The following is a 57671-nucleotide window of genomic DNA, read 5'->3' as shown; positions in this document are numbered from 1 at the left end:
CTGCTGCTGGGCATTTATTTGCTGTTTATGCGCAATATGCTGTTCAAGCCGCTTCGCGAGCTGATGCTCGGGATGAAGAAAATCGCCATCGGCCAGCTCGATGTCCGTCTTGAGGCGAAGCAGTCGGGGCAGTCGCTGGAGTTTGCTTTTCTCGGCAACACCTTCAATAAAATGGCCGAGCAAATTACGACGCTCAAAATTGACGTTTACGAGGAGCAGCTGCGCGTCAAGCAGGGAGAGCTGCGGCAGCTGCAAGCGCAGATTAACCCGCATTTTTATATGAACAGTCTAAATATTGTTTATAATTTAGCGGCGCTGGGCGATACAGAATCGGTGAAAAAAATGTCCCTGCATCTCGCCGACTATTTCCGCTTTATTATGCGTTCGAACCGCGACATGATTTTGCTCAGCGAAGAGCTGGATCATATCGACAACTATATTACGATTCAGAAAATGCGGTTCCCGGACAAGCTGCAATTTACATATGACGTACCGGAATTTGTGAAAAACTACAAGGTCGCGGCGCTGATTGTGCAGCCTTTTGTGGAAAATGCTATTATTCACGGATTCAAAAATCGCCGCAAGCCATTCATCATTCATATTGGAGTGGAGACGCAGAAGGATGGCGGTTTTTATTTGACGATTACCGACAACGGAACGGGTTTCGCGGAACCGGTTCTGGAACTGCTGCAGCGCAAAATCCCGCTTGTTGAAGGGGAGACGAGCAGGCTCGGCATTATGAATGTCATCCATCGGCTGCAATTAATTTATGGCGAACGGGCAACTATTACGTTCAAAAATATTGAAGAAGGCGGCGCTGCCGTTACCATTCGATTCCCAGTGGGGGAAGAGGAGCTAATTACGAATGTATAATTTGCTAGTTGTAGATGATGAGGATATTGCCGTTCGCGGCATTGTACAGGGCATTAATTGGTCGGATGTGCCGATAGGCCAGCTGTTTACCGCCTGCGATGCGGAGGAAGCGAAGGAAGTGCTGCTGCAGGAGAAGGTGCATATTGTGCTGTCGGATATTGACATGCCTGATTTGAACGGCATTCAGCTATTGGAGTGGGTCAATGAGCATTCCCCTTCCTCCGTCACTGTGTTTTTGACGGGCCATGCGGATTTCAAATACGCGCAGCAGGCGGTGCAGCTCGATTGCTTCGATTATTTGCTGAAGCCAGTCGATCACGAGGTGCTGAAGACCTGCATTCATAACGCGATTGAGAAGGTTGTGGAGCTGGAGGAGCTTGAAGAAATCCGCAGCACCTACAGCCATTATTATGAGCAGTGGAACAAGCAGCGGCCTGCGCTTATTGAGCGTTTTTGGCAGGATATGCTGCATTACCGGGTTTCCGCTGCCCCCGTGCACTTGGACTCTTCAATGGAAACGTACGGCATACCGCTGCGCGCGGATAGCGAAATTCGAGCGGTGCTGATCAGCATTGAGCATTGGCGGGAAGAATGGTCGGCGCGCGATGAGGAAATTATGACCTATGGGGTGAAAAATGCAGCGGCCGAGCTTGTTCTAGGCGGCAAGCCCGGACATATTGTGCATGACGGAAACGGTATTTTGTATGCTCTCTTCTATAGTAATGAGGAAGACGAGCAGGCGATTGCCGATCGCTGCAAAAATTTTATCCAGCAGGCACGTGGTCTGCTGCATTGCCAGCTGTCTTGCTATATCGGCACCGCGACCGTTGCGCAGCAGCTACGCGGCAGCGTACAGCGGCTGCTTGATCTGGAGCGCAGCAATGTGAATGCGGCCTGTGCCGTCATACACGAAAGCAGCCAGAGCGGCCAGGCGACGAGCACAGCGATAGCTTCTCAGCCGCTGCCCTTTACCGATTGGGCGATGCTGCTTGCGCCGGGCAAGCGGGCGGAGCTGCTGCTGCGAATAGATGAGCATTTTGATCATTTGCAGCACAGCAACGGTGATTATACGCAGCTTGCCTCGTTTTACTTCGGCTTTATGAATATGGTATTCCAGTGGCTCGGCAAGCAGGGGGTCGCTATAACTGACGTGTTCGCCAAACGTGAATGGGAAGCCGGTGAGCAAGTCATGAAGTCGCTACCGCGCATGCGCAGCTGGACGCATCAAGTATGCATGCAGCTAACGGATTATGCCGGAACGGCTGGCAAGGACGTATCGCAGGTCGTATCCAAGGTGCAGCGTTATATGGAGGAGCACTTGGACGAGCAGTTCAGCCGCGAGCATGCGGCGGAGGCCGTCTATTTGAATCCGGCGTATTTGTCGCGGCTGTTCCGCCGGGAGACGGGGCATTCGTTGACGGATTATCTCGTCAGAATGCGAATCGCCCGCGCCCGGGAAGAGCTGGAGAAGACGAATACGAAAATTAGCGATATTGCGGTTATGATTGGCTATTCGAACTTTTCCCATTTTTCCAAGCTGTTCAAAAAAGAGACAGGCCTCACTCCGCAGGAATATCGCAAAAAGGTACAGCATATTTAGAAGTGTGGTGAAAAAGCAAACCTTCTCATGCAGTGGAGTCTCTTTTTCACCATGCTACTAAAATAAGTCATTATAGCGTTAATACAGTCACGGAGCCGATAGATGAGAGGCTCCGTTTTTCATTACAATTTAAACATAGAGAGGGATGGAGAAAGGATGAAAATATGACGCTCGCTACCAACATGAGAAGATATTGGATCTTCTATGTCATGATGGCTCCTGGAGTATTGTTTTTGATTTTCAACAACTATATTCCGATGTTAGGAACCGTCATCGCATTCAAAAACGTCAATTATGCTGATGGGATTATTAATAGTCCTTGGGTCTGGTTCGACAATTTCAAGTATTTGTTTAAAACATCAGATGCCTGGATTATTACGAGAAATACGCTGCTTTACAACATTTCGTTCATTATTCTGAATATGATTGTGCCAGTCGCATTTGCGATTATGCTCAATGAGATGAAAAACAAGCTGATGGCGAAGTTTCATCAAGCGGTCATTTTCCTAGCTTATTTTTTATCGATGGTCGTAGTCAGTTATTTGGTCTACGGATTCCTGCATGATACGCATGGCTTCGTAAATACCTCCATTATGAAATGGCTTGGACTTGAGCCGCTGCAGTGGTATTTCGAGACGAAAATATGGCCGTTCCTGCTACCGATTATTAATACGTGGAAAAACGTCGGTTATTACACCGTGCTTTATTTAGCGGCTATTATCGGCATCGACGACGAATATTACGAAGCGGCAACGATAGACGGCGCCAGCAAATGGCAGCAAATCAAAAGTGTGACGATTCCGCTGCTTATGCCAACGATTATCGTACTGACGCTGCTGCAAATTGGACGGGTATTTTATGCGGATTTCGGTTTGTTCTTCCAAGTGCCGCGCGAGTCGGGTCCTTTGTTCCCGGTAACGAACGTTATTGACACGTACGTTTACCGCACCTTTATTGCAATGGGCGATATAGGCTTATCGTCAGCAGCTGGGCTGTACCAATCGTTGGTCGGCTTCATACTCGTATTCCTGTCGAACTGGTTCGTTCGCCGAGTCGACAAGGACAGCGCATTGTTTTAGAGCAAGGATAAGAATGGGAGGAAACAAACACTATGCAAACTGAAATGAGCAAATCGGGCTCGAACCCGTTCAACTCGATTTCGCCTACAGCAAACACGATTATCAACATTGGGTTCATGCTGTATACGATCGCTTGTCTGCTGCCGATTCTTCTAATCGTCATGGTATCACTATCGAATGAGCAGGATGTGCTGACGAAAGGCTACAGCTTCATTCCGAATCAAATCGATTTTACCGCCTATAAGTTTCTGTTTACCGATTGGCAGCAAATTTTACGCTCTTACGGCGTTACGATCTTCGTAACGATCGCTGGTACCATTCTCAGCCTCATTATTATGGCGCTGTATGCGTATCCGATTTCGCGGACGGACTTTCCGCATCGCAAGTTTTTCACCTTCTTCATTTTCTTCACAATGCTGTTCAACGGTGGTCTGGTACCTTGGTATCTCGTTTACGTGAATATGCTGAATCTGAGGGATAACATTTGGGCACTTGTGCTGCCGCTGCTCGTTTCTGCGTTTTTCGTGCTCGTCATTCGCACGTTTTTCCAGTCGACGATCCCAGTAGCGATTCTAGAAGCGGCCAAAATCGACGGAGCGAGCGAGATGCTGATATTTTTCCGTATCGTCACGCCGCTTTCGCTGCCCGTGCTGGCAACCGTTGCGCTCTTCAGCACCGTCAACTACTGGAATGATTGGTTCCTCAGCCTCGTCTTCATAACCGATGACAAGACGCTGAGTATCCAATATCTCATGTACAAAATGCTGCTAAACATCCAGTTTCTGGCGAGCAACAGCAACGCGGCATCGGCTATTGCCGCAGCAGGGGGCCAAGTTTCGTTCCCGAATGAAACGGTGCGTATGGCTATGGCGATTATGGGTATTGGACCAATCGTATTCGCTTACCCGTTCTTCCAGAAGTATTTTGTAAAGGGTTTGACCGTCGGTGCTGTAAAAGGCTGACGGCAGGCTCTGCCTGCTAAGGGCTGTAACCGGATCAATGCCGGTGCAAGCATAGATTTATCATTTTTTTGGGGAGGTCAAAGGGAATATGATTAGAACAAATAAGGGAGTGCTTGGCGTTACCACCACGATGCTCACTTTTGCTTTATTGCTGAATGCTTGTTCCGGCGGCAGTGGTGCGACGAATGGAAATGCTTCACCAAGCAATGCAGGGGAAGCATCGGCAAGCCCGGCAGCATCCGAGACGGCAACACCAGCAGACAATGGAGCTGCGGCTTTGGAGCCGTATACGATTAAACTCGTGTACACAGGTGCTCCTCAGGCGGATGAAGCGAAGGTAGAAGCCAAGCTCAACGAATATTTGAAGGATAAAATCAATGCTTCCATTGATTTAATGCCAATCGATTGGGGTCCTTGGGATGATAAAATCAATCTAATGATCGCTTCGCGTCAAAAGGTTGATATTATTTTCACAGCGCAATGGAATAAGCATGCCGTTAACGTTGCAAAAGGCGCATTCATTGATTTGGGTGATCTGCTGAAAGAAAATGGCCAAGATATTTTGAAAACGCTTGATCCGGTATTTTTGGAAGGCGCGAAAATCAACGGCAAAAACTACGGCGTTCCAACGAATAAAGAGCTTGCGGCGCAAGGCGGCATCATTTACCGCAAAGACATTGCCGATGAACTGGGCATTGATATGACCGCAGTAAAAACGATCGCTGATCTTGACAACGTATACAAAGTTGTAAAAGAGAAGCACCCAGAATTGACACCTCTTTATTTGAAAGACGGCGAGACGTTCAACTCGCATTATTTCGGCAATTATGACGCACTGGGCGATACGTCCATCCCGGGCATTATTTTGAAAGACGAAGATGGCACGATGGTTAAAGCTAACTATGACGTGGCACGTTATGTGGATACGCTCAAGCTGACTCGCGACTTTTTCAAAAAAGGCTATATTAACAGCGACGCAGCAACGAACCAAACGATGAACTACGATGCCATGAAAGCAGGCAATGTGTTCTCGATGACTTCGTCGCTGAAGCCGGGCAAGGATAAAGAGCTTGAAAACCAAACGGGCATGACTGGCAAGCTAGCACAACTGGAGCTGAACACGAAGACAATTGCGACTTCGGAAACAGCCGGCTCGATGCTAGGTATCTCTTCCACTTCGGAAGATCCTGCTCGCGCTATGATGTTCATCAATCTGCTTCACTCGGACAAATTTGTCAACAATCTGCTTAACTTCGGTATCGAGAATGACCACTATGCGAAGGTTAGCGATGAAGTGATTAAATCCACCGATAATACGAAAAACTACAACCCAGGCGCAGCTTGGATGTTCGGCAGCCAGTTCCTGAACTATGTGTGGGAAACAGAGGACCCGAACAAGTGGGAGAAATTCAAAGAGTTTAACCAAAATGCCAAAGTTTCCCCTGGCCTTGGCTTCGTCTTCGACGGCGAGTCTCTAAAAGCGGAAATCGGCGCAGTTGTCAACGTCGACAAACAGTATTTGACGGCGCTTGAAACAGGCTCGGTCGATGTCGATAAAGTACTGCCGGAATATACAGCGAAGCTGAAATCCGCAGGCATCGAAAAAATCATTGCTGAGAAGCAAAGCCAGTTTGACAAGTTTTTAGCTAGCAAATAAAGGTGAAACGGCCGAAAGCCGTCCTCTGGCGGCGCGGCGCGTTTCAGTCCGAGAAATACAGAGAAAGGATAGCGTTACGATATCCTTTCCTGTATTTTAAAAAAATACCGGCACACAACGTAATTCAAGCAAGCTGGCAGCCTCCTCAAGTCGAGGGGGCTGTTGGCTTGTTTTTTTGCATGAAAAACCGCACTAAGACTGCGGTACGGCATGCCTCCCCGACCAAGGTCTAGTGTAAAAACAGCCGCAGGTCCATTTTAGAAACATGCAAAACAACCTACAATAAGTACATAAGCAGCACCGCAACAAACGAAGCAAGAAACGCAAGGAACTAACAAACGATTGGGTATTGCAGCATTTCACAAAATACAATCTGGAAGGCGGTGACAAACAAATGGCAAATCAAAAATTACTTGGTGTTATCCTGGCCGTAGTAGGAAGCTTCATCGTTCTCAAATTTCTCGGCGTACATCTTGGCGGATTAATCGGCTTCCTGTTCCCTTTCATTCTGATCGGCCTAGGTGTTCTCGGCTGGAGCAACAATAAGAAATGGATCGGAGGCATTCTCATAACGATCGGCGCACTCGGCGTGTTTGCAAAATTTTCAGGCTTGATCCTGCTGGTCTTGGCAGTTGGACTCGTTGTATACGGCGTTTCGCTTCTGAGAAAAAGCAGCTATCGCGGTTACTAATCAAATATAGATGGAGATTAAGGAGGGAAGCCAATGAGCATTATGCGCAGAGTTCGCGACATTACGGTTGCTACACTAAATGAACGATTGGAAAAAGCAGAGGATCCCGTTAAGCTGATTGACCAGTTTCTCTGGTCGACAAGGGAAGATATTTTGCAGGCGGAGCGCTTGTATGAGCAATATACAGGGCACACCAACCACTTGAAGATTCAATGGCTGCAAGCTGAGCAGCAGAAGGAAAAGCGTGAGCAGCAAGCGATGACTGCCTTGAAGGCAGGCGAGGAGCAGCTGGCAAGACTGGCGCTTCACGAGAAGGCAAGCAGCGAGGAGCGCGCAGCGCAATACCGCGATTTGTACGAGCAAAGCAGATTGAATACGCTCGGCCTTGAAGAACAGCTTCGTGAAATGCGCAGTGAATACCAATCGGTTTATGATAGACGTGAATATTATGCAGCAAGAATGGAATCGCTAAGGTTGCAGCAGCGAATGAATGCACGGTTTAGCGGAATTGGCGAGCAAGGCGCGCAGCCTGGCAGCATGTTCAGAAGGCTCGAAGACAACATCAGCAACATGGAGCTGGAAGCGAAGAGCTTGCACGATTTGCGCCGAATGGGCAGAGAGTTCGCTACTGAAGCAGGCCATTCGATTCAATCGGCAATCGAGCAAGAGTTGGAGCAGCTCAAAAGGAAGCTGCAGAAGGAGGGCTGATTGATATGAAGAAACTATACCGTTCGACACGAGACAGCAAACTATTCGGCTTATGCGGCGGGATTGCCGAAGCCTACAATATAGATGCAACACTGCTCAGAATTTTACTCATCGTAGTGACCATCTTCTCGAGCGGAATCGTCATTTTTATCTACTTACTGGCTGGTCTGGTCGTTCCTAAAGAACCTCCTTATTACAATGGCGGCTTCGGAAATGGGTTCGGCAACGGCTATGGAAATGGTTACGGTAATGGCGGACCAGGATCACAAGGCAATGGCCAAGGTTATGGCAGCGGCGGTGCTGGTGGAAACCAAAACTTCGGCTCGCAATTCCAAGGCTCATTCACGAAAGGCCCACAGCAGCAATGGAACGGCCAAAATGCACCGACAGCACCAAGCCCATCCTCGTCGCAATTTGACAGCATGTTTGAGGATTTGGAGAAAAAGGCACTTCGCAAAGAAATCGATGAGTTACGCGCAAAATTAGCCAAACACGAGAAGGGAGAGTTATAATTATGGGAATCTTCAAAAGAATGAAAGATATGACGAAAGCATCGGTGAATGAGGTATTGGACAAAATGGAGGATCCGGTTGTGATGCTCAATCAGTACCTGCGTGACATGGAAGCGGAAATTCATTCGGCAGAGGTTACAGTAGCGAAGCAAATCGCCAACGAGCGCCGCATGAAGCAGCGTTTGGAGGAAGCTGTTCGCAGCACAGCTGACCGTGAGTCGAAAGCAGAGGCAGCTATTCGCAATGACCAGGAGCAGCTTGCCCGCAAATTGCTGGAAGAGAAATTGTTCTTCGATCAAAAAGTAATTGAGTACACGGAGCTGTATGCTCAATCCAAAACGCAAGCAGAGGAGCTGACTCAGCAGCTGCATGCGCTGAAAGACGAGTTTTATCAGCTTCGCAACAAGCGTAATGAGCTGGCATCCCGTGCTCAAGTCGCGAAAGCGCAAAAGCATATTGCTCAATTGACGACGACGAATACCATTGATAAAGGTACAGCTTCCAGAGGCTTTAACCGGATGGAAGAGAAAATTTTGCAAATGGAAGCGGAAGCGGATGTATTGCGCACACCGTATTCCTACAGCGGTACGGCTGCACCTTTTAATGCAGTAGAAGCCGAAAAACAGCTTAAAGTGGATGAGCAGTTGGATGCGCTCAAAAACAAGCTGAAGCTGGATAAAGCACCACAGGAATAATAGAACCCGCAGGATGAGAAGAGAGCGGACCGGGCAACCCGGTCTGCTCCTTCTTGCTTGTCGTTTAAGGAGTGAGCAGGTTGCCCGAAGAGAAGCCCTTGCAAGGAGATCAGCCTATTGCGCAACAGGATCACAGGCCCCAGCTGCGAAGCCACCATCAGCAGAAATTGGGCGACCAGCGTAATGGACGGGACGCAGCCAATCGGCGCAAAAACCTAACGGAATCGTTCCTCTGGCTGCTGATTATACTTAGCCTCGCAGTTATTATGCTGCAAGGCATCGGTTATGTGAATTTATATACGCTGCAGGCGAAATGGGCGGTTATTGGGCTCGCTGTTACAGGTGTGGCAATGGCGATTGTAGCTTTAAACAATTATTTGCAAAATTCGAAGCTGCGCGAGGTCATTAAGCGGCTTACCGAGCAGCAGCTTAGGCGAAACTATCCGGTGACCATTGATTCGGCTGAACATGATGAGCATTCGGAAAGCCTAAAGCGTGAAGATCAGGACGATGCATGGACGGAGAAGGTTAAATTTTCTGCGGTTATTGAAGAACGGCAGCGGCTTGCGCGGGAGCTGCATGATGCGGTCAGCCAGCAGCTGTTTGCAATCTCGATGACGGCGACAGCGGTCAGCCGCACGATTGAGCGCGATTGGGAGCGGGCGCGCCGGCAGGTCCAGCTAATTGAAGAGATGGCTTCTGTTGCGCAGTCGGAGATGAGAGCGCTGCTGCTTCATTTGCGGCCCGTGCACCTCGATGGGAAAAATCTCGCTCAAGCACTGGCGCTGCTCGTTGGAGAGCTTAAGGAAAAAGTGCCGATGACCATTGAATTGTCATTGGATGATTCCATAACGATGAAGCCGGCTGCGGAGGATCATTTGTTCCGAATTGCGCAGGAAGCTTTGTCCAATACACTTAGACATGCCAAAGCGGATACAATGAACATAAGACTTTATCGGGAAGATGGAGCTGTCTGCATGGTGCTTCAAGATAGCGGTGTAGGCTTTGATCTGGAGCAGAAGAAGAAGACCTCCTACGGCTTGCTGACGATGGAGGAGCGGATTAACGAGCTTCGCGGCAAGCTGTATATGTCATCACGCCTTGGAGAAGGCACGCTGATTCATATTACGGTGCCGCTGGACATAAATGATTAAATATTGAAGAGAACGAAAGTGGGGAGCCAGGTGGAGTCGATGGAACAATTAGCTGTACCCGTAAAAGTGCTGCTGGTAGATGATCACGAGATGGTGAGAATTGGCCTTGCTGCCGTATTGGATACGGAAGATGGTATTGAAGTAGTCGGTGAAGCAAGCAACGGGTATGACGGTATACGTATGGCACAATCATATAAGCCGGATGTTGTGCTGATGGATTTGGTGATGGATGGCATGGATGGCGTGGAGACGACAGCGAAGCTGCTGGAATTGTACCCGGATTGCAAAGTCATCGTTCTTACGAGCTATCTAGATGACAGCAAGCTGTATCCGGTCATTGAAGCGGGTGCGTTCAGCTATTTATTGAAAACATCCCGTGCGAACGAAATTGCGGATGCGATCCGTGCGGCTGCACGCGGACAATCGGTGCTGGAATCGCAAGTAGCTGCCAAGATGATGAGCCGCATGCGCCAGCCTAAGCAGCCCGTCGTAGCTCCGCTGCACGATGATCTAACCGACCGCGAGATGGATGTGCTGAAGCGAGTCGCACAGGGGATGTCAAATCAGGAAATCGCGGATGAGCTGTTCATTGGGGTGAAAACCGTGAAGTTTCATATTACGAACATTTTCAATAAGCTTGACGTAGATGACCGGACACAGGCTGCCATATACGCACATAAGCAAGGAATTGCCGAATAGGGGGCAATTTCCTTGCTTATTTTTTTGGCATTTATAGGTTGAAAATGATTGGATGAAATTTATTGGTTAGCCTTCATCGTTCAACAGCAATCCGCTTGGGGGAAGCGGATAATGCATTTTCATCGAGCTGTAGTAGGTGGCGTATGGCTGCGTGCGCTCAGCATTATTTTTCAAAAGATCAGTTGTCCGGATTTCGTCGCCGCCGAGCGACAAGGCCTGCAGAAGCGTCGTCATTAGCCCATAGGGGCCTAGAAGCTGGCGATACAAATGCTGGCCTGACAGCGGGTACTCGCGGTAGATGGAAGCGGCAATGGCAGGACGCAGCATCCAGCGGCTTGTGACGTCGTCGCGAATAAAGCCAACCAGCTCCGCCGCATGATGGTTCATGGCCTGCTGCGCACGATCCCATAGCGATGGCTTAATGTAGCGGGCTACCTGGACGAATGCTTGCTGCAGGCGATTCATGACGCCCGTCAGCTTAGTCAGCTGTTCGACAAGGCAGCGCTCGTTGAAATCATTGCGGATTTTGAGAGCAATGACTTGCACCTCTTTGTGGGCTTGTCTATATTGTTCGAGCCAGACGGCCGCATGGCCGGCAGCTTCGCGATAAGGATCATTCCAGTCAAAATCGTGCTCGGGAGGCCGTTGAAACTCCATATCTCTGTAGGGATAACTGGCGTAAGGCGTGATGCGCTGTATAGGCTCGAAGACGGTTCTCCGGTTTGTGCGTTCGATAGGGCGGATGGACATTTCAATAACCTCCTTAAATCGGTTTCCTTAGCTAGCATAAGGGATGACAGCCGCAAATACTGCTGAAAATTGCTGTCGAATGTTGATTAATTAAAAAAGCAGGAACAAAAAGGCAATCAGGGCAAGATCGATGGCGAACGCGCCGCCAAACGGCGAGTAGTACCCCGGATTATAATTATAATAGTAGGGATCATAAGGATAAGCTTGGGTTTGAGCGGCTTTTTCTTTGGTTTTATTGCTTGCTTTGCCCTTGGGCTTGCCTTTGGCCTTCCCGGCTTTAGGTGCTTCAGCTTCGGCCAGTGTCTGCGCGCCAGGCTCTTCATTCAGCGTAAGCTTGCCGCCCCGGCAGTGGCTTAACACCCCGATATGCCTTGCGCCATCATGGGTCACTATACAGACGGGCATTCCGCAAAAACGTGATATGACGCTTTCTTCAAGGGGATAAATCTGTTCCATGTACGAGTTCCCTCCTATAGGCTTCATGCTTTTGCAAGCAGTATATTCACCTAAAGGCGGATGTGTATGGATGTTTACCCAGATGAGAAGAAAACAGCCTATCTTCTATAAATTCCCCTTTTTCTGCCTAAATCAAACAGCAATCGCGATTTTATATGAACGGCAGTCGGAACCGTAAGGCTAGAGGCTCAAGGAAAGGCAGGCAAAAATAAATATATCGATCCTGTTCTTTTATGGAATTTCATGTAAAATGGAAGCGTTACCTACGATTTGGCAGGTTATGTAGGCCAAGGAGGCTGATGTGTTCGATGGCAAAGCTGAACAGGTACACGGAACAGGGAAAAATAAAACGGCGCAGCCGGATCGGCGTGCTGGCAGCAGCATTGGTACTGATTTTTGGCGCGATATGGGCGCTCGTTAATCAGGACAAGCTGACGACGGAAGGGCAAGCGGAGGGCAGCTTGCTTCAGCATGACATGAAGCAATTGTGGAGCTGGAGCGATGGGCTGCTGGAGTCGGGCGCGCCAGGAGCAGGCTGGACGCTGCGCTGGTACGCCAGCGGAGAGGCGGCTAAACTGCGGGAGCAGCTGTTTCCAAGCTACGAAGGCGATGCGGAAGGCGAACTGAGCATCCTGCTGCCGGAATTAGACGGCAAGCTGTCCATGAGTGTGACGGCGTCAGCGGGGCAAGGACAGCAGCAGATGCTTGTGCTTTTTTCCCCAGAACCAAGCAAACAAGCGGATCAGCATAAACTGCTTTCAGCTATTGATCATATTGAGTCCGCTATGAGAAGGACAAATATTTCTTATGATGGAGGAATAACCATCAGAGGCTTGACAGAATATAATAATGTGGCGGAGAGGCTTGCGCAGCTTGCAGCTGCCCAGCAGGTGGACCGGTATGATGATGCTGGGACGGTAAGTGAAAGCTTTTTCACTGGAGGGCTTAAAGCTTCTGTAAAGACCGGCGGCAAGGAGGCGAATATGCAGGTCGCGGTGCATAAAGGAACGGATACGGGAAAGCTTGCGGTCGTGATCGGAATCCCGCTGATTTCAGGCGATTACAGCGCCTCGCAATAGATGAAATATTGTGATGGAATCAGGAGAAATAACGATCGGTATTAGTTTTTTTTATGGTGGATTGCGTAGCAGTTTCAGGATTAATATGTTAAACTACATACCATGCAAAGACGTATAAAAATTCATAGGAAAGAATGAGGAATATGGAGCAAAATACGAATCCCGAAACGCTATCGCCGCAAGGCGCCGTATATTATTTGTTTGGAGCAACAGGCGATCTAGCTAAGCGCAAATTGTTCCCTGCCCTGTTCAGCTTATATAAAGAAGGAAAATTGTCTGAAAAATTTGCGGTCGTGGGCCTTGCCCGCAGACCTCGCACGAACGAGCAGTTCCGTTCGGATGTTTATGATTCTATCGTGGAATTTTGCCGCTACAAGGCAGATGATGCGGAGCTTTGGAATCGTTTTGCCGAGCATTTTGAATATATGTCGCTTGATATTAACACGGTGGATGGCTTCCGCGAGCTGAGCAAGCTTTCGGAACAGCTGGAAGCGAAATTTGATATTCCAGGCAACCGCTTGTTCTACTTAGCCCTAGCGCCTGCGCTGTTCGGACCGGTGTCCTTCAACCTGCGCGACGGCGGGCTGCTGGAGTGCAAAGGCTGGAGCCGCGTCGTTATTGAGAAGCCTTTCGGCTACGATCTTCCATCCGCACAAAAGCTGAACGACCAGCTGAGCCAAGTGTTCAAGGAAGAGGAAATTTTCCGGATCGATCACTACTTGGGTAAAGAAATGGTGCAAAATATTCAGGTTATTCGTTTTGCTAATGCATTTTTCGAGCCATTGTGGAATAATAATCATATCGCCAATGTGCAAATCACGCTATCGGAAACGGTTGGCGTAGAGGATCGCGGCGGCTATTATGACAAATCTGGCGCATTAAGAGACATGGGTCAAAACCATATGCTACAAATGCTCACGATGATTGCAATGGAGCCGCCTAGCCGTCTGCATGGCGAAGATATTCGCGATGAGAAGGTTAAAGTGCTGCGCTCGCTGCGCAACTACAAATCAAGCGATGAGGTTCGCGAGAACGTCGTTCGCGCTCAATACAGCGAAGGCTCTGCTCGCGGCAAGGAACTGACTGGCTATCGTCAAGAGGATTCCGTTAATCCGGAATCCACAACGGAAACGTATTTCGCTGCTAAAGTAGCGGTAGACAACTTCCGTTGGGCTGGCGTTCCGTTCTACATCCGTACAGGCAAACGCCTGCCGGTGAAGACGACTGAGGTTGTTATTGAATTCAAGTCGATGCCGCAAAACGTCTTGTTCGCGCAGCGTCATGATCTTGCGCCGAATTTGCTCGTCATTCGGGTTAACCCGATGGAAGGCATCTACATTAAAGTCAATGCCAAGACGCCTGGTGCCGATAATTCGGTACAGCCCGTGGCTATGGAGTTTTGCCAAAGCTGCCAAATCGGCCTGAATACGCCTGAAGCGTATGAGCGTCTGATTCACGATGCGGTGCGCGGCGATTCTACGTATTTCACCCGTTGGGATGAAGTAGCTCAGGCATGGGAGTTTGTTGACAAAATCGCTCAAGCATGGGGCGAGGATAAGAAGGATCTTGGGTCTTATCCTGCTGGCTCATGGGGTCCGGAAGCGGCGGATAAGCTGCTTGCAGCGGATGGCTTCCACTGGTGGCCGGTTAATGGACAGGAAGAAGACAAAGTGATCTGGATTACGAACAGCGGCAAGTAAGCAGCAGGCTGGACGTCAATTTCGCATAATTTCAAATGAAGATATTCCACAGCGCACCGCCTTTAGGCCGTGCGCTGTATGAATGAAGGGAAGGCAAGCAATGAGCAAAACGCTAAACAATGAATTGCAGCTGGAAGTCGATAAGCGCCGCACCTTTGCGATTATCTCTCACCCGGATGCGGGAAAAACGACGCTAACCGAGAAGCTCCTCCTGTTCGGAGGAGCTATTCGTCTGGCAGGCTCCGTTAAGGCGCGGAAAGCGAGCCGACACGCGACCTCCGACTGGATGGAAATTGAGAAGCAGCGGGGAATTTCCGTTACTTCCAGCGTCATGCAGTTCGATTATGACGGTCATCGGGTCAACATTTTGGATACGCCTGGTCACCAGGATTTCAGTGAGGACACGTACCGGACGCTGACGGCAGCGGATAGCGCGGTCATGCTGATTGACGTTGCCAAAGGCGTCGAGGCACAGACGATCAAGCTGTTCCAAGTTTGCCGTAAACGCGGCATTCCGATTTTTACATTCATCAACAAGCTGGACCGTGAAGGTCAAAGTCCGTTTGAGCTGATGGAGGAGCTGGAGCGCGTGCTTGGCATCCGTTCGGTTCCAATGAACTGGCCGATTGGCATGGGCCGCGAGCTTTGCGGGGTTTATGACCGGATGAAAAATCAGGTCGAGCTATTCCAAGGCAGTGATCACAGCACCATCGAAGTGCGCAAGACGGATGATTATAACGATCCGATTATTCGCGAGATGGCAGGCGACTATTTGCACGATCAGCTCGTAGCGGATCTTGAGCTGCTTGATGTAGCTGGCGATCAGTTCGATATTGAGAAAGTACGTGCTGGAGAGCTGACACCGATTTTCTTCGGCAGTGCGGTTAACAATTTCGGCGTGCAAACGTTTTTGGATAACTTCCTTGAACTGGCGCCAAAACCGACAGAGCGCATGAGTAAATCGGGCCTGGTTGAACCGACGAATGAGAAGTTCACGGGCTATGTCTTTAAAATTCAAGCGAATATGAACCCGGCCCACCGCGACCGGATTGCCTTTTTGCGCATTTGCTCCGGGCGCTTTGAGCGCGGGATGAGCGTTCGCCATGTCCGTGCGGGCAAAGATATTAAGCTGGCGCAGCCGCAGCAGTTTTTGGCACAGGATCGCGACATTGTAGAGACGGCTTATCCGGGCGATATTATCGGCTTGTTCGATCCGGGTATTTTCCGTATTGGCGATTCGCTGTCGCAAAACTCGGAAGTCGTATTTGACGAGCTGCCGACGTTCTCGCCAGAGATTTTTGCCAAAGTAACGGTTAAAAACGCGCTCAAGCATAAGCAGTATCAGAAGGGCGTTGACCAACTGACGGAGGAAGGCACAATTCAGGTGTTCCGTTCGGTTGGCGGGTTTGATGAAACGATTTTGGGCGTCGTTGGCCATTTGCAATTCGAGGTGTTCGAATATCGGATGCGCGCGGAGTATGGCGTAGAAATTCAATTGCACCGTATGACGTTCCAGTTCGCACGCTGGATTGTAGACGATAAGATCGACCCGGCGAAATTCCGGATTAACTCTACACTCGTTCAAGACAAGAAAGGCAATTATGTCGTCTTGTTCGAGAATGAATATGCAATGAGAACGGCGATGGACAAAAATCCTACGTCGAAATTTCTTGAAACAGCGCCTTAATCGCGCTGGAAACGTCAGGGCAGGCAAGCTGCTCTGGCGTTTTTTTGAAAGATAAGCATTGTCAGACCTAGTCGAATTGGAATACAATAGGAGAGTATATGAAGAGGAAGCTTGTATTTGTTTTCCTTGCGTGATGACAATTACATCGAAGTGGGGGGTTAAAGGAAAATGAGCAATGTAAAAACATTGTTATTGATTACAGGAATTTTTGAAATTATTATTGGGGTTCCCGTTTTAGGTGGCCTGATTGTAATTAATATGCTCTATGTGCCGTTGGTTGTAATGCTTGCTCTGCACATTGTGACGTTAGTGCTGGCTTCCCAGCATAATGCCGATAAGCACGGCAGTATTTTGGGTATAGTTACGTCTGTCATTGCGATTATTCCGGTTGTAGGCATGATCATGCATTTAATTACAGGAGTTTTGCTGCTTGTGAGTGCGTCTAAGGCAGACCGCAACCAGTCGTCGTATTCGCCACCGCCGCCGCCGTCAAGCTTCTAAGGAAGTCTTTAAGCAGCGGTAGAGAACAAGCAAGAAGCAAACAGCAAAGAGCAGTGCAGACCTTTAGAGGCCAGTACTGCTCTTTGTTGTTTATGCTTTTATTTGCGGCATGCGGAGAAAATGGACAGTCTTATTTTTGCTATTGACGGGCTTCCACATTCATGAAATAATGTACGCGTGTACATTAATTGAATATGCTTGTGAATCAGGAGGATGCTTGCTTTGGTCAGTAGAAAAGAAGTTGCGTCACTTGCGGGCGTATCCGAAGCCACAGTATCCAGAGTGCTTAATAAGGTAGGGCCCATCCGGGAAGAAACTCGCCTTCGGGTAGAGGAAGCGGCACAGCAGCTTGGTTACGTGCCAAGTGCGCTGGCACAGCAGTTCGCTAGAAGCCGGAGCGGGAATTTGGGCGTAATCTTGCCATTTGTTCCTAAAGTTCATTTGTTTTCCACGTATTATTTTGCAGAAATTTTGAGCGGCATTGGCGAGGCGGCTAAGCAATATGGGTATGATGTGCTGTTGATATTTCGGGAGCCAAGTGGCTCGCGAGATTATGCCAGACTGTTTCTGGCACAGAAGATTGATGCCTGCATTGTGTTAGGCGCACAAAATGTGCCGGAAGAGAAGAAAGCGCTTGCGGAGCTTCAGGAGAAGGGTTATCCATTCTGCCTCGTTAACCAGCGGTTTGCGGAGGAAGGATATTTATCCGTCGATGCGGATCATCATGCGGGGAGCTATGAGGCGGTCAAGCATCTCATTGACGGCGGGAGCCGTAGAATTGCTTTTCTCAATGGACCGGATGTGTTTTCAAGCAGTATGGACCGGATGTCGGGCTACAAGCAGGCGCTTGGGAATGCGGGACTCGCTTACGATCCTTCATTGACACTACTGGGCAACTATAGCCGCAAGAGTGGGGTTGAAGCAGCGGATGCTGTCGCAGCGCTCATCCGCAGCGGGCAGGCGGATGCGGTATTTGCCGCTAATGACCGGATGGCTATTGGCCTAATGGATGGCTTGCGCGCACATGGAATCGAGGCTGGAATTGATGTAAAGCTCGTCGGCTACGATGATTCAGAAGGCTCGGTTATCGTGAGCCCGAAGCTGACGACGGTAGCAGTGCCTTTTTACGAAATGGGAAGAAGGGCGGCACAGCGGCTGCTCGGTCCTGAGAAGGACGGGCCCAAGGAGGTAGAGGAAGGGCTGCTGCCGGTGCATTTGGTTAAGCGGGAAACATCTTCATAAATCGGGAGGCGGAGATTGAATATGGGGAAGAAAGTACGAGTGGGAATGGTCGGCTATAAGTTTATGGGAAAAGCGCACAGCAACGCTTATCGGGCTTTGCCGATGTTTTTTCCAAAGACGCCAGCACTGCCAGAGATGAAAGCAATCTGTGGCCGCAACGCCGAGGCGCTGGAGCAAGCTAGAAGCCAGTTCGGCTGGGAAAGCGCTGAGACGGATTGGCGCAAGCTGATTGAGCGCAGCGATATCGATGTGATCGACATTAATGCGCCAAGCGATGCGCATAAGGAGATTGCGCTGGCGGCTGCCGCTGCTGGCAAGCATCTGTTCTGCGAAAAGCCGCTGGCGCTCAATGTAGCGGATGCGAAGGAAATGCTGGATGCGGCAGAAGAAGCCGGAATCAAGCATATGGTTGGCTTTAACTATCGATTCGCACCAGCGGTGCAGCTGGCGAAGAAGCTTGTCAGCGATGGCCGCTTGGGAGAAATCTATCATTTCCGCGCTGTGTTTCTCCAGGATTGGATCATCGATCCAACGTTTCCGCTCGTCTGGCGCCTGCAGAAGGAAGTTGCCGGTTCAGGCTCGCATGGCGACCTTGGCGCCCATCTGATTGACTTGGCTCGCTTCCTTGTTGGGGAGTTTGACGAGGTCATCGGCATGAGCGAAACGTTCATCAAAGAGCGCCCGCTGCCATCTGAAATGACGGGGCTTAGCGCCAAAGGGGACGCTTCCGGTGCTCGCGGCAAAGTAACGGTGGATGATGCGACGCTGTTTATGACTCGTTTTGAAAATGGTGCGCTCGGCAGCTTCGAAGCGACGCGCTTCGCGGCAGGACATCGTTCTACGAATGCTTTCGAAATTAACGGGAGCAAGGGCAGTGTCAAGTTCGATTTTGAGCGTCTGAATGAGCTGGAGGTTTATTTTACCGACGATGCTGACGATGTTCAAGGCTTCCGCCGCGTGCTTGCGACCGATCCGGCTCATGCTTATATGGATGCCTGGTGGCCGGCGGGACATACGATTGGCTATGAGCATACGTTTACGCATGAAATGCAGGAGCTGATGCTGGCGATTCACGAGGATCGTCAGCCTGTGCCGAATTTCCATGATGGCCTTCGGTGCCAAGAGGTGCTAGAGGCAGTTGAGCAGTCCATCACAGAGCGACGCTGGGTCAAGCTGGCGGAGTACAAATAGAGGAGATGCAATAAGACGATGAGCAAACCTAAGGCATTAATCGTGTGGGGCGGCTGGGACGGACATCAGCCCAAAGAGGTAGCGGCTATTTTTGAAGCCGTGCTTGCGGGAGAAGGGTTCGAGGTTGAGGTTTCGGATACGCTGGAGGCTTTTGAGGATGGGGAGAAGCTGAAGGCGCTGGACCTGATCGTTCCGGTATGGACGATGGGGAAAATTTCCGACGATCAGTTGAAAAATGTATCCGAAGCGGTTCAGAGCGGCGTTGGATTGGCAGGCTGTCACGGCGGCATGTGCGACTCCTTCCGCGAAAGCGTGGAATGGCAGTTCATGACGGGCGGCCAGTGGGTGTCGCATCCCGGCAATGACGGTGTGGAATATGTGGTCAATGTGACCAACACTTCCAGCCTGCTGACCGAAGGCATTGAGGACTTTACGGTTAGCAGCGAGCAGTATTACATGCATGTAGATCCGGCGGTTGAAGTGCTGGCGACGACACGTTTCCCGGTTGCGGACGGTCCGCATGTGCTGAATAAAGCGGTTGATATGCCTGTGGCTTGGACGAAGCGCTGGGGTGTAGGCCGCGTCTATTACAATTCACTTGGGCATCAAGCCAATATTGTGGACATTCCGGTTGTAAAAGAAATGATGCGTCGCGGGTTTAACTGGTGTGCGGAAGGCAAAGCAGCTGCAGCAGGCAGAGACGGAGGCAAACATGAGTAAAGTCAAGGTTGGGATCATCGGGACAGGCAATATAAGCCGCATTTATTTGGAAAATGGTTCGAAATTCAGCTCTATGGAAATTGTCGCATGTGCTGATCTGGATGTGGAGCGCGCCAAGGAGAAAGGCGCGGAGTATGGCATTCGCGGCTGCTCGGTCGAGGAGCTGCTCGCTGACCCGGAAGTGCAGATGGTCATCAATCTGACGATTCCAGCCGCGCATGCTCCGGTGTGCTTGCAGGCGCTGGAAGCTGGCAAGCATGTGTATGTAGAAAAGCCGCTCGCGGTTACGCGCGAAGAGGGCAAGCAGGTGCTGGAGCTGGCGGCGGCGAAAGGGCTGCTCGTAGGCAGCGCGCCGGATACGTTTCTGGGCGGCGGTCTCCAGACGTGTATTAAAATCATTGAAGACGGCTGGATTGGCACGCCAATCGGCGCTACCGCTTTTATGATGTCAGGCGGACATGAGAGCTGGCATCCAGCTCCGGAGTTCTATTACCAGCAAGGCGGCGGCCCGATGTTCGATATGGGACCTTATTATTTGACGGCGCTTATTGCAATGCTAGGACCGATTGCCCGTGTAACGGGTTCGACCCGCATTACCTTCCCAGAGAGAACAATTACGAGCGCGCCGAAGCATGGGCAAAAAATTGAGGTTGAAGTGCCGACGCATGTGGCCGGCATTATGGAATTTGCCGCTGGACCAATCGGGACCCTACTGACTAGCTTCGATGTAAAGGCCGGCTCCACGCTACCATTCATTGAAGTGTACGGCAGCCAAGGTACACTTCAAGTTACGAATCCAAACGATTTCGGCGGGCAAATCAAGCTGCGCCGCAGCTGGTCTGCGGAATGGTCGACCATTCCGCTTGCTTACGGCCATTCGGAAAATGGCAGAGGCATTGGCGCAGCCGACATGGCGCAAGCCATTCTGACGGGCCGCAAGCACCGGGCTAACGGGGAGCTTGCCTATCATGTGCTGGAAGCGATGCATGGCTTCCACGATGCGGCTGAGCAAGGCAAGCATTATGTGATGCAAAGCAGCTGTGAGAAGCCGGCGTTATTCCCGCTCGGTTTAGCGGAATATACACTGGACAAATAGGCTGGTCAAGACAGTTGGAGTAGGCTCGTTAATCCGCGCAAGTCGCGGGTTGGCGGGCCTTTTTTTAAAATATAAGCCATTAAAAGTATCCCCTTATAATGGGCTTATATTTCATCCTCGAAACGGTAGCTTTGCCACTAGTGGACGGTGACAGCCGTTTACGCTTGTATCTGCAAGCAGCTGGATTAGCAGGGGGAGGTGCTGCCTCGGGGTTACCGCACTATTTTTCACGAAAAGCTCTTGCTTGCCTTGCATCGTGTGTGCTTCCAGTTTCAGGCTCATTTGAGGTATGATAGAGCTATTGGTTTTAGAAATGGAAGCATTAGATGAAGTAGGAGAGTGAAACATGCATAACCCTTATGAGGTTCGAAAATCGAGCTTGATCGCCGAGCTTTCCGCTGCTGGAATGGAGGCTGCTCTCATTACGTCGCCGGGCAGTGTTTTTTATTTGACGGGCTTTCATTGCGATCCGCATGAGCGTTTTATGGGATTGCTCATTAACCCGAAGGAGTCGTCGTATACGCTGTTTGTCCCGGCTTTGGATCAGGAGAGCGCAAGCGGAGCGGCGATGGTATCGAAGCTGGTTGCGATTTCGGATACCGACAATGCCTATGAGCTGCTTGGCAAAGAAGCTGACAAAAGCGCCGCAGCCATTGGCATAGAAAAGCGGCATTTGAATGTAGCAACCTACGAGCAGCTGGCAGCAGTATTTGCTAAGGCAGCCTTCCGGGATGTGGAGCCGCTGCTTATGGTTTTGCGCCTCCGCAAGTCGCCGGAGGAAATTCAGCGGGTACATACCGCAGTAGTCATTGCCGAGAAGGTGCTGCATGAAGTGTCAGCCAAGGCGGCTGTTGGCGTGTCCGAGCTTGAGCTGAATGCGGAGATTGAATATCGGCTGCGCGTGCTGGGCGGCGATAAGCCGGCATTCGAGACGAGTGTGCTGGGCGGCGTCCGCTCCGCATTGCCGCATGGCAGGTCGGGTGAGTATCGACTAAAGGAAAATGATTTTCTGCTCATTGATATGGGCGTGTACAAGGATGGTTATTGCTCGGATATTACGCGTACGTTTGTGATCGGTGAAGGTACAGCCGAGCAGGCGCGTATTTATGACGCGGTGCTTACGGCGAACCGTCAAGCGATTGCGGCCACAGAAGCGGGAAAACCGCTCGCTGTAGTAGATCGTGCTGCTCGCGAGGCGATTGAGGCACAAGGCTATGGTGAATTTTTCAATCACCGCGTAGGTCACGGCTTCGGCATTGATATTCATGAGCTGCCTTCCGTTCACGGGAGCAATGAAGCACTGATTGAAACGGGGCTGCTGTTCACCGTAGAGCCGGGCATCTATGTTCCGGGGCTTGGCGGCGTGCGTATCGAAGACGATATTTATATCGGCGAGGATGGCAGGCCGCAGGTACTGACGAGCTTTCCGAAGGAGCTTCAGCGCTTGTAGCTGTGGATGAGCAGTATAGATGTAAATGGCAGGACTAGAACGGTGATAGAGTGGCAACAGAGCGGTAAAAGTGCTGTAAAAGTGCTGTAAAAGAACTGAAAAAGTGCAGGAATATGAACGGGTTTACGCAAGTGCATGGTCCTCTTGTCCTCATGGACGAGGGGATTTTTTTATTTTTCACCTGCCAATTGAGTATTGGAACCCCTGTGTACAAATATAGGAAAGTATGTGATTTCGCCATCCTTTCTCTATATTTCTCGGACTGAAACGCGCCGCGCCGCCAAAGGACGGCGACAGCCGTTTCACCTTGCTGCCTGCAAAAATGGTATGTTAAGATTTAATAAAGTCAGTCTAACAGCTTAGTAGCTTTTACATAATCACTTTATATTTTTGGTAAAACTATAAAGGGGTGTGTACGATGAAGTCAGAGATGGTGCAATCGGTTGTGATGGTAAAGGGGATGCTTGTGCTGCCGGAAACGGTAGCGGAGGGCGCTGTTATTATAAAAGCAGGCATCATTGCGGAAGTGTTGATTGGCGCAGAGCAGATTCAAAGCTGGCTGGCGCGCACAGGTGAAAATGCCAGGCAGGCAGTTAGAGACAGCGGTGAGAACGTGGAAAGCTATCGCTCCTCTGCGCTTGAAATCATTGAAGCGGATGGCTGCTATGTATTGCCGGGGCTTATTGATGTGCATTGTGATGCGATCGAAAAAGAAGTTCAGCCTCGTCCAAATACGCTGTTTCCGCTGGATATGTCATTGCTGGAGTTCGAACGCAAGCTTCCGCTCCATGGCATCACGACGATGTATCATTCATTATCGCTGGGTGTTGGACTAAGTCTGCGGGGCGAGCATTTGCTGACGCAAATGGTGGAGCTCATTCGCAGCTACCGCGAGCAGCGCTCTGTCGTGCGCAATCGCATTCATTTAAGATATGAAATATCGTATTTGCCGGGCTTGCCCATTGTGAAGCGATATGTGGATGAAGGTGCCATTGATTATTTGTCCTTCATGGATCATTCGCCAGGCCAAGGGCAGTACCGGGAACCAGGTTCCTTCGAGCGTTATGTGATGAAAAATCAATCGGTCAGCATCGATGAGGTACGTATCATCGTGGAAGAGCTGATGGGAAATAGGCGCCAAATTGACTGGGCCGGCTTAGAGGAGCTTGGTCAGTTGGCCGTGCAGCGCGGCATTTCCGTTGCTTCGCATGACGATGATTCGAGCCATCGGGTAGATCAGTTGAAGGGCTGCGGCGTCAGTGTTTCAGAATTTCCGATTACGATGGAAACGGCTTTATATGCCGTTCAGCAGGGCTTGCATGTATGTGTGGGGGCGCCTAATATTGTGCGCGGCGGCTCACATGATAAAAATTTGTCGGCGGCTGAGGCAATTGCGGCGGGAGCGGCGGACATCATTTGCTCGGATTATCACCCTTCGGCATTGCTGAACGCGATTTTTAAGCTGGTAGACGAAGGAATAACCACTTTGCCAGCCGCAGTTCGGACCGCTACGCTTGCTCCAGCGGAAGCGCTGGGTATAGCAAGTGAAGTCGGTTCGCTGGAACGGGGCAAAGCGGCAGACCTTGTCATTGTCGATCGTTATAAAGGCCATCCATGGGTCAAACGGACAATCGTTGGCGGCAAAACGGTATATACCGCGTTGACCCGTTAAAGCCTTTTAACGCGTAGCGGGCTGGGCGAATCGTGCTAGCTGCGTATGCAGCGCAGTTACCAGCCGAGCTTGCTCTTGCTCGTCGATTTGCTTCCAAATCATTTCGAACAATACGCCAAGGCCAGGCAGTGCACGCTCGTCATTTCCGATCGAGCTTTCGATCACTTCGGTTAATTCATTAAGCGGCTTATCTTGAACCCGCCTTATAATGGCTTGACGCAAATCCAGATTATCCAACCGGATTCCCTCCAAGTCGTCGTTATTACGCGCAGCTGCAGCAGTTTGGAGCGAGGTCGCTAAAACGCTGCAAGTCGGCGTGCCTGATTAATATGTCCGTGGCGGTGTTTTTTCATTCTGCATGAGCGCGTATGTTATAATGGCAGATAGCTGTTTTTTGTTGCATAAGGGAAGGGAGAGGTGCTGCTTGCCGAAAAAACAATACGCCGTTATCGGCATTGGCCGATTCGGTCTTAGCGTTGCTTCATCGCTCACGGACATGGGCTTTGAGGTGCTGGCGATTGATACGAGTGAGGATCGCGTACAGGATGCGGTTAACCATGTGACGCATGCCGTTGTTGCCGATTCAACCGATGAGGAAGCGCTGCGGGCGCTGGGCATACGCAATTTTGACGTTGTGGTCGTGGCCATTGGCCAGGATATTCAATCGAGTATTTTGACGACGCTGATCTTGAAGGATATGGGCGTCGGCCTTATTATCGTCAAGGCGCAGAATGAACTGCACGGCAAGGTGCTCAGCCGAATCGGTGCCGACAAGGTTGTATATCCCGAGCGGGATATGGGGCTGCGCGTCGCGCATCATCTAATCTCGCCTAATATTTTGGACTACATCGAAATTTCCGAGGATTACAGCATTATTGAAATTAAAGCGCCTGAGGCGATGATTGGAAAAAGCTTGAAGGAGCTCGACATTCGTGCGAAGTTCAAATGCAACGTCATGGCGATCAAGACAGGTTCGAGCATGAACATTGCGCCTTACGCGGATGATCTCATTCGCGATATCGACATTTTAGTTATTGTAGGAAAAAATTCAGACTTATCCAATTTGGAAATTGCTTATTCGGAAGGTTGAGTAATAGAGATGAACAATCATAGCCTTTTAACCTCGATTCAAAATGACCGCGTCAAGCAGTGGGCGTCCCTGCTGGGCAAAAAATACCGCGACCGCCTCGGCAAGTTTATTATTGAAGGCGTTCATTTGGTGAAGGAAGCTTTCGCCGCTGGGGCGGAAGTCGAAGCGGTCTTATACGATGCGGAGCGCGGATTGCCGGAGGAGCTGCGCGAGCTGGCAGAGCAGACTGGCCGCGGAAGCAGATATGGGGGCAATGCTGCTTCGGATAAAGCGGAAGCGAGCGCTGTTGTCGAATGGATTCAGGCGACGCGTCCCGTTATGGCTAAATGCTCGGGGACGGATACGCCGCCTCCGGTTTTTGCTGTCGTGCGCAAGCTGGAAGCGGCGGACGATGCTTTATTTTCAGAAGGTGGACTTGTCGTCGTGCTGGATGGCGTAAGGGACCCGGGCAATGTCGGGACGATTATTCGCAGCGCGGATGCGGTCGGCGCGAATGGCGTTGTGCTGGGCAGAGGCTGTGCTGATCTGTACAATCCAAAGACGGTACGCTCAACAATGGGATCGTTGTTCCATTTGCCGATTATAGAGGCGGACTTGACGGAGCTGCTGCCTGCGGCACAGGATCGCGGCTTTGCACTGGTTGGGACAAGCCTCGAAGCCTCGCATACTTGCTACTCGTATGATTGGACTATGCCGACTTGGCTGTTGCTCGGCAACGAGTCGGAAGGGCTGTCGGCAAGCTCGCTTGAAGCAGCCGATGAGACGGTTATTATACCGATGCAGGGGCGGACGGAATCGCTGAATGTGGCGATGGCAGCGACCGTGCTGCTGCATGAGGCGATGCGGCAGCGACGGTTTACATAAACAATAATTTTTGTCCCACACCCAAATAACTGTCCCCCAATACATCAAAGACTGGAAGCTGGCTGCCAATGCCAACTTCGAATAGGAAAAAGATATACAGCGCTCTTGATGATGATCATTTGATTCAGGAACTGGTTATGCTAGGTGCGACTCCAAAAGTCACGATCAGAATATAGTAATCCGCGTTCACCCGAACGAAGATGATGAATGCGATAATTTAATGGAGTAAAAAAGAGAAATAAAAAGAGAAATAAAAAGAGATCCAGCTTATGACAGCGGATCTCTTATTGTTGTTGTTGAACGTTTAGACGAATCGATAGAGGCGTACGCCGTGCGGCTGTATCGTGTCCTGCAGCGAGCCCGCTTGTAACTCAGCGGGCTCTCCGCTCCACAACTCAGTGCCTTCGGCAGCGGCCGCTAGGCCGATTTGCTCAATGGCCAGATTCAGTGGCAGCGGGTTATCACCAACGTTGAAAACGGCAGCATAGCGGGCGCCATCGGTGTGTTCGGCTGTCCAGACGATGAGATCTCCCTGGCAGAGGGCTTCCTTGGCGCCATAGCTCTCCCGGTGCATGCGCAGAACCTCGCGGTTGGTAAGCAGCGATAGCGTCCAGTCGTCGTTGTCACGCAATTCACCGCCGAAGATCAGTGGCGAGCGGAAAATGCTCCAGAGCGACATCATCGTCAGCTGCTCATCACGCGTGAATCTGGTCCAGCGGTCTGCCCCGCCGCCATCCACCGAGCGGATGCCGATGTGCCCGAGGGGCAGCATATCGCAGTCTGGCCAACAGCCAGCCTCCGGGACGCCCTGCCATTTCCGGCAGCGGTCGAACATATCCAGCAGCAGCGGCCACAGATCCCAGAAGTCGTCCGTAACCCGCCACATGTTGGCATGCTCGGTGAAGAACTCCGCGTATTCTACCGGAGCAGGTCCAGGAGAAAGGCTCAGCACCATAGGCCGGCCGCAGCGCTCAATTGCCTTGGAGATTAGAGCTATCTCCGGCTGGTGGGTGTCATATAGTCTGGAAGCAGCGATGTCGTCTACCTTTATGAGGTCGACACCCCACTCTGCGTACATTTGAAAGAGAGAGTCGTAGTAGGCCTGAGCCCCTTCCTTCGACGCATCTATGCCGTACATATCCGTATTCCATGGACAGATGGAGTTCGTATGCGCAATATCGCGTGCTGTCGCAGCTGTGCCTAAGATAGGGGTAGCGGCGTGAGCGGCCTGCCGCGGAATACCGCGCATAATATGAATGCCGAATTGCAGCCCAAGACTATGGACATAATCGGCTAAAGGCTTGAAGCCCTGTCCGCCCGCTGCGGAAGGAAAACGGTTCTCGGCAGGCATTAGCCGAGAATGCTCATCCATCACCAGCGGAACGAATGGACGGTATTGTGAAGAATTTGCAGAGGGCTCGTACCATTGAATATCGACGGTAATGTAGCTCCAGCCGAAGTCTTTGAGATGTTCTGCCATATATTCGGCATTGCCGCGGATTTCGTCTTCTGTTACGGCCGCGCCGTAGCAATCCCAGCTGTTCCAGCCAAGCGGCGGAGTTGGTGCTATAAGCTTATGATTCATGGTAAAGCTCCTTTACTAATTAATTATTGCTCTTCCTAGATTCATCATAATAAAGGAGATTAGCGATATCTATAGTAATCTTGCGAGCATAATAGCACTATATTGCGGTTAGTCGAAAAACAGCCTTTGGTAGCTCAGGCTTTCGCTTCCGCTCCGGAATTCTCCCGGAGTAAGCCCGGTCAGGCTGCGGAACGCCTTAATGAAATAGCTCCCGCTGGAGTAGCCAATCCGTTCGGCTATAGCCTCAATGCTCAGGCTGGTTCCCCGCAGCAGCTCCATCGCCTTCTCCGTGCGCACGCGGGTCAAATAAGCGCCAGGAGTCAGGCCCGTACTAGCCGAGAAGCGGCGAATCAGATGATATTTGGACAGGGAGACATGCTCGGAAAGCTGATCCATACTGACCATCCGGGAATAGTTGTGCTCTATAAATTCGGCTGCGAGCCGTATGTTCATTGACCAGTTGTCCCTGTCTCGCAGCGTCGTTACCTGCATTCTGGCGAGCTCTGTCACGAATTGATAGACGCAGGACGAAGCAATCAGCGGATCTGTGATTCTTCCTGCTCCCGCATCAGCCACAATCATCCGCGACAGCCGGACTGGCGCACAGTCTGCGGGCAAATGGGGGACTTCCCCCGCAGCACGCAAAAACTTACGCCAGTGGGGCAAAATCAAGTTGGGCCGGAACAGCAAAAACAGGAACCGCCATGGTTCTTTTGCATCCGGATGGTAGTAATAACGGTGCGGTCCGGGAATTTCAGCGAGAAAAGCTTGCCTCGCAGTAACCCGGTAAGTCCGGTTTTCCGACTCAAACACGCCTTCACCGGAGATGGTGTATTGGAACAACAGAAGAGGACCATCATTCCGCTCCAGGCCGTCCCAGCAGTAAGCGGGATCAGTGATAGCGTCATATCCGGCCGCATATAATACGCACAACTGCAGCTCCTTATCTTCAGCAAACCGGAAGCCGTAGGTGCCTCTGGGAATATTCATAAATGTCCTCCTTGTCGTGAAAATTCTGCTTGTCTGCCAGCGGTCCATCGATTATTAACACATGCCGCCTTGCCCCTGCTGCCTCCACCTCAAACCCACCCCGTAAACTCCAATATCGACGCCTTTGCCGATTGTGCTTCGGATTTAGCTCCCTTGCGCCATTCTTTTGGGGATACTCCCATAAGCTTAGAGAAACCGCGATTGAAGCTGGAAATGGAATGAAAGCCGACCTGCTCGGAGATGGAGAGGATGGAAGCATCCGAGCTTTTCAACTGCTTGCAGGCTTCCTCGATCCGGGTGCTGTTCAGAAAATCAAGAGGGGCGCTGCCCATAATTTCATGAAATTTTCTGCGGAAATGGGTGGTGCTTAAGTGGCATAGCTCAGCCAAAAAAACGATGGTAATAGGGGTCATAAAGTTTGTTGTCATATATTCCAGAGCTGGAGAGATGATAAAATCGCTCTTCAGACTATGCTCCGCTTCTTGTTCAGCCAGCAATTCATTCGTGGAATGAATTCGAATGAGCTCTATGTAGAGGGAGAGCAATAGCCCATAGGCACTTTCCTGATAATAGGGCTTCTGCTGCTTCAATTCCTCTACAATGGACGTAGCAAGGGAATAAACCTTGGGATACTGCTCCTTGTTTAAAATACAGTTCTTTCCCTGCATCCTCCACAGGTTTGGTTCGAAGCTGCTGTAAGCGCTTTTAAAGGAATGCTGAAATAGATCCTCAGGTGAAAAAAAGAGATAGGACCATAGACTGGCTGTATGAGGCGAGCTATACGTGGTGTGGGGAAGATATCTAGGAAGGAAGGTCACATCGCCTGCCTTGAAAGGGACCGTTTCTCCTTTAATCTCCATCATGCCGCTATCCGAATAGCAAATACCGATTTCCAAATGGTTGTGGAAATGAAGATGCTCGCTTTTGATATCCGAAATCCGCCAGCGATCCCCGCTTAACAGCAAGACCGGGAAGCTGATAGGCAAGCTGTAGTGGCGGTATTCAATGATGGGCTTCTTTTTTCTAGGCATATTCCACACTCCCATTCCCATGACGTTAATTTGAGTTGATTATAGGTGAAAGTCCTGCCGAATTCAATGAGCGAACAAGAATAAATGATTGAAATTGCACATTTTTTCTGTGAATATGCTTAGATTTATACTATTTTACTGCTTACAATAGAGATTATAAAGCGTTTACAATCAGTCAGATGGCTCTCAGGCGCCTTTGGGAGACATGTGCGAAGGAGAGGGGTATTTATAATGCTTCAAATTACGTATGACAGGGAAGAGATCTTAAGCGTTATCGACAAAGTTACGAGAAAAACACTAGCCATGGATTTAACATGGGACTGGCCTTGCGGAGTAGCCTATTATGGTGTATCCAGAGCTTACCAGGCAACAGGAAATAAACAGTATCTGGATGCCCTTATTGGTTGGGCGGATGAATATATTGAGCTGGGCCTGCCGAGCTGGACGGTCAACACCTGTGCGATGGGTCATGTGCTGATTACGTTGTATGAAGAAACGGGCAATCAGAAATATTGGGATATTGTGATGAGCAAGGTGGATTATCTCCAAAATAGTGCACTGAGATTCGGAGACAATGTGCTGCAGCATACCGTATCCGTTTCTAACGATTTTCCCGAGCAGGCTTGGGCGGACACGCTGTTTATGGCGGCATTTTTCCTGCTGCGGGTTGGAAGCAAGCTGCAAGACCAGGCTATGATTCAGGATGCCCTGAATCAATATTACTGGCATATTAAATATCTGCAAAACCCTAGCACGGGGCTCTGGTACCATGGCTACAATAATGTGAAGCAGGACCACATGTCCGGGTTTTACTGGGCGAGAGCGAATGCATGGGGCGCTTATACCATGTCGCAGGTTAAACCGCTTTTGAAGGAATGGTATTTATATCCACCGTGTATGGATGTGGAATGCTCGCTGCGGGATCAGTTGGCCGCACTGAAGCTTGTGCAGACGGAGAACGGCTTGTGGCGGACCTTGCTCGATGACGCAGAATCCTATGAGGAGGTATCTGCATCCTGTGGAATTGCGGCGGCGATGATCAATAACGGAAATCCGCTGCATACCAAATATGTACAGAAAGCCCTCAATGGCATCATGGATAACATTAGCGAGGATGGACGGGTATTGGCTGTATCTGGCGGAACGGCAGTCATGAAGGATCGGGAAGGGTACCGCAACATCCCCAAAGATTGGACACAGGGCTGGGGACAAGGCTTAGCACTCGCTTTTCTATCCGATATGCTCAAATAGGAGGGAATCCATTTGTCGAAAAAAACGACGGGGGCCTTTACCCTGCCGGGTGAGGCTGGTTATGAGGCACTGACTCTGGAATTAGCAGAGCGCTGGGGCGCCGATGTCATTCGTGACAGTGACGGCACAAAGTTGTCCGATGAGATTATTAACGCAGGGTACGGTATCTATTCGACGATCTGTATCGTAAGAGACCATAATGAGTGGGCGTCGCAAAATCTGGATAAGCTGCAGCAGTGTTTTTTAATTACGAATCCGAAGGTAGCGGTGCAGGATTATTTATCCGTTTATTTGATGGAGGACTTCTTCGCTGAGCAGTTCAGAGTAAATGATTCCAAAGAAGCGTTTAAGTATTGGCAAATTGTTGACCGGACGATCGGAGAAGAGGTTCCAAGAGAGCAGTGGAATTATGACCGCGAATCGGGGAATGTGGTCCTTACCGGCATTGTGCCTTGGCATAAATACACAGTCAGCTTCATGGCCTACCGGATCTGGGAAGAGATATCCATGTACAATCACACCACGAATAACTGGAACAAAGAGCATTTGATGCAGATTGATCCGATGTATTCGGAAACACAAGCGTATATGCTGGATTGGATGGAAAACTGGTGCGCCCAGCATAAGGAAACGACGGTCGTCCGGTTCACCTCCTTATTTTATAATTTCGCCTGGATCTGGGGCAGCAGTGAGCGCAATCGCCATCTGTTCTCGGATTGGGGCTCCTATGATTTCACGGTGAGCGCAAAAGCGCTTGATCTGTTCGCCAAGAAGTACGGCTATTCGCTGACGGCCGAGGATTTTGTAAATGGCGGTAAATATCGCGTCAGTCATATTCCGGCGGAGCAGCGCAAGCTAGACTGGATGGCTTTTATTAATGATTTTGTCATCGGCTTCAGCAAACAGCTGATTGACATTGTGCATAAGCATGGCAAGCTGGCATACGTTTTCTATGATGATAGCTGGGTAGGCATGGAGCCTTATAATGACCGCTTTCAGGAGTTTGGCTTCGACGGGATGATCAAATGCGTATTTTCGGGTTATGAAGCACGGATGTGTTCCGGGATAAAAGTGGACACGCATGAAATCCGGCTGCATCCTTATTTGTTCCCGGTCGGCTTAGGCGGACTGCCTACCTTCATGGAGGGCGGCGACCCTACGCTGGATGCCAAAAAGTACTGGATTAATATCCGCCGGGCTCTGCTAAGAGAGCCGATCGATCGAATTGGCTTGGGCGGCTACCTGCATCTGGTAGAGCCTTACCCGGATTTCTGCGATTATATCGAGAAGATTGCCAATGAATTCAGGGAGATCAAAGAGCTGCATCAGCAAGGCAAGCCGTATCAGATCAAGACGAAGGTTGCTATTCTGCACAGCTGGGGCAAGCTGAGATCGTGGACGCTGTCTGGCCATTTTCATGAGACGTATATGCATGATTTGATTCATATTAATGAGGCGCTATCTGGCTTGCCGGTTGAGGTCGGATTCATCGATTTTGAGGATATTCGTCAGGGACAGCTGCAAAACTATGATGTGGTAATCAATGCAGGCTCGGCCGGTTCAGCCTGGAGCGGCGGACATCACTGGAACGACAGCAGATGCGTGGACATGCTGACCAAATGGGTGTATGAGGGTGGTACGTTTATCGGGGTTAACCAGCCCTCGGCGGTTGAAGGATATGACAGCTTTTTCAGAATGGCCCATATTCTCGGTCTGGATGAGGATACCGGCGCCCGAGTCGTTCATGGCAGGTGGACTTATGAAGCCCGTGACGAGCACGGCCTGGTGCCTGTTGGGGCAAGCATTACCACTAAAAAGGGCATTTATCTTACCGACGGGTCAGCGGTGGTAGCGCATGAAACGGACGGACAGATTAGCCTGTCTACGCATGCTTTTGGCAAAGGCAAGGGAATCTACCTTCCTTCGTTCGAATTCAGCTTAGAGAATACCCGCTTGCTGCTGAACCTGATCCGCTATGCTGGCAATGAGCTGCATGAAACGAAGTACATGACAGATAACTTATATACGGAGTGCGCTTATTATCCGGAAAGTAAAATACTCGTTGTAATTAACAACAGCGATCAGCCTCAAAGCACGACAATTGATACGGAATATGGTCAGCAGACGTTTGAGCTAGCTCCGTATGATACGATGATCAGGACGATTATCGGTTCATAAAATAAGCTATAATTGAAGCTAAGACGTTGTCAAAGGCTATATAATATAGAAAGCCGTCCTTTAATGGGCGGCTTTTGGCATACCCCCTAAAGGCAGAGCCAGCTTAAATTTAAACTCGAAAAGCTGCGTAATCATATCGCTGAACATAAGGGGCCTACTCGATTGCTTTTGCTAGGGAAATCATAACGAAAACTTCTGAGGAACTTTACAATGCGAAAGAGCCTTAAACTTTTAAATTTGGTATACTGAATTTTCAAAATATAAAATAGGGAGGTCAGTATGAAGTATGCTTGTCCTTGCTGTGGATATAAAACATTAGATGAAGCACCACCAGGTACTTATGATATCTGTGAAATATGTTTTTGGGAGGATGATGGTATCCAGTTTTATGATCCTAATTTTACAGGTGGAGCAAATGTAGCTTCATTAAGAGAAGCGAAAGCAAATTTTATTTTAATCGAGGCAATAAAGAATTCTGCACTTAAGGAAATAGAAGAGCAATCCTTCGAGCTAACGAAACAATTTTTATCCGTAAATAAGCTAGTCTATATGAATAATAAACCTGAAATAGTAGATGTAATAATAAAGGATGAAAAGCAAGTTGCTGAAGTTTATTTTTCTATTGTTGAGGAGAAATACTATTTCGTGGTTTATTTAGATATTTTACCTCAAGTAAAAATTAGATTTGTAGGTATGAGTGCGGGAAGCCGTGTATATTTAACTGTTTCCTCTAACATAACTAGTTTAAAGAAGCTACTTGAGGGAATTAATTTAATACCCTTGAAAACATGGCAAAAAGGAACTCAAATTTCAAAAAGAATTCAAAATAGATGCTATGAGGATAGTGGGTTTACAATTGAATACGAAGATAAGAAAACGGGTGAGGTTGAAGATAAAATAGCAAATCTAGTAAGCAGTTTAGAAACATCGGATCTAAGCCACATCGTTGAATCAGAGGAAATTCATAAAGTAGTTCAGGTCGTTTATTACGGCTACAAAGAGCAAATGTGGGGAATCCATCTAAATCCATTCATCCTTGAAAAAGTAGCAAAGCTAAAGGCTTCAATAGATATAGATTTATATGCAAGTGGACCTGATTTGGAGTGAGCAGAAGAGTCAGACGATATAATAGAGGGGAGCTCATGCTCATGTCAGAATATTTTTGGGACAATCAAATTGAATATTTAAGAAATACTCGATGGCTGTATTACAACGATGACTATTTGCAATTTTAGTGCAGAGCGTATGGAAAGTAACTAGCCCTGTGAATATTATTGACTATGGTTGTGGGTTTGGATATTTGGGGCTTAAGCTTCTACCTTTGTTGCCTGAAGGCTCAACCTATACGGGCATTGACAAAGGGCAAGATTTGATAAATAAAGCTAAAAAAATTTTTTCGAATCTAACCTATGAAACTGAATTTATGACGTGTGATATTGAAGAAATTGAAATGAAACGGAAATATGATATAGCTATGAGCCATGCTTTCTTGTTACATATGAATGATGCTAAAAAAATACTTCAGAAGATGATCGACAGCGTATCTGATGGAGGGAAAATCATATGCTTTGAACCTCATTGGATTGGAAATATGGCAAACTATCGCCTTGATGGAATTGAACAAAGTAAAGTCATTCAATTAGGTTTGCTACAAAAATTATATGAGGAGGACACTAAACGTGAGGGAAAGGACGGCAACATTGGGATGCTTTTACCGATTCTAATGAGTCAGTTAGGTCTGAAAAATGTGGAATGCAGAGTCAGTGATAAGGTTAACTTTTTGGATCAGAACATGAACAGTGACAGAAAGACTAAGCTCTTTGACTCCTTAAAGGAAGAGGGGCTGGGTCAAGAGCCTGGTGATGTAAAGGAGATAATAGAAAATCTATTGTCTAGAGGATTAAGCGATAGAGAAGCAAAAGTGCAATATAATGCTGAATTGACATTTTCCAAAGCGTTTAGTGATCAATCCTGGTTAACATACGCACCAAATATGAAGATTTCTTTCGGTACTCGAAAATAAGGAGGGACTACCCATGCATATGGAAGTAGACTCCATCATTCATATAGCTTAGCTGAATGGAAGGCAAACAAGCCTTGATGTTGTAAGTAATTTGAAGAAGATGGCGACATTTTGTAAAATCATAAACGATTACGTTCGTACAATAATCACGTTAAAGGAAGAGCACAATGAAGCTATTTAAATTACATGAATTAGAAGCTTTAAATTACATTGAACTATTTCCAGGGCAATACACTGGTGGTGGTTATATGAAAATAGAGTCAATATACTTAACGGATGATGCTTTCAGTTTTATAGCTCCAGCAGTAAAGAGGGGCTTCGAACAATATGAACCGTTTAACTTTTTTGTTTTAGACAAAAGCTGCTGGATATTGATTATGAATGAAGTTGAAAAGCTAAATGAATATTTAATTACCGATCAAGATGATAAGTTAGATGAATACATTTCAATCTTTTATAAAGAAAGAAAGCTAAGAGATTGTAAATTAGCAGAGTATAGAACGATTAGGCAAGAGATAGTTTCATTACTTAAAGATTTTCATGAATGGATCGCATCTCAGCTTGAAGATGTTAAATTTATTACTTTAATAGGGATTTAATCAGTACTAGCTAGAGAGGGATTATATGAAAAATTCCGTGGTATAACTACTGGTTATGCAACTTGACTGGAAAGGAATAACGGATGAAAATATAGGGCATAGAAGAAGTCATCTTCAATATTACCTAACTATTTTAGACCGAACATGAAGCTTCTTATTAATTTTTATATTTATAAAATAGGACTTGGAAACCCACTGAAGTAAGTCAGGAAGGTGTTGACTGTTTAAATGGAACTGACGATCGATCAATTTAAAGAATTACTTGAAGCCGGTGAAAAGACTTTTTCAGGGATAGAGGTAGAAGAAGGCAGTCTTCAAAACTACAATTTGAGTGGATGCACATTTGTAAAATGTTTTTTTGCCCTTGATTTTTCAAAAACAAATTTAAAAGACAGCAAATTTATAAATTCGAATCTGAAGACCTGCAATTTTACGGAAGCGGATTTGACAGATTCGGAGTGGATAGGAAATATGTTATGTTCGGCTGTGTTTAATGGGGCAAAGAGAGATAACATGCATTTCGTTGGAAATTACTATCATTCCGTGATTCTTGAAATTAAAGATTTAGAAAAAATGATATAGGCTAAATTCGAGGTGATAATGATGGATAGGGAAGATATTTTATTAGAACGATTTGGATTAGAACCGGAGCTAAAGTATTTACAAGAAATTAGGTCGTTGCTAATCGAAGAAACGAATTCTTCCAATACAGAAGAACATGAGTATTTAAAAACGCTCTGTATCTTGCTATTTACCTTCGGATATCCCGATGACACTCTCCTTATCTGGAATGCTAAGAGGAAAGATTTTGATGCAGGCTGCTATATTGATGGAGACTTGCTAATGGGTGCAGGACTGAATGAGACTATTCATTTTTTGCAAAAATTAAATACACCAAAAGCTAAAGAGATACTAGAATACATAAAGCCCTATAAAACAAATTATGATTACATGACGAGAGAACAGGTCATTGATTTTTACAATAAGTATTACAGGCTAACATAAAAGTAAGATGTGTTTGTTGGTAAACCTAAGGAGTAGGTAAGAACATGGAGAAAAGCATGAAGACTATAAGGCAAGTATGTGGATACCATTATATTGGATTAGTTATCGGATACCTTAGTAAACAAGACATCATAAAATGGGTAGATACTGTGATTGAGGATATGGAAGATTTTCCGTATGAATTAATTGACGTCTCATTATCCAATAATAAATCGCTTAAAGAAACCATCTTCATGTTAAAAAAAGCCTGTAGTGAGAATACAATTATTGAACCGCTATATAAAATAATAGGTGAATTAGTAACTGAACTTGAAGATCGGCGGATAACAAACGATGATTTTTTTAGATATATGAATAGTATCTTTGATCAAGGAAGTGCTTTAATAATTGATGATAAGTTATTGAACACATTGGATCGATTGGTTGAAGGATATTACTTGGCGACACAAGGAATCTATGGAAATATAGAAACTCTTCGAGAAGAAGCACTAGATGAATTGAAACCGTTTAAAAACGATCATTAATAATGACGGAATACTTGACCCTCATATTTAAACGTAGACGGAACAAGCAGCGTATCATTGAACCCTTTCTTTATAGACGGCATGATCAGCCTCCAGGCTGTACATGCCGTCTTCTTTTTATTTATGAAGCTAAGCCTACATGTAGGAATTGCGACTAACGTAGCGTTCAAGTCTGGGAAGCAGGTCTGCCGGGCTTCACTATTTAACCAGTGTCTGGAAGGCCCACGAAGATTTATGATCTTGTGAGATCAGTTATTATCATTTTCAACAATTTTGATCAACAACACAGCAATATAGTACTGATTTTATTTGAATACCTATGTTACAATTCATTATAAAGCGCTATCATTTTTAAATGTTGATCAATATTGCTGATTCTATTCATAGAAGGGAGATCATCATTGGTGCTATCCATCCACACCCCAACGAATGTTGCTCTGGAGGAAAATGAAGTTTATGTGCGCTCAGAAGCGGATAATTTTCAGGATGAATGGCCTATTCATACTCATGACGGTTATGAAATTCATTATTTTATACAGGGGGATGCCACATTCTTAATCGGTGATCGCATTTACAAGCCTTCGCCCGGTGACATGTTTGTATTTAGGGGGGCGGTGCCGCACCGGATTAATCCTTCAAGAGAAGTCGTATACAAACGAAGCTTCGTCAATTTTACAGAAGTATTGCTTTTGGACATGCTAAGTATCAGCCAACTCGACAATCTGATTTCTATTTTTCGACAGCCTAATGGATTGTTGGTGCATTGGTCCTTGGAGGAGCGTGAACAAATAAAAGGCATATTTAAAGGAATTAAGGAGGAGATGGAAGCCAATAATACAGGGTATAAAATGATGGTCAAGATGAGTCTGACTCAATTGCTGCTACGCATCTACCGAAAAATGAAAATGGAGCAGTCGGAAAATGAGCTTTCATCTCCTTCCCAGAAGCAAACAAGTGTAAGCCGTGTTCTTAACTATTTGAACCAAAATTACACGGAGAATGTTTCTTTGGATGACCTATCCAAGATGCTCCATTTGAATAAGTATTACATTTGTCATTCCTTTAAAGAGACAACGGGCTACACCATAAGCAATTACGTCATTAGGAAACGGGTGGCTGAAGCCAAAAAGCTGCTGTTGTCTACGAATGAGCCGATTTTGTCCATATCAGAAACACTGGGCTTCAACACACCAGAATATTTTAGTAGAGCTTTTAAACAATATGTAGGTGCATCGCCACAGCAATTCCGTAAAAATAAAGTGCTTAGCTAAGCGAAACCATTACACCATTTAAAGGAGATGTTTGTATGAAACGTAGAACGAACCTCAAGCTCAGTCTTAGCCTAGTTTTAATCATGACGCTCATTATGCTAACTGCTTGCGGCAATGCCGGTACTAACACTGGCAATACTGGCAAAACGGATAGCAGCGGCGGTGCTGAGAAGGCTACTCTAGATTTCTTATGGTTCTCAGATGGGAATGAAGGTGAAGTCATCAAGGGAATCATTAAAGATTACGAGCAGTCTAATGCCAATGTCAAAATCAATCTGATTGAAGTCGGCTTTAAGGATCTCCAAACCAAATTGAAAACGATGATTTCTGGCGGTAAGCCGCCTGCTCTGAGCCGTATCACGGATACAGGATCATTCGCTAATCAGGCAGTGGATCTTACTCCTTACGTTGACAGTGCAGAGCAATTCGAGGGTCAATTTATCGATTCGCTGAAGCCGTATTACGTGATTAATGACAAGCTGGTCGCAGCCCCTATGGATGTAACAGCGAATGGACTGATTTATAACAAAACCTTGTTTGATAAAGCGGGCGTCAAAGTGCCGACTTCACCAGATGATGTGTGGACGTGGGATGAGTATACGGCTGCCCTGAAAGAGGTTATGGCGAAAGGCGGAGCAAGATACGGTATGGTTTGGGATGTCACGCCGCACAGATGGTCTACCCTTCTGTATCAGAACGGTGGAAGCATCTTAACGGAAGACGGCAAAGCAGCAGCGATTAACAGCGAAGCTGGTATTCGCACTATGGATATGTTCAAGCAGCTTCATAAAGATGGAATTATGCCTGAATCCGTATGGCTTGGCGGCGAGAATCCTAATAATCTATTCCGTTCAGGCACGGTAGCTGCTCACTGGGCAGGTAACTGGATGATCAGCAACTACAAGGACATCACTGATTTTGAATGGGGAGTTACCTATATGCCGAAAGGAACACAACGTTCCTCGGTACCAGGTGGAAAATTCCTTATGGCTTTCAAAGATAGCGGCAATGAGAAAGAGGCTGCGGAATTTATTAAATATTTAACGTCCAAAGAAGTGAACTCTAAATATAATCAAGAGTCACTGTTCATGAGTCCGCGTCAGGACAGCGCCGTGCTGGATTATTCATTTGGCAAGGAAATGTATCAGGTTTTCTCGGATGAGCTGAAAAATACTTCGCCGCTTGCAGCAAATGACTGGTCCAGACAGACCATCATTTCTAAAATTTCGACTGATTTGAAAAATAATATTATTGAAGTTCTATCGGATAAGGCGACCTCTAAGGAAGCAATGGACAAGACAGCCAAGCTGATTAACGAGGCTATTGCAAACCAATAGGACAGTCTAAGAAGGCAATAATTAACAATAAAGAGGCGGCGGACCTATAGCCGTCAAGCCGCCTCTTTATTGAATCTATTTGAAAGGGGTAAGCAGATGAGCGGAGGTCAAAGTTTAAACCGTAAAAAACAGACAGGACAGACGAGGAAACTCGCCATTGCTCCTTATCTGTTCATTCTTCCTAACCTCCTGATCTTCGGTGTTTTTATCGTAATTCCCTCTTTATTGGGCTTGTATTATTCTTTCCATGTTTATGATGGCTTGAATCCAATGAAGTTCAATGGGCTCGGCAACTATATCAAGATTATTGGGGATAAGGAATTTTGGTCGACGATTGGACGAACAGGAATTTATGCAGCGATTGTCGTTCCGCTAATTTATGCAGTGGCATTAGGCATTGCTATGCTGCTTGCACGCGAGATTAGAATGCGCGGCTTTTTTAGGGCCATATTTTACTGGCCGACGATGATTTCTTTTATCATTGTTGGTTTGACCTGGAAGTGGATTTTTGGAGATTCATTCGGCATTCTGAATCATATGCTTTCTGTGATCGGAGTGGAGCCTGTCGGCTTCCTAACCTCGCCATTTTGGGCCAATGCGGCTGTTATTATCGCGACCGTATGGTCACGGGCCGGATTTTTCATGGTCATTTTTATAGCTGGCTTGCAAGCGATCCCTACGGATTACTATGAGGCCGCACGATTGGATGGAGCAACGGGAATCAAGGTGTTCCGCCATATTACTCTCCCGCTTCTGAAGCCTACAAGCTTGCTCGTATTCATGCTCGCTCTTATTGATGCGTTCAAAGCGTTTCCGCTTATGTTTGCGCTTACGGGCGGCGGACCGGGTAAAGAAACGACCTATATTGTTCAATATATTTATGAGATTGGTTTTACGAAGCAGGAGCTTGGTCTGGCTAGTGCGATGTCCGTGATGTTATTTGTCATTATCGGCGGGTTCTCTGCCCTGCAATTCCGTATGTCCAAGGGAGGTGCTGTTTAATGGAGCTTAGGCCTCTAACTAAAATTACCATCTACAGTATATTGAGTGTAGCAGCATTGTTTTGGCTATTGCCGGTATTATGGGTCGTCATTTCTGCTCTAAAAACGAATACGGATCTGTACAGTTATCCTCCTAAGCTATGGCCGGATCCTTTAACCTTCGAGCATTTCAAGGCGGCGTTCAGCAAAGGCAATTTTGGCTTGTATTTCAAAAATAGTACGATCGTGACGCTGTCCTCAACGATATTGCTGCTCTTAATCAATTCCATGGCAGGCTTTGCACTCGCAAAGTACCGCTTCCGCGGCAGCTCTATCATATTGATCGGTTTTATATCCACCCTGATGATTCCGATTGAGGTCATTATGATTCCGATCTTTAAGGTGCTGAGCGCACTTGGCATGTATAATAGCATGCTTGCGATTATTATCCCTCCCGCAGCAACGCCAACCGGGGTGTTCCTGATGCGACAGTATTTGCTGACTGTACCGGATGAGCTGCTCGAAGCAGCACGTATGGATGGAGCGGGGGAATGGAGAATTTATTGGAGTATTATTCTTCCTATTGCCAAGCCTATTCTTGCTGTACTGGCGATTTTCTCCTTTATGTGGAGATGGGATGATTTCCTATGGCCATTAATAGCAATTAGTGATCCAGCTAAATATACGATTCAGCTTGCACTTTCTAATTTTATTGGAGAATACAGTGTGGACTGGGGAAGCTTGCTTGCCATGTCCGTAATCACGATGATTCCAGTGCTTATCGTTTTTCTCGTTTTCCAGCGCTATTTTGTTAACGGTATGATTACTTCAGGGATGAAAGGATGATTTGAGTGTCTGACACCTTATCTTATAAGCCAATGAAATTGGGCAAAAATCAAATGATTAATCATTGGATGATTAGCGGGATTTATACGCAGCCTGTAAAATTTGTCCCGACGACGATGGAGGGAGATATTAATGATTGGCTTATTGAGGGTTTTGCCATTCATGAGAATCCTTGCCGCAAGGAATTTGTAGAAAATCGGAGAATGCAGCCCCCGGCTCGCTTCTTCGATCAATGGAGTGAGTTTCCATCGCCTGGAGACACACCGAAGGGAATAGAGGATGGAATGCCTTGGGAGATTTATTCCCCTTGGAATAATCCGAGAGTAGAGAGATCGGGCTTTTGGTTCGTTCCCACTCATCTTCGCAGCTATGCGGCGACACGGCTAGTATCGCCTACTAGCCATACTGCCTCATTACGGGTGAGAACCTATGGCAGCTTGGCGCTGTGGATTAATGGCCAGCTCGTGACAGACTTTGCCCCGCTTACCCGGAACAAGGAGCAGGAAACCATCATTGAAGTCCAGCTTACGGCCGGAATCAATGAAATTTATGCCTGCTGGGAGGATCTTGCCGAACGGGATACGATGTATGCTTTCGCAGTGGAATATTTAGGCGGCGAGGCATTGAATATTTCCTTGCCTATCGCTCCCGATCTGGTGCAGCTCGTGCAATCGGCAGAGCAAGCCCTTGAACAGGCTTATTTTCCTTCAGATTTTTTTAAAGGGGAGGAGATTAAGCTGCGGCTTCCGCTCCCCTTTCCTGACATCGTTACTGAGGCTAATATTCAGTATGGCAATTTTTTTGATGGGACAGAAAATAAAACGATACGCATAGCTGAGGGTGAAGCTGATTTGACCTTGGCACATACCAATGAAATCGGCCATCATTACGTTTATTTCACATTAACCATCTCCGTTTCAAACGTTGTACTGACGAAGAAGTTTGGTTGTCAATCCTATGATACGACCTATGATGAGGCTGCTCAGAAAGCCGCGGATATAGAAGCACGCAAATCCCTCGCCCTTCTTTGTATTGCCGAGAAGGGGAGTCCTAATATACACAAGGCCATCGCCATGCTGAAAACAGGAGGAGATACCCAGGCGGCGGAGAAGATCTTGCTTGATGGGGTAGAAGGGGTAGAACAACGTAAGGATTGCAGTGACTTCTACCTGGTCGGGCTATTCCGCCTCTGGAGAGATGAGCGAAATAGCGGATTGTTTACGGAAGCGTTCTGGGATCGAGTGAAAGCAAGTATTTTGGGCTATCGCTATTGGATTGATGAGCCTGGCGATGATGTGATGTGGTTTTTCAGTGAAAACCATGCCCTGTTGTTTCATACCAATGAGCTGCTGGCTGGCCAGCTGTTCGGGGAAGAAACGTTCGGCAACAGCGGGGAATCCGGTGAAGTACACCTGCAAAAAGCAGAACAGAGGCTTGCGTTATGGTTCGAGCGCTTTTTTGATGAAGGACTGGCAGAATGGAATTCCAGCGCCTATATCCCTATTGATGCGGTAGGGCTGCTGCATATTTATGAATTTGCCCATAGTGACGAGCTCAGGGAGCAAGCCAAAAAGGCAATGGACCTATTATTCTATTATATTACCGTCCAAATGCATCAAGGAGTCATGACTACGACATTCGGCCGCAGCTATGAGAAGGAATTGCTGGGCCATTATGCAGCGGGAACGACATCAATGTGCTGGATTGGATACGGAGTCGGCAATGTAAACAATTATTCGATAAGCAACGTCGCGTTGTGTTTATCAAATTATGCGCCTCCAGCAGCGTATCAGGAGCATTTGCTCCTCGGGGAAAAACAGCACTTATTGTTCATCAATCAGCAGGGCAAGGGCGGTTACGCCCAGCTCTATCATAATCGGACTGCGGAATACACCTTGTCTTCCATTATTCGGTTCCGCCCAGGCAAGCAAGGCTATCAGGAGCATGTCAATCATTTATCGCTGTCTCCTGAGGCGCAAATTTGGGTGAATCATCCGGCAGAAATATATAAGCATGGAGATGGCAGGCCTTGTTTTTGGGCAGGCAATGGCATATTGCCCGATGTCGTTCAGCATGAGAGCATAGCGTTAATGATTTTTGATATTCCGACTAATCAAAGCTCAGATTGGACACATGCTTATTTCCCTTCCTATTCCTTTACAGAATGGGCAAGGGAGGAAAACTGGTATTTTGCCCGTCTGGATAAAGGATATGCGGCCATCTATGCTGCCAATGGGGCAGATATGGAGACAGCTGGGGTGACGAAAGAGCGTGAGCTCATCTCGCACGGCTTGCGCAATGCATGGATTATAAGGGCAGGCAGCGAGCAGCAGTTCGGAAGCTTCAGCCACTTTAAAAACCAAATGTTAGCTGCAAGCCCGCAATTCGATAGTCAAACCTTATCTCTTACCCTAGCAGACCCGAAATATGGTCAAATTCAATGGGGAATGAATAAACCTTTCCTTATAGAAGGAGAGAAAATCGTACACGGTGGTTATGGCGTGAGGGGGCAATTGCAGCTGCTGGACATGGAGCACTGAGCCTGAGGCAACAAAGCAAAGGAGCGAAAACGAACATGCTGAACAGAACGATGCTGCTGGAGAAAATAAGCAAGGTATCCCATGCGATGGAGTCTATGGAAAACACAACAATGGATGAGCAGTTTCCAATTGGACTAATTGATATTCACTTATGGGAATGGCCGCAAGGTGTTGGTCTATATGGCTTGCTTCAGCTTTATGAGGCAACGAAGGATGCCGAGGTGCTGGGATTTCTGGAGTCCTGGTACAATGCCAGACTGTTGGAAGGATTGCCGGAGAAAAATGTGAATACCTGCGCTCCGCTCCTTACGCTGATTTCGTTATGTGAGATTACCAAGAACAAGGAATATGAGCTTGTCTGTGAGGAATGGAGCAGCTGGATTATGGAGGGGCTGCTGCGTACGGGAGATGGCGCGTTTCAGCATATGATAACCGGAGATGCCAATGACGGGCAAATTCTAATCGATACCCTTTTTATGACGGTTCTATTTTTGGCAAAGGCTGGGGTGTATTTTAATAAACCTGAGTTTGTGGAAGAAGCCAAGCGCCAGTTCCTTGTGCATATCAAATATTTGTATAATAAGAAAACCGGATTATTCTATCATGGTTGGGATTTTAACGAAAATCATAATTATGGCGCTGTCCATTGGGGCAGAGGCAATGCGTGGTACACAGCGGGAGTAATTGATTTTCTTAATATCGCACCGCTAGAAGAAGGGCTGAAAGCCTATTTGCTGGATACGGCGACCGCTCAAATCAGAGCACTGAGCAAGCTTCAGGAAGAGGATGGCATGTGGCATACTGTGCTGGATGACCCGCACTCTTACAAAGAAGCCTCGGCAACGGCGGCGATTGGCTACGGCATTCTCAAGGGAATTCGGTATGGATACTTGGATGAATCCTATCGTCAGACAGGCTTGAAGGCACTTGAAGCTGTACTGCGGCACATTGATGATAAAGGAGTGGTACAGCAGGTGTCCTACGGAACTCCTGTCGGCCATGATGCCCAGTTCTATAAGGATATACCGCTTAGCCCGATGGGCTATGGACAGGCTCTAGCTTTGTTCGTCCTGATAGAGGGCTTGAACGCTGCTGCCGCCGAATAATAGCAAGGTTTGCTTGTGGGGAGGATATGGGAATGAAAGTTCCTGTATCCTCCCCTTTTGTGTGATTTTATAGTAATATTATTCCAAGTCATGTGGACGAAATTAATTAAAATTCATGAGTATTGGAGGAAGTCGATGAAGCTGTATCATTTTAGTGAAGAAGATAATATTAGTATCTTCAAGCCAAGAGTAAAAGAAAATCGAAAAGATATGCCACCCGTTGTTTGGGCAATTGATGACGAGCATCAATTTACATTTTTCTTCCCTAGAGACTGTCCGCGAGTCATCTATACGAAGAGTAATAGTATTACCGAACAGGATTTTATAAGGTTCTTCGGTACAACGAATGCTGATATTGTAATAACCGTCGAAACAAATTGGTACAAAACAATAATGAATACAACTCTATTTAGATATGAATTACCGATTGACTCATTCTCACTATTTGATGAGACCGCAGGTTACTATATTTCAGATAAGGAAGTAAAACCATATTTAATGACAACCATTAATAATGGTATAGAAAAACTAATGGAAATGAATATTGAAGTGCGATTTACCCCGAACTTAAATAAACTTCGAAATGAATTGTTGAAATCATCAATAAAAGACTTTGGAATACATAAATTTGATAATGCTATAAGAACGATTAGATAATTCGAAGACGAGGTAACTGTGTATAACACTGTAGTCATGCTACGTCACTATCGCTCCTTGATCCAGCAGAAGTGAAGATAGGGAAGAGGATTTAGCTACACATGCGGGTTATGAATTTGATTTGCCACTATTATTCAATGAGTGTAAGAGAAATGATCTACCAATGATTACAAATACCTGTTTAGATACTAAAGCGTTATTTTCATATTTATATCCAGAAGTAACGGAAATCATTTGGACAGATTATTTGATCAAATATTATAACATCCAGGATAAGGATCTACGAAGGCATGATGCACTAGGTGACTGTATTTTAATTGGACGGATTTTTTTGAGAATCATCGAAGAGCTGCAAGCTAGAAACATAAATGATATCGAGTTTATAGATCCAGTAATCGTTAAGAGATTTCAGATCAAACCATTAGTGTAAGCTGCTCATGAAAGACAGCAATCCCAGATTACACTGTGTTTGCTCTGCAGGCATATGCCCGTTGTCTTCACATTATTAAGTCGATGGGATATCGTGAATACGAAAGCGTTAGATGACAGAGCGAGAAGTCTTATATTGGAGGAACTCAATGGAGTTATTTATTAAAGAGAATGGTACAGCTCATGAAGATTTAATCGTAAGTTTTAAAGAAATGGACTTATTAGTCATTGCTGATACCTATTATTTTGAGATAGAGGATACGATACAATCTGAAAGGGATGGCTTTTGTAACATAGCTGCATCGTTAAAAAGTCTATTATCATACTGGATTGAAAACATAATTAACCTCGGTAGTAAAGAAGAACGCTACTTACCAATTGATTTCTCAGATCAATATACAGGATGTTTTAGAATCAGAAGAGTTAGTACTCAGCAAATAGAAATTCTTATGGTTATTCTTTAAGGGAGAGATGGAGCGTCTGTCCATCAGATCCCAGAGAATATGCTATATCAATCCATGATTATAAAGAAACCTCGAATAAATTATTAATAGGACAGGATGAATTAATAGAGCAAATAGTACGATCTCAAGAACGGTTGTGAGTAGTTTAGTGAAGATAAATTCCAACATAATACCAGATTCATGTTTTTCCATGTATCTCTTTGTCTGGCAGAATTTAAAACATGATCATTAGAAATTAAAAGAGGTGAAATTAATCTTTATGCAAATAATAAATCAGAAAGTTGAAGTCTTACTCCCTATTTTTTCATCGTTACCATTTAAACACGATCTTAATGAAATCATTAAGCAAGTTATAAATGAGTTAGTTTCTACAACCTTTTTATTTCCAATAGAAGCAGATCAACTAACAACAAATCAAGTTAAAGTAAGTTTTAACTTGTTGGATGAAAGCGATATAAGAATAAATTTGTGCAAAAAGTCCGTAAGGAAAAGATTTTTTCTCTTAGCACATACTGAATTGGAAATTATAGATGAATTAATTGAAGGAATCGAAGAATGGAATGTCCCGAGCATTGATTTATGGAGTAAGATTTCAGTGGATCATTTCGTTAAACGATTATACGATTTTATTATTAGTATTAACATCGCACGCGTAGGTTCTCTCCAACTTGATCAGGGGCTTATTTTCATTGACAATTTAATATATAAGGAGACAGAAATGATGATCAACAATTTTCAAGAAGTGTTATTTTTCACACAAAAAACAAAATGGCCAGTTCTTGAAGAATTAGAAATACATACTGTTTGGAATTGGATTACAGCTAAGGTTGGTTTTCTTGATGGAGTGGGTGGTACACCTGTTGAAAGAGCACTCACAGCACTAACATATCTTTTTGGGTCTCATAGTGAATCAAATGAAGGAATGGATTTATTTTTTACAATGATAGGTTTGGAAGCACTGTACTGTTCGAGTAATAATGGAATTAAGGAGCAATTATTAGAAAAGTCACAGGTTTTTTTAGGTGCACAAAATGAATACAAGAAATTATTTAAAAGTATGTATGATTATCGATCGAAATTTATACATGGAGGGTTGAATTTTCCTGGTAAGTACTATTTCTTTGAAGGAAGCGATGAGTTTGATAAATTTTCAAAAGAATCTTATGATGTCACCTTAATGGCCCAATCTGTACTAATTGCAACGCTACAACAACTTTCAAAGCGAAATATGAATGAGTTAAATTTTAAATATTCATTAGTAGATGGTTGATTTTCAAGAAAAATAATAATTTTAGTTATTCAGAGAGAACAGTAGCATCGCAAAACAAGGCAATTACTTTGTGGACTGATAAGTTGCACTTTGGTACGTACCAGGGAATTTAAGGAAGTGGAAATAGGCGGACGGTACCGCACTTAGTCAAGGGAATTCCGAGAAAACTAGAATTTTGTGATAATTTAGTAGAAAGAAGGACGAATTATGGCATTCTCGGAGAAGGTAAAGTTAGAAGCTAAAAAGAAAGCTTGCTTTCGCTGTGTTATTTGTCAAAAACCATTTGTTGAAATTCATCATATAATTCCTCAAGCCTATGGTGGGAACGATAGCCTTGAGAATGCTGCTCCATTATGTGCTTCTTGTCATGATCTTTTTGGAGGGAATCCAGAAAAGCGGAAACAAATAAGAGAAATGAGAGATCATTGGTTTGATCTGATGGAGAGAAGGTTAAATGGAGAAATTAATTTATTAGATCCAATTACTGAGAATCCGGATAATATAAATATGTTAAAAGATAAAGGGGTAGCGTTATACCATTTAGTTTATGAACATGAAGATTTTGAAACATCTGCATCAATACTTGTGAAATTACTGCAAACCGCTCAAAAACAATTTCCAAACCAAAAGCGATATCTTTATATGGATATTGAAGGACATAAAAATGTTTTGGGTGGCTACGATCATGATATGTTTGAGTTGCAAAATGAGTTTACTTTAGGTTTTTTAATGCAGTACTTAACAAAAGCTAACATACCATTGATTAATGTGATCAATAATAAACTCCAAAGAAATGATGTGCCGATGGAGTTTGAAATATGCAGCGATGAAAAAGAAGTTTTAAAGAAATTAAAGAAGGAATCCCGTAATAAACATTTTGTAATTTATCCTTTAGAAGTTGATTAACTTTGCATAATACCGTATTCAAGCTCCGATCAATGCGGTTCTCCTTTTGTCAAATGATTTTGATAACTAAGCTGGATGATTACCAAAATGTTATAATAAATCAACGCAAAGAAAATATGACAGTGGTGAACTCAATGAAAAATTTATCAATAGAACAATTTGCAAAATCAAGAGAATTTATGATGAGCCAAGGAAGAGAACTTGAGAAAGCGTTATTTAAATTTGAATTTGAGAGCGGTTCTACAGATAACGTCGTTATGGAGTTAACCAAGTATCAGAATTATGATGGTGGATTTGGCAAAGGACTTGAGCCGGATTTGCGTTGTGATGTTTCATCAGTGCTTGCAACAACTACAGCTTTACAAATTCTATCTGGAATGAAAGTTTCGAGAGAGCATGAATCCATTGCTAAAGCAATCAATTACCTAGCAAATCAATATTCAAGAGAGCATATGGGATGGGAGATCATCCCTGTGGAAGCAGATGAAGCCCCGCGGGCAATATGGTGGAATTATCAAGGGCATAGGCCACAATGGGGAAATCCGAATGCAGAAGTATTAGGCTATTTGTATCAATATAATAAAACCTTGCCTGATCATATAGTGAAAGAAATTACTGTGAAAGCAGAGCAATATCTAGACAATTGTGAAGAACTAGAAATGCATGAAATTTACTGTTATCTGAGATTAGCTGAGCGAATGTCGGGAGAACGATTGAATCATTTTACGAAAAAACTAGAGCATTTATTGGATTTATGTGTAGTTGTTAAACAGGAGGACAGAAAGGGCTATTGTGCTACTCCCCTGCAAGTCGTTGACTCACCGGAGTCTCTTTTTTATCATAATTATTCCGAGGTTATTCCAGCAGACCTTGACGAGATTATAACTAATCAAACTGGTGAAGGTTCTTGGCAACCTAACTGGAACTGGGGAAGATTTGAGGAAGAGTGGAAGTTAGCTGAAAAAGAATGGGCAGGTATTATTACTTTAAATACGTTAAAAACGTTGAGAGCATTTAATAGAATAAGCGATTGATCTGGAAGCATGAAAGGCAGGCTGAGAAATGAGGAAAGAATTTAATTCGACAATCATCGAATTGATATATGGGGACATCACAAAGTCTGAAGTGGATTGCATTGTCAATGCTGCAAACACCAGTTTACTTGGTGGTGGAGGCGTAGATGGGGCCATTCACCGTGCTGGTGGAAGTGAAATACTTGAACAATGTAAACAAATAAGAGCCAGACAAGGCGGTTGTGCTGTAGGAGAAGCTGTAATAACGACTGCTGGTAAGTTGCATGCAAAGTATGTCATACACACAGTGGGTCCGGTATGGAACGATGGAAAGCTTAATGAGGAGGAAAAGCTGCAGAGCTGCTACATAAATAGCTTAGAACTAGCATGTAAGCATAATATAAGAAGCATAGCTTTTCCTAATATAAGTACAGGGATATATCGATTTCCCAAAACCGTTGGAGCTCAAATTGCGCTGACATCAGTCAAACATTATATTGAACTGCATCCAGCCATAGATAAAATACAGTTCGTTTGTTTTGATGAAGAAAACTATCAGATCTATCAGAAGATGCTTGAAGAATTATGTAAATAAAAGGAAATCAATTTTTGGGAGAACGAAAAGAACACTTGCAAAAGAGGACAAAATTATGGGAATTGAAAATTTATCAGATAACATTATTAAATTAAATAGATGTCTTCATTCTTTTAGAGACGATTTACTACCAAATGAATTAGCTCACATTTCAATAACAGGGAAAAACGAATCCTTTATTAGGGATAAGCTAATGTATTATCTTAGTTTAGAATATAAAAATTACGCAGTTTCTAGGGAATATTCGAAAGATAGACGTAAAGTTGATATTTGTATTTTGGATAAGTATAAAATCTTAGAAGCTATAGAATTGAAAAGTTGGTACAGCCATGATGTATTATCTTTAGATAACAAGGTTTTCTTAGAGACGGAGAAAGATTTTATTAAAATGAATCAACTGTTTGATTCTAGTGTGCTCAAAACAGCTATTATCATATTTACTCATATTAGAAGTACAACAGATTCCTCGTTACATAAAGTTGTAAAATATCAAAACGTAGTAAATAAGCATATTATGAGTCATGGTAATACTCTTATTAATGACGTCGATACATATATTCGCAATAGCTTCGAAAAAGGAACAATGATCAAACAAATAAGCATAGATGGAGGCTGTGCTTATAACACAAATGTCGATGTGAATATTTATATCATTCATAAATCTTTAGTAAGCTAGTAGTCCCTTTGTATTACCAAGTATTGATGCTTCGGGCCACTCGGCTGACGGGCTAGTGGGAGTTAGAAGGAGATTCGGGATGGTTTGGAAGCCATAAGTGTTGAAATAGAAAAGGAGAGTTGTACAGGATGAAAGCATATATACAGGCAAATAAAAACGGAGAGTTCTACAATGTGAATGCTTTTATTGCTAACGAAGGTTTTACGTCATTAGGGTGGGAGACCATTAAGTTTAAAGATATAACAGAAATCAAAGAAAATAATCCAGAAGATTTAGTAGTTGGCGGAATTGGTAATGTGAGAAAGCGCCTTGAGATTTTAGGTGTAGAAAGGAATCAAGGAGAAATCGATTATCCGACTTCTTTATCTCATTATTTTGGCAGAAAAATATGGACGACAACTACTCAAGAGCTTTTTGAAAATAAACAGAACTGGAACGTTTTTATAAAGCCAAAAGACATAACGAAAAAGTTTGCTGGAACCGTTGTGAAGGAATATAAAGATTTTATAGGTTTAATTGCAGAAAATGAGGATACGAATATTTGGTGCTCAGAAGTTGTTGATTTTACAACGGAATGGCGTTGTTTTATACGATACGGACAAATACTTGATATCAGATATTATAAAGGTGCTTGGGATTCAAAATTAGATTTAAATATTATAAAAAGTGCGGTTAGGGATTTTATTGATGCGCCAGCTGCATATGGGATGGATTTTGGCATTGATGAAGAAGGAAATATGAAGCTGGTAGAAATAAACGATGGTCATTCGCTAGGGAGTTATGGCATCAGTCCTCTGAACTATGCGAAATTTCTTTCAGCTAGATGGTCAGAATTAACAGGGACTACGGATTATTTAAGAAGCTTATAGGTTAAGGCGTATCTTATCTGGCTCCGGGCTACAAAGACGCACAGCTTTACTATCAGATATACTAGTGGAGAAGAATATTCAGACAACACGCGACCCGACCTAAGATAAGAGTTATCTAGGGCCGGGTTATGTTGTAGATGGGGAACGATATATGAAAGGAACGGAAAAAATGAAATTTATATTTGAGAACTTTTCATGTGATGTTGATGTTTTTTATAAAGAGGATGACATTTTATTAAGGTTTTATGATAGTTCAAGAGAACAAGAGGAAGAAGAGATTATCAACTTAGTTATAGTTGACCCTGGATTTGGGTATCTTTGTTTAAAAGTTAAAGGTGAAGCAGCCTTGCTGAGTGGATATTTAGATGAAAGTATTTTTCAAACTAATGAAATTGTAGAAGCCGCTATTACTTTTATAGAGAATCTATCACCAAATACGAGGAACAGTTATATTCCAAGCCATGTAGCACGATTTAGACGAACAAGTTTTATTGAATATAATGGTGAGTATTAAATTAAGAATTAACGAAATCGATTCAAATCATAAATAGAAGGAATGGTTAAATGAAAGGAATTATTGGATCCATTTCTATTTTCATTATTTATTTGTGCTCAGGAATCTTCTTAGGAACTTGGCCGTTTAAATACGGATATGAGTCATGGCTAATTTATTTAATTTCTTATTCTATAATTTCTATAATGCTTTATTATTCGTCAAAAATCGTGAATAGGTTTAGAGGCATAAAAGGAATAATAATTTTTTTGATTTGGGTTTCAATTTCAACCATTTATGGAGTCATTAAAATGAAAGAAGACCATGATCTATCTATTTCTGGAGACTGGAATAAGTTCTTTGGATGGGAGTTTGTCTTATGGGAAGTTGGAGTTCCAATATATATTGGAGCTTCTAATTTAATTTTTATTGTTGGATTTTTTTCTATCCGTACTGTAATTTTAGTAAATAATCTTCGAGACGATAGTAATAAGAGAATTAGGTAGTCTAAATCTATGAAGGAATTTATTACAAATTGGCAAAGCAAGAAGACGGAAATCGGATATTGGTTATCTCAGGATACATGATGCAGATACAGAGAATCAAGGAAATCAAAACATATAGCGATACATCCAAATCATAGAAACAAAGGGTTAGGCAGCAAATTGTTGGGTGAAATAAAGAGACTTACGACATCAGCTCTTATCATTGCTGAAAAAGATAGAGAGGCAGTAAACTTTTATAAGAAGAATGGGTTTATCACCACTAGTTTATGAAAGAACAATACTTCCTTGCTTTAAAAATGACGATGTAAGCTTCCTTTTCCTATATTTTCTAATATGCAAATCTCATTCATGCTTACGGCATGGTAAACCCCTATACGCAAACATTATTCCAGCCTTCTCCATAATCAATTGTTTTGTCTCTCCGCGAAATAAACGCATCTTGTTCCTCGCTTACCCTTCTCGAAACCCGAACGGTCGATCCAAATTCGCTATGATTTCACTTGAATTTCAATGTAATAAAAATGAGGAACAGGGTGCAGGGGAAGTTCACTAGGATGTTCTATTGAAAACTGTATTGTAGTGATATATAATGTACTGAAACGATAAGTACATTGTTGGGAAGTGAGCTTGATTGGAAATTATTATCAGCAGCAACTCGAGTAAGCCTATCTATGAACAAATCACAGCACAAATCAAAGCGATGGTGATGCAGGGAGAATTAAAAACAGGCGACCCGATTCCGTCTATGCGCTCGCTCGCCAAGACGATTCATGTAAGTGTAATTACAGTCCAAAAGGCATATGAAGATTTGCAACGAGATGGGTTTATTGAAACGACAGTTGGACGAGGCAGTTTTATATCTGCACAGAATCGGGATTTTATACAAGAAGAGCAGCAGAAAAAAATTGAAGAGTATTTAATGCTGGCTGCGGAAACCGCACGAACAAGCGGCATAAAATTAGAACAGCTTACAGAGCTACTAAACATGTTCTACAAGGGGGACTAGTCGATGAATTATTGTTTGGAAGTTAAAAATCTGTCGACGGCCTATGCCGGATCTGATTTTCATTTGGATAATGTTTCTTTTTCAATTCCTCAAGGAAGTATCATGGGATTTGTCGGGGAGAATGGAGCAGGCAAGACAACGACGTTTAGTTCAATTTTGAATACAATCAGGAGAGACAGCGGAAAGATCGAAATTTTTGGGGAGGAAATGACAGATGAGCAACCGGACATTCGCAACCATATCGGGGTTGTGTTTGATGCCATTAATTTTCCGGGGGATCTCACTGCTGATAAGTTAGCTGCAGTGTTCAAAGATATTTATCAAAAATGGGACGATGATCTCTTTCAGAGTCTAATTCGCAGACTTCAGGTGCCTGCTCACATTAAAGTAAAAGACTTGTCGCGTGGCATGACGATGAAATTGGCCACGGCAGTGGCTATGTCGCATGGAGCAAAACTGTTGCTGTTGGACGAGGCGACTTCCGGACTTGATCCTGTTGTCAGAGAAGAGATGCTGGATTTATTTTTAGAATTTGTGGAAGATGAAGAACATTCCATTCTCATGTCTTCCCACATCACCAGCGACTTGGAAAAAATTGCAGACTATATCACATTTATTCACAATGGAAAAATCATTTTAACAGAGAAAAAAGATACGCTTTTATACAAATACGGGATTGCTCGTTGCAAATCGGAGCAATTTCAGATTATTGACAAGTTGGAGTACCTCGCATACAGGAAAAGAGGACTGCAGATCGAAATGTTGATCTCTGACAAAGCTATGTTTGCCAAAAAGCATCGTGAAATCATCATTGATGATATAACCATTGATGAAATTATGTTGTTATTAGTCAAGGGGGATCAATAAATGAGGGGACTGCTACGCAACAATTTTTATTCCATGGCAAGCAATATCCGACTTTCCTTAATAATGGCTGGATTTTTATCATTGGTTCCTTTGGTTTTTAAGGAGTCGGGCGCGATTCCCATGATTTTGTCCATACAAATATTCCTATTTGTTGTCAATACCGGTACCTCGCTGCGAGTAGATGAAACTTCTAAATGGAACAAGTTTGAACTGACGCTGCCAATCAGGCGTCGTACCATTATCGGGGCGAAGTATGTGTCATTTACCTTACTAATCCTCCTTGGTGTGATGATGAGTTTGCTTACGCTTGGCATTGTGTACGTTGCAGGTTTTGAACTCGATCCGAAAATTGTGATATATAGTTATGGATTCGGGTTGACGTTGTCGATCACATTAGTGTCTTTGATGTATCCGATCATGTTGAAGATCGGCACGGGAAAAAATGAACTTGTCGTATTTTTCTCGGGCTTTGCTGCGATAGGGATGATGTTGGTACTTGCCGCATTACTGGCCCCTGTTACAGGAGGCATGCAGCTTCGTCACCCGCTGGTTGGTATGATGTCTTCGTGTATGGCAACAATCCTGTTTGTCATATCCTATTTTGTGTCAGTCCACATTCATCGGAAGAAAGAATTCAAGTAATGTAAGAGTAGCGGTATCGTTGGTAAGTGTCAAAAGGCCTTCCAACGCCGCCACTACTTCACGCGGAATCGTAGTCGCTATAAGCAGGCATTCTTATTGAATGCAACCTACATCGGATGTTGGTAATTAGGGAGGGAAATAATGAAGCTATTATCTACAATCGTAATTATTTTAACCGTAGGAGTATTCATTTTTTTAAAGATTTTTCAAGATTCAATTCCTAAAATTAATGAGCCAATAACTAATATATTCGTATTAGTAGTCTTTGTAATTTCTGCTGTTATATATGGTGTTTCAAGAATTAGAAAAAAATAGGTTCTTCACCGTTTGCAATGCAACGAGCAAAATAACAGAGGAAAACCCCCATGCCATTGGTCGTGAGCTGCAGCGATGGCTACAGGAAATTAATGGGTATGGAATGGCGCGAGAAGGGTAATAATCACAAGCATGCAGTTGGATGTTTAATCAATGGGCTATTGAGGGGAATACGGTAAGTTGTAATAATGAACGAGTAGATAAGGGAACCGAAGCCGATTTGAAGCGGGCAACGGCTCCTTTTTTTACTGTAAAATTCTAAATTTGGTATACTGAAATAGACTGAAAGATTATTCATGTATGCATCGGTTTTGTAGATTGTATAGATGAGACATTTGAGGGTGATTATATGTATGACTATGTAAGTGTACATTCGGATCAGTATTATAGCAAAAAGATTAGAACAGAAATTATTGAAGCTTTTTTTGTTGAAACCTTACATTTTGAACTAACCAGTCGATTAAAATTCTCTAAAATGATTTGTGGTGAGCTAGTTACTGCACAAGGTATTTCTGCCAATCAGAAAGGAAACTATGCTTTTGATACTTTAGATGATGTTAAGGAAATAAATCTAATTGAAATAGATATCCCCCAAGCAAGCACCGTGCAAATGGAAGACGAAATTAAAGAAATCGTGTATGCAATAGCCGAAGAATTTTCATGGATCGTGGATTTACGGGAATGATTAGGGAGTGGAGCAGCATGTTGGAATGGAGGAGCGACATTTGAAGGAGGATAAGCGTGTCTATAATCAATCACATTAAGGTCGAAAAGCTAAAAAGCAAGTACATACTAGATGAACATGATTGCCTGACTATTGATGGAGTAGCTTTAGATATAAAGCTACATGAAATATACCCTAACGAACAATTTTTAGGATTAGTTCCAGTAATCGTAGATTGGCTAAATTTTGAAGAGGAAAAAACACTGGTTCGTTCACGCTATCACTCTAATGAGAAAATGAAAATTCTCCCTATTTTGATGTGTCCAGATGATTGTGATTTCTATTGCACGTTGATTGTAGCAGAAGTCATGCTGGAGGATGAAGAAGTTATTTGGAATCGAATTGGAATGGATGCAACGAACATAACAAATAGCATCGAAGAGGTTGGAAAAAAAGTGCAGTGGCTTGAGCTAATGCCTATCTTGAGATTTAAGAAGACGGATTATTACAAAGAGCTAAATTTAATATACGGCCTCTAAGCAGCGAAAGCGAATACAAAGAGATGACGCTAAGCCTTATATAAAATTCTAGTACTGTGCAGGACTGTGGAGGGAAAAATAAATGGGGATGGATTTTACAGCTTATCAGGCTCATTACTTGAATGAAGCACCTTTATTCAAGAAATTATACGACAAAATCCAACAGACAATAGAGAGTGGCGACTCTTCTTTGATGATTCAACTGCGACCCACGTTATTAGCGGACCAGGCGGATTTGGTTTAACTTTATCAGAGAAAGTATGTCTATTTAATCATTTTATTAGATGGGGAGCATTCATAGTAAATCCTAAAGCGCAATTCGTTTTACGAAATGTTTGTTATGAGCTTAAAGCCTATTTTAAATCG

The 57671-nt window shown here is 45.3% G+C and carries 59 protein-coding genes and 2 pseudogenes (1 of these 61 running past the window's edge); 55 read left to right on the top strand and 6 right to left on the bottom strand.

The features are described 5' to 3' along the window. From MHB80_RS23285 to MHB80_RS23235, 11 genes are all read left to right on the top strand, one after another. A protein-coding gene (locus MHB80_RS23285; RefSeq protein ID WP_341279218.1) for a histidine kinase crosses the window boundary here: on the top strand, positions 1-873 show its final stretch. 891 nt of this gene lie to the left of the window's left edge; 873 of the gene's 1764 nt are visible here — the last part of the coding sequence; the start codon falls outside the window, past its left edge; the stop codon is at positions 871-873. Then, positions 866-2473 (top strand): helix-turn-helix domain-containing protein, encoded by a 1608-nt coding sequence (locus MHB80_RS23280; protein WP_341279217.1) that lies wholly within the window; start codon positions 866-868, stop codon positions 2471-2473. The genes MHB80_RS23285 and MHB80_RS23280 overlap by 8 nt, the downstream gene beginning before the upstream one ends. 164 nt (positions 2474-2637) lie before the next feature. Further along, positions 2638-3552 carry an ABC transporter permease subunit gene (locus MHB80_RS23275; RefSeq protein WP_046232877.1) on the top strand — a complete coding sequence of 305 codons (915 nt, stop codon included), beginning with the start codon at positions 2638-2640 and terminating at the stop codon, positions 3550-3552. Between the two features lie 32 nt (positions 3553-3584). Next, positions 3585-4514 carry a carbohydrate ABC transporter permease gene (locus tag MHB80_RS23270; protein WP_341279216.1) on the top strand — a complete coding sequence of 310 codons (930 nt, stop codon included), beginning with the start codon at positions 3585-3587 and terminating at the stop codon, positions 4512-4514. Between the two features lie 88 nt (positions 4515-4602). Beyond that, positions 4603-6171, top strand: coding sequence for an ABC transporter substrate-binding protein (locus tag MHB80_RS23265; protein ID WP_341279215.1), 1569 nt, complete (start codon positions 4603-4605; stop codon positions 6169-6171). A 394-nt stretch (positions 6172-6565) separates the two neighbouring features. Next, on the top strand, positions 6566-6862 hold the full coding sequence (locus MHB80_RS23260; protein WP_341279214.1) for a hypothetical protein: 297 nt from the start codon (positions 6566-6568) through the stop codon (positions 6860-6862). A 33-nt stretch (positions 6863-6895) separates the two neighbouring features. Beyond that, positions 6896-7570, top strand: a complete 675-nt coding sequence (locus tag MHB80_RS23255; RefSeq protein WP_341279213.1) for a PspA/IM30 family protein — start codon at positions 6896-6898, stop codon at positions 7568-7570. Between the two features lie 5 nt (positions 7571-7575). Further along, positions 7576-8082: a PspC domain-containing protein gene (locus tag MHB80_RS23250; RefSeq protein ID WP_341279212.1), complete on the top strand. Its 507-nt coding sequence runs from the start codon at positions 7576-7578 to the stop codon at positions 8080-8082. A 2-nt stretch (positions 8083-8084) separates the two neighbouring features. Beyond that, entirely contained in the window at positions 8085-8777 is a 693-nt protein-coding gene (locus tag MHB80_RS23245) for a PspA/IM30 family protein (RefSeq protein ID WP_341279211.1), read from the top strand. Between the two features lie 80 nt (positions 8778-8857). Next, complete coding sequence (locus MHB80_RS23240; RefSeq protein WP_341279210.1) at positions 8858-9931, top strand: sensor histidine kinase; 1074 nt, start codon at positions 8858-8860, stop codon at positions 9929-9931. Positions 9932-9970: 39 nt separating this feature from the next. Continuing rightward, entirely contained in the window at positions 9971-10630 is a 660-nt protein-coding gene (locus MHB80_RS23235) for a response regulator transcription factor (RefSeq protein WP_341279209.1), read from the top strand. A 66-nt stretch (positions 10631-10696) separates the two neighbouring features. Here the strand turns inward: MHB80_RS23235 and MHB80_RS23230 are convergent, their stop codons facing one another. Both MHB80_RS23230 and MHB80_RS23225 read right to left on the bottom strand, forming a co-directional pair. After that, positions 10697-11380, bottom strand: coding sequence for a hypothetical protein (locus tag MHB80_RS23230; RefSeq protein WP_341279208.1), 684 nt, complete (start codon positions 11378-11380; stop codon positions 10697-10699). A 90-nt stretch (positions 11381-11470) separates the two neighbouring features. Further along, positions 11471-11836 (bottom strand): hypothetical protein, encoded by a 366-nt coding sequence (locus MHB80_RS23225; protein ID WP_341279207.1) that lies wholly within the window; start codon positions 11834-11836, stop codon positions 11471-11473. Positions 11837-12144: 308 nt separating this feature from the next. Here MHB80_RS23225 and MHB80_RS23220 point away from each other — a divergent pair, with 308 nt between their 5' ends. From MHB80_RS23220 to MHB80_RS23175, 10 genes are all read left to right on the top strand, one after another. Further along, positions 12145-12915, top strand: coding sequence for a YwmB family TATA-box binding protein (locus MHB80_RS23220; RefSeq protein ID WP_341279206.1), 771 nt, complete (start codon positions 12145-12147; stop codon positions 12913-12915). Between the two features lie 143 nt (positions 12916-13058). Beyond that, positions 13059-14615, top strand: a complete 1557-nt coding sequence (zwf, locus tag MHB80_RS23215; protein WP_341279205.1) for a glucose-6-phosphate dehydrogenase — start codon at positions 13059-13061, stop codon at positions 14613-14615. A 100-nt stretch (positions 14616-14715) separates the two neighbouring features. After that, a complete protein-coding gene (locus MHB80_RS23210) occupies positions 14716-16302 on the top strand; it encodes a peptide chain release factor 3 (protein ID WP_341279204.1) in 1587 nt (528 codons plus the stop codon). Positions 16303-16470: 168 nt separating this feature from the next. Continuing rightward, positions 16471-16803 (top strand): hypothetical protein, encoded by a 333-nt coding sequence (locus tag MHB80_RS23205; RefSeq protein ID WP_341279203.1) that lies wholly within the window; start codon positions 16471-16473, stop codon positions 16801-16803. Positions 16804-17016: 213 nt separating this feature from the next. Continuing rightward, positions 17017-18045 (top strand): LacI family DNA-binding transcriptional regulator, encoded by a 1029-nt coding sequence (locus MHB80_RS23200; RefSeq protein WP_341279202.1) that lies wholly within the window; start codon positions 17017-17019, stop codon positions 18043-18045. A gap of 21 nt (positions 18046-18066) precedes the next feature. Further along, positions 18067-19236: a Gfo/Idh/MocA family oxidoreductase gene (locus MHB80_RS23195; RefSeq protein WP_341279201.1), complete on the top strand. Its 1170-nt coding sequence runs from the start codon at positions 18067-18069 to the stop codon at positions 19234-19236. A gap of 18 nt (positions 19237-19254) precedes the next feature. Continuing rightward, positions 19255-19956, top strand: coding sequence for a ThuA domain-containing protein (locus MHB80_RS23190; RefSeq protein WP_341279200.1), 702 nt, complete (start codon positions 19255-19257; stop codon positions 19954-19956). Then, positions 19949-21052 (top strand): Gfo/Idh/MocA family oxidoreductase, encoded by a 1104-nt coding sequence (locus MHB80_RS23185; protein ID WP_341279199.1) that lies wholly within the window; start codon positions 19949-19951, stop codon positions 21050-21052. The genes MHB80_RS23190 and MHB80_RS23185 overlap by 8 nt, the downstream gene beginning before the upstream one ends. Positions 21053-21398: 346 nt before the next feature. Next, positions 21399-22502, top strand: a complete 1104-nt coding sequence (locus tag MHB80_RS23180) for a Xaa-Pro peptidase family protein (protein ID WP_341279198.1) — start codon at positions 21399-21401, stop codon at positions 22500-22502. 418 nt (positions 22503-22920) lie between these two features. Continuing rightward, positions 22921-24174 (top strand): alpha-D-ribose 1-methylphosphonate 5-triphosphate diphosphatase, encoded by a 1254-nt coding sequence (locus MHB80_RS23175; RefSeq protein WP_341279197.1) that lies wholly within the window; start codon positions 22921-22923, stop codon positions 24172-24174. Between the two features lie 6 nt (positions 24175-24180). Here the strand turns inward: MHB80_RS23175 and sspI are convergent, their stop codons facing one another. Continuing rightward, the gene (gene sspI / locus MHB80_RS23170) at positions 24181-24411 is read right to left on the bottom strand and encodes a small acid-soluble spore protein SspI (protein ID WP_341279196.1); all 231 of its coding nucleotides are present in this window, start codon (positions 24409-24411) and stop codon (positions 24181-24183) included. A gap of 187 nt (positions 24412-24598) precedes the next feature. Between sspI and MHB80_RS23165 the strand changes: the two genes are divergently transcribed. Continuing rightward, positions 24599-25264, top strand: coding sequence for a TrkA family potassium uptake protein (locus MHB80_RS23165; RefSeq protein ID WP_341279195.1), 666 nt, complete (start codon positions 24599-24601; stop codon positions 25262-25264). A 9-nt stretch (positions 25265-25273) separates the two neighbouring features. Next, complete coding sequence (locus tag MHB80_RS23160) at positions 25274-26128, top strand: RNA methyltransferase (RefSeq protein ID WP_341279194.1); 855 nt, start codon at positions 25274-25276, stop codon at positions 26126-26128. A gap of 304 nt (positions 26129-26432) precedes the next feature. Here the strand turns inward: MHB80_RS23160 and MHB80_RS23155 are convergent, their stop codons facing one another. From MHB80_RS23155 to MHB80_RS23145, 3 genes are all read right to left on the bottom strand, one after another. Then, the gene (locus MHB80_RS23155) at positions 26433-27713 is read right to left on the bottom strand and encodes a glycoside hydrolase family 27 protein (RefSeq protein WP_341279193.1); all 1281 of its coding nucleotides are present in this window, start codon (positions 27711-27713) and stop codon (positions 26433-26435) included. Positions 27714-27821: 108 nt separating this feature from the next. Next, positions 27822-28703 (bottom strand): AraC family transcriptional regulator, encoded by an 882-nt coding sequence (locus tag MHB80_RS23150; protein WP_341279192.1) that lies wholly within the window; start codon positions 28701-28703, stop codon positions 27822-27824. Between the two features lie 89 nt (positions 28704-28792). After that, a complete protein-coding gene (locus MHB80_RS23145) occupies positions 28793-29734 on the bottom strand; it encodes an AraC family transcriptional regulator (RefSeq protein ID WP_341279191.1) in 942 nt (313 codons plus the stop codon). Positions 29735-29965: 231 nt separating this feature from the next. Here MHB80_RS23145 and MHB80_RS23140 point away from each other — a divergent pair, with 231 nt between their 5' ends. From MHB80_RS23140 to MHB80_RS22985, 32 genes and pseudogenes are all read left to right on the top strand, one after another. Further along, the gene (locus MHB80_RS23140; RefSeq protein WP_341279190.1) at positions 29966-30985 is read left to right on the top strand and encodes a glycoside hydrolase family 88 protein; all 1020 of its coding nucleotides are present in this window, start codon (positions 29966-29968) and stop codon (positions 30983-30985) included. Positions 30986-30997: 12 nt separating this feature from the next. Next, entirely contained in the window at positions 30998-33163 is a 2166-nt protein-coding gene (gene gnpA / locus MHB80_RS23135; protein WP_341279189.1) for a 1,3-beta-galactosyl-N-acetylhexosamine phosphorylase, read from the top strand. 279 nt (positions 33164-33442) lie between these two features. After that, positions 33443-33649, top strand: a pseudogene (locus tag MHB80_RS23130) (CPCC family cysteine-rich protein); the annotation flags it as partial. A gap of 63 nt (positions 33650-33712) precedes the next feature. After that, entirely contained in the window at positions 33713-34270 is a 558-nt protein-coding gene (locus MHB80_RS23125; protein ID WP_341283057.1) for a DUF4279 domain-containing protein, read from the top strand. A 41-nt stretch (positions 34271-34311) separates the two neighbouring features. Then, positions 34312-35186: pseudogene (locus MHB80_RS23120) on the top strand (class I SAM-dependent methyltransferase). A 167-nt stretch (positions 35187-35353) separates the two neighbouring features. Beyond that, positions 35354-35785 carry a hypothetical protein gene (locus MHB80_RS23115; RefSeq protein ID WP_341279188.1) on the top strand — a complete coding sequence of 144 codons (432 nt, stop codon included), beginning with the start codon at positions 35354-35356 and terminating at the stop codon, positions 35783-35785. A 228-nt stretch (positions 35786-36013) separates the two neighbouring features. Then, on the top strand, positions 36014-36367 hold the full coding sequence (locus MHB80_RS23110; RefSeq protein WP_341279187.1) for a pentapeptide repeat-containing protein: 354 nt from the start codon (positions 36014-36016) through the stop codon (positions 36365-36367). An 18-nt stretch (positions 36368-36385) separates the two neighbouring features. Then, a complete protein-coding gene (locus tag MHB80_RS23105; protein ID WP_341279186.1) occupies positions 36386-36790 on the top strand; it encodes a hypothetical protein in 405 nt (134 codons plus the stop codon). Positions 36791-36834: 44 nt separating this feature from the next. Beyond that, complete coding sequence (locus MHB80_RS23100; protein WP_341279185.1) at positions 36835-37314, top strand: hypothetical protein; 480 nt, start codon at positions 36835-36837, stop codon at positions 37312-37314. Between the two features lie 404 nt (positions 37315-37718). After that, complete coding sequence (locus tag MHB80_RS23095; RefSeq protein WP_341283056.1) at positions 37719-38585, top strand: AraC family transcriptional regulator; 867 nt, start codon at positions 37719-37721, stop codon at positions 38583-38585. A 35-nt stretch (positions 38586-38620) separates the two neighbouring features. Continuing rightward, positions 38621-39922: a sugar ABC transporter substrate-binding protein gene (locus MHB80_RS23090; protein WP_341279184.1), complete on the top strand. Its 1302-nt coding sequence runs from the start codon at positions 38621-38623 to the stop codon at positions 39920-39922. Between the two features lie 96 nt (positions 39923-40018). Next, complete coding sequence (locus MHB80_RS23085) at positions 40019-40924, top strand: sugar ABC transporter permease (RefSeq protein WP_341279183.1); 906 nt, start codon at positions 40019-40021, stop codon at positions 40922-40924. Continuing rightward, positions 40924-41748 carry a carbohydrate ABC transporter permease gene (locus tag MHB80_RS23080; protein WP_341279182.1) on the top strand — a complete coding sequence of 275 codons (825 nt, stop codon included), beginning with the start codon at positions 40924-40926 and terminating at the stop codon, positions 41746-41748. The genes MHB80_RS23085 and MHB80_RS23080 overlap by 1 nt, the downstream gene beginning before the upstream one ends. A 5-nt stretch (positions 41749-41753) precedes the next feature. Continuing rightward, a complete protein-coding gene (locus MHB80_RS23075; protein ID WP_341279181.1) occupies positions 41754-44288 on the top strand; it encodes a hypothetical protein in 2535 nt (844 codons plus the stop codon). A gap of 35 nt (positions 44289-44323) precedes the next feature. Beyond that, the gene (locus MHB80_RS23070; protein WP_341279180.1) at positions 44324-45394 is read left to right on the top strand and encodes a glycoside hydrolase family 88 protein; all 1071 of its coding nucleotides are present in this window, start codon (positions 44324-44326) and stop codon (positions 45392-45394) included. Positions 45395-45529: 135 nt separating this feature from the next. Then, complete coding sequence (locus MHB80_RS23065) at positions 45530-46051, top strand: DUF6886 family protein (RefSeq protein WP_341279179.1); 522 nt, start codon at positions 45530-45532, stop codon at positions 46049-46051. Positions 46052-46629: 578 nt separating this feature from the next. Next, complete coding sequence (locus MHB80_RS23060) at positions 46630-46944, top strand: hypothetical protein (protein ID WP_341279178.1); 315 nt, start codon at positions 46630-46632, stop codon at positions 46942-46944. Positions 46945-47203: 259 nt separating this feature from the next. Beyond that, positions 47204-48214 (top strand): hypothetical protein, encoded by a 1011-nt coding sequence (locus MHB80_RS23055; protein ID WP_341279177.1) that lies wholly within the window; start codon positions 47204-47206, stop codon positions 48212-48214. A gap of 207 nt (positions 48215-48421) precedes the next feature. Then, positions 48422-49120 carry an HNH endonuclease signature motif containing protein gene (locus MHB80_RS23050; RefSeq protein WP_341279176.1) on the top strand — a complete coding sequence of 233 codons (699 nt, stop codon included), beginning with the start codon at positions 48422-48424 and terminating at the stop codon, positions 49118-49120. A 134-nt stretch (positions 49121-49254) separates the two neighbouring features. Next, complete coding sequence (locus MHB80_RS23045; protein WP_341279175.1) at positions 49255-50154, top strand: hypothetical protein; 900 nt, start codon at positions 49255-49257, stop codon at positions 50152-50154. Between the two features lie 28 nt (positions 50155-50182). After that, entirely contained in the window at positions 50183-50728 is a 546-nt protein-coding gene (locus tag MHB80_RS23040; RefSeq protein WP_341279174.1) for an O-acetyl-ADP-ribose deacetylase, read from the top strand. 55 nt (positions 50729-50783) lie between these two features. Then, positions 50784-51404 carry a hypothetical protein gene (locus MHB80_RS23035; RefSeq protein ID WP_341279173.1) on the top strand — a complete coding sequence of 207 codons (621 nt, stop codon included), beginning with the start codon at positions 50784-50786 and terminating at the stop codon, positions 51402-51404. Positions 51405-51532: 128 nt separating this feature from the next. Continuing rightward, positions 51533-52273 (top strand): ATP-grasp domain-containing protein, encoded by a 741-nt coding sequence (locus MHB80_RS23030; RefSeq protein ID WP_341279172.1) that lies wholly within the window; start codon positions 51533-51535, stop codon positions 52271-52273. 151 nt (positions 52274-52424) lie between these two features. Further along, on the top strand, positions 52425-52787 hold the full coding sequence (locus MHB80_RS23025) for a hypothetical protein (protein ID WP_341279171.1): 363 nt from the start codon (positions 52425-52427) through the stop codon (positions 52785-52787). 50 nt (positions 52788-52837) lie between these two features. Next, complete coding sequence (locus MHB80_RS23020; RefSeq protein ID WP_341279170.1) at positions 52838-53272, top strand: hypothetical protein; 435 nt, start codon at positions 52838-52840, stop codon at positions 53270-53272. 631 nt (positions 53273-53903) lie between these two features. Then, on the top strand, positions 53904-54278 hold the full coding sequence (locus MHB80_RS23015) for a GntR family transcriptional regulator (RefSeq protein ID WP_341279169.1): 375 nt from the start codon (positions 53904-53906) through the stop codon (positions 54276-54278). A gap of 3 nt (positions 54279-54281) precedes the next feature. Next, positions 54282-55145 (top strand): ABC transporter ATP-binding protein, encoded by an 864-nt coding sequence (locus tag MHB80_RS23010; RefSeq protein WP_341279168.1) that lies wholly within the window; start codon positions 54282-54284, stop codon positions 55143-55145. Then, positions 55146-55787, top strand: a complete 642-nt coding sequence (locus MHB80_RS23005; protein WP_341279167.1) for an ABC-2 transporter permease — start codon at positions 55146-55148, stop codon at positions 55785-55787. Positions 55788-55928: 141 nt separating this feature from the next. Next, entirely contained in the window at positions 55929-56102 is a 174-nt protein-coding gene (locus MHB80_RS23000; RefSeq protein WP_341279166.1) for a hypothetical protein, read from the top strand. A gap of 349 nt (positions 56103-56451) precedes the next feature. Continuing rightward, positions 56452-56787, top strand: a complete 336-nt coding sequence (locus MHB80_RS22995) for a hypothetical protein (RefSeq protein ID WP_341279165.1) — start codon at positions 56452-56454, stop codon at positions 56785-56787. Positions 56788-56843: 56 nt separating this feature from the next. Beyond that, complete coding sequence (locus MHB80_RS22990) at positions 56844-57305, top strand: hypothetical protein (RefSeq protein ID WP_341279164.1); 462 nt, start codon at positions 56844-56846, stop codon at positions 57303-57305. An 82-nt stretch (positions 57306-57387) separates the two neighbouring features. Beyond that, positions 57388-57549: a hypothetical protein gene (locus MHB80_RS22985; protein WP_341279163.1), complete on the top strand. Its 162-nt coding sequence runs from the start codon at positions 57388-57390 to the stop codon at positions 57547-57549. The last annotated feature ends 122 nt before the right edge of the window (positions 57550-57671 follow it).

The organism is Paenibacillus sp. FSL H8-0537, from assembly GCF_038051995.1.
Taxonomy (GTDB): Bacteria; Bacillota; Bacilli; order Paenibacillales; family Paenibacillaceae; genus Pristimantibacillus.
Note: the sequence above shows the minus strand (reverse complement) of the source record. Positions and strands in the feature narration are given on the sequence as shown.

Excerpts from the sequence above, each read along its gene's own strand:
- MHB80_RS23000 (WP_341279166.1), top strand. The coding sequence starts at position 55,929 with ATGAAGCTATTATCTACAATCGTAATTATTTTAACCGTAGGAGTATTC.
- MHB80_RS23030 (WP_341279172.1), top strand. The coding sequence starts at position 51,533 with ATGAAAGCATATATACAGGCAAATAAAAACGGAGAGTTCTACAATGTG.
- MHB80_RS23100 (WP_341279185.1), top strand. The coding sequence starts at position 36,835 with ATGGAGAAAAGCATGAAGACTATAAGGCAAGTATGTGGATACCATTAT.
- MHB80_RS23185 (WP_341279199.1), top strand. The coding sequence starts at position 19,949 with ATGAGTAAAGTCAAGGTTGGGATCATCGGGACAGGCAATATAAGCCGC.
- MHB80_RS23280 (WP_341279217.1), top strand. The coding sequence starts at position 866 with ATGTATAATTTGCTAGTTGTAGATGATGAGGATATTGCCGTTCGCGGC.
- MHB80_RS23065 (WP_341279179.1), top strand. The coding sequence starts at position 45,530 with ATGAAGCTGTATCATTTTAGTGAAGAAGATAATATTAGTATCTTCAAG.
- MHB80_RS23035 (WP_341279173.1), top strand. The coding sequence starts at position 50,784 with ATGGGAATTGAAAATTTATCAGATAACATTATTAAATTAAATAGATGT.
- MHB80_RS23190 (WP_341279200.1), top strand. The coding sequence starts at position 19,255 with ATGAGCAAACCTAAGGCATTAATCGTGTGGGGCGGCTGGGACGGACAT.
- MHB80_RS23275 (WP_046232877.1), top strand. The coding sequence starts at position 2,638 with ATGACGCTCGCTACCAACATGAGAAGATATTGGATCTTCTATGTCATG.
- MHB80_RS23080 (WP_341279182.1), top strand. The coding sequence starts at position 40,924 with ATGGAGCTTAGGCCTCTAACTAAAATTACCATCTACAGTATATTGAGT.
- MHB80_RS23220 (WP_341279206.1), top strand. The coding sequence starts at position 12,145 with ATGGCAAAGCTGAACAGGTACACGGAACAGGGAAAAATAAAACGGCGC.
- MHB80_RS23205 (WP_341279203.1), top strand. The coding sequence starts at position 16,471 with ATGAGCAATGTAAAAACATTGTTATTGATTACAGGAATTTTTGAAATT.
- MHB80_RS23225 (WP_341279207.1), bottom strand. The coding sequence starts at position 11,836 with ATGGAACAGATTTATCCCCTTGAAGAAAGCGTCATATCACGTTTTTGC.
- MHB80_RS23210 (WP_341279204.1), top strand. The coding sequence starts at position 14,716 with ATGAGCAAAACGCTAAACAATGAATTGCAGCTGGAAGTCGATAAGCGC.
- MHB80_RS23230 (WP_341279208.1), bottom strand. The coding sequence starts at position 11,380 with ATGTCCATCCGCCCTATCGAACGCACAAACCGGAGAACCGTCTTCGAG.
- MHB80_RS23010 (WP_341279168.1), top strand. The coding sequence starts at position 54,282 with ATGAATTATTGTTTGGAAGTTAAAAATCTGTCGACGGCCTATGCCGGA.
- MHB80_RS23025 (WP_341279171.1), top strand. The coding sequence starts at position 52,425 with ATGAAAGGAACGGAAAAAATGAAATTTATATTTGAGAACTTTTCATGT.
- MHB80_RS23105 (WP_341279186.1), top strand. The coding sequence starts at position 36,386 with ATGATGGATAGGGAAGATATTTTATTAGAACGATTTGGATTAGAACCG.
- MHB80_RS23150 (WP_341279192.1), bottom strand. The coding sequence starts at position 28,703 with ATGAATATTCCCAGAGGCACCTACGGCTTCCGGTTTGCTGAAGATAAG.
- MHB80_RS23020 (WP_341279170.1), top strand. The coding sequence starts at position 52,838 with ATGAAAGGAATTATTGGATCCATTTCTATTTTCATTATTTATTTGTGC.
- MHB80_RS23040 (WP_341279174.1), top strand. The coding sequence starts at position 50,183 with ATGAGGAAAGAATTTAATTCGACAATCATCGAATTGATATATGGGGAC.
- MHB80_RS23235 (WP_341279209.1), top strand. The coding sequence starts at position 9,971 with ATGGAACAATTAGCTGTACCCGTAAAAGTGCTGCTGGTAGATGATCAC.
- MHB80_RS23200 (WP_341279202.1), top strand. The coding sequence starts at position 17,017 with ATGCTTGCTTTGGTCAGTAGAAAAGAAGTTGCGTCACTTGCGGGCGTA.
- MHB80_RS23140 (WP_341279190.1), top strand. The coding sequence starts at position 29,966 with ATGCTTCAAATTACGTATGACAGGGAAGAGATCTTAAGCGTTATCGAC.
- MHB80_RS23005 (WP_341279167.1), top strand. The coding sequence starts at position 55,146 with ATGAGGGGACTGCTACGCAACAATTTTTATTCCATGGCAAGCAATATC.
- MHB80_RS23085 (WP_341279183.1), top strand. The coding sequence starts at position 40,019 with ATGAGCGGAGGTCAAAGTTTAAACCGTAAAAAACAGACAGGACAGACG.
- MHB80_RS23145 (WP_341279191.1), bottom strand. The coding sequence starts at position 29,734 with ATGCCTAGAAAAAAGAAGCCCATCATTGAATACCGCCACTACAGCTTG.
- MHB80_RS23070 (WP_341279180.1), top strand. The coding sequence starts at position 44,324 with ATGCTGAACAGAACGATGCTGCTGGAGAAAATAAGCAAGGTATCCCAT.
- MHB80_RS23050 (WP_341279176.1), top strand. The coding sequence starts at position 48,422 with ATGGCATTCTCGGAGAAGGTAAAGTTAGAAGCTAAAAAGAAAGCTTGC.
- MHB80_RS23160 (WP_341279194.1), top strand. The coding sequence starts at position 25,274 with ATGAACAATCATAGCCTTTTAACCTCGATTCAAAATGACCGCGTCAAG.
- MHB80_RS23055 (WP_341279177.1), top strand. The coding sequence starts at position 47,204 with ATGCAAATAATAAATCAGAAAGTTGAAGTCTTACTCCCTATTTTTTCA.
- MHB80_RS22985 (WP_341279163.1), top strand. The coding sequence starts at position 57,388 with ATGGGGATGGATTTTACAGCTTATCAGGCTCATTACTTGAATGAAGCA.
- MHB80_RS23255 (WP_341279213.1), top strand. The coding sequence starts at position 6,896 with ATGAGCATTATGCGCAGAGTTCGCGACATTACGGTTGCTACACTAAAT.
- MHB80_RS23060 (WP_341279178.1), top strand. The coding sequence starts at position 46,630 with ATGGAGTTATTTATTAAAGAGAATGGTACAGCTCATGAAGATTTAATC.
- MHB80_RS23265 (WP_341279215.1), top strand. The coding sequence starts at position 4,603 with ATGATTAGAACAAATAAGGGAGTGCTTGGCGTTACCACCACGATGCTC.
- MHB80_RS23250 (WP_341279212.1), top strand. The coding sequence starts at position 7,576 with ATGAAGAAACTATACCGTTCGACACGAGACAGCAAACTATTCGGCTTA.
- zwf (WP_341279205.1), top strand. The coding sequence starts at position 13,059 with ATGGAGCAAAATACGAATCCCGAAACGCTATCGCCGCAAGGCGCCGTA.
- MHB80_RS23125 (WP_341283057.1), top strand. The coding sequence starts at position 33,713 with ATGAATAATAAACCTGAAATAGTAGATGTAATAATAAAGGATGAAAAG.
- MHB80_RS23045 (WP_341279175.1), top strand. The coding sequence starts at position 49,255 with ATGAAAAATTTATCAATAGAACAATTTGCAAAATCAAGAGAATTTATG.
- MHB80_RS23090 (WP_341279184.1), top strand. The coding sequence starts at position 38,621 with ATGAAACGTAGAACGAACCTCAAGCTCAGTCTTAGCCTAGTTTTAATC.
- MHB80_RS22995 (WP_341279165.1), top strand. The coding sequence starts at position 56,452 with ATGTATGACTATGTAAGTGTACATTCGGATCAGTATTATAGCAAAAAG.
- MHB80_RS23180 (WP_341279198.1), top strand. The coding sequence starts at position 21,399 with ATGCATAACCCTTATGAGGTTCGAAAATCGAGCTTGATCGCCGAGCTT.
- MHB80_RS23270 (WP_341279216.1), top strand. The coding sequence starts at position 3,585 with ATGCAAACTGAAATGAGCAAATCGGGCTCGAACCCGTTCAACTCGATT.
- MHB80_RS23110 (WP_341279187.1), top strand. The coding sequence starts at position 36,014 with ATGGAACTGACGATCGATCAATTTAAAGAATTACTTGAAGCCGGTGAA.
- MHB80_RS23115 (WP_341279188.1), top strand. The coding sequence starts at position 35,354 with ATGAAGCTATTTAAATTACATGAATTAGAAGCTTTAAATTACATTGAA.
- MHB80_RS23175 (WP_341279197.1), top strand. The coding sequence starts at position 22,921 with ATGAAGTCAGAGATGGTGCAATCGGTTGTGATGGTAAAGGGGATGCTT.
- MHB80_RS23260 (WP_341279214.1), top strand. The coding sequence starts at position 6,566 with ATGGCAAATCAAAAATTACTTGGTGTTATCCTGGCCGTAGTAGGAAGC.
- MHB80_RS23195 (WP_341279201.1), top strand. The coding sequence starts at position 18,067 with ATGGGGAAGAAAGTACGAGTGGGAATGGTCGGCTATAAGTTTATGGGA.
- MHB80_RS23155 (WP_341279193.1), bottom strand. The coding sequence starts at position 27,713 with ATGAATCATAAGCTTATAGCACCAACTCCGCCGCTTGGCTGGAACAGC.
- MHB80_RS23245 (WP_341279211.1), top strand. The coding sequence starts at position 8,085 with ATGGGAATCTTCAAAAGAATGAAAGATATGACGAAAGCATCGGTGAAT.